The sequence below is a fragment of the Helicobacter pylori SA221C genome (genome assembly GCF_000476855.1).
Lineage (GTDB): Bacteria > Campylobacterota > Campylobacteria > Campylobacterales > Helicobacteraceae > Helicobacter > Helicobacter pylori_DK.
The window spans coordinates 1-57,671 of record NZ_CBPT010000010.1; the positions used below are offsets into that span (position 1 = coordinate 1).

The following is a 57,671-nucleotide window of genomic DNA, read 5'->3' on the forward strand; positions in this document are numbered from 1 at the left end:
CTTTAGAGATAATGACTTTAAATACCAATACCAAACCGCACCTGAATTGTTGGATATGTTTGAATGAGAAAGTTACTTATAACGCTAATGTTATTTTATTGAATACCGACAATTAAAGCCTTAATGTTTTAAAAAGTAGTGTTTTAGTTGCTTCATTTTTAATAAAACTCATTAAGGGGATAAGGGTGTTTTTACAGCAATCCCCTCTAACCCTCTAATAACGCTTTTTAAAGAATTATCTCTTGACTAAAACTAAGCGTTCTTAATGTAATACATGGCGATTTTGAGCGCGTTGGTGGCTGCCCCCACTCTTAATTGATCCGCCACGCAAAAGCCATGCAAAGTTTTCTTATCAAACAAATCCTTCCTCAAGCGCCCTATAAAGGTGGTATCCGTGTGGCTCGCTTTTAAGGGCGTGGGGTAGAGATTATGGCTAGGATCATCGCAAACAACCACGCTAGGGGCGTTTTTTAAAACTTCATAGACTTCTTTGAGATCGAATTCTTTTTCAAAAGCGATACTCAAACTCTCGCTATGGCTCCTCAATACCGGCACACGCACGCAAGTCGCGCTGATAGGGAAATCCACGCCCATGATCTTATGGGTTTCATGCACCATTTTTAGCTCTTCTTTCGTGTAGCCATTCTCCTTAAAAACATCAATATGAGCGATCGCATTGAAAGCGATCGGATAAGCGAAAGCCCCAGCTCGCAAAACCTGGTTTAGATCGGTATTAGGGTCTTTTTCCAAACATTCTAAAGCGGTTTTTAGCTCATTTTTTAAACTTTCTATGCCCTTATTCCCTGCCCCACTCACGGCTTGATAGGTGCTAACAATCACGCTTTTTATCTTAAAATGAAGGTGTAGGGGGTTTAAGATTTGCGTCATTTGAATGGTAGAGCAATTAGGGTTAGCGATGATATTCAAGGGAGCGTTAAAAATTTCTTTAGCGTTGATTTCAGGCACGACTAAAGGCACATCTTTATGCAATCTAAAAAAGCTCGTGTTATCAATCACTAAGGCCGTTTTTGCAGCGCTTGTGGCAAATTCTTCGCTCACGCTCCCCCCAGCGCTAAAAAAGGCGATGTCTATTTTTTCTCTTTCAAAAACTTCATGCGTGGTTTCTAAAATTTCATAGTCTTTATTGAAAGCTTTGATCTTTTTACCAGCGCTCCTAGCGCTAGCGAGCGGGACAAATTTTTTAATCGGGAAAAAAGAATTTTCTAAACCTTTAATCAGCTCTTGGCCTACTGCCCCACTAGCCCCAACAATAGCGACATTATAAGTCTTCATCGTTTTCTCCAATGATTTCAAGGGCTTTTAAAAAACTCAAGCAATTCAACTGCATGCCTGAATGCATGTTTTTCAAGCTTAAGGTTTCGCTTTTAAATTCTTCTTCGCCAATAATAACCACAAACTCATGCCCCTTATGGTTGGCATAAGAAAAGGGTTTTTTGATTTTTTGAGCCTCTGGATAGACTTCGCTAAAAATACCGCTTTGCCTTAAAGACTCCGCTAAGCGGTTTGCATAAGAAAAATACTCTTCATGCATGCAAGCGATTAAGACTTTAGCTTGAGTAGAGCGTTCGTCTAATAATTGCATTTCACTCAAAGCCACAATCAATCGATCAATCCCAATAGAAGCCCCCACCCCTTGCAAATTTTCTTTAGAAAAATTTTTAGTCAAATGATCGTAACGGCCCCCTGAACACACGCTCCCTAAAGACTTCATTTCATTAAGCGTGGTTTCATACACAATCCCCGTATAATACCCTAACCCCCTAGCGATAGAAAAATCAATTTTATACAGGTTTTGAGAAATTTGCAAATCCCCCAGCAGCTGGTATAGCCTTTCTAAATCCTGTATGCCCTTTTTTAGATTCTCATTATAGTCTTTCAAATAAGCAATTTTTTCAAAAAATTCCGCATGGCTTAAATCGTTTTGTTTGATTTGAATCATTTCTAAAAGCTCTTTAATGGTGTTTGAATTCAAATCGCACTCTTTTTTTAATTCTTCTTCAACCCCATTTAGGCCAATCTTTTCCAATTTATCCACAATGCGCAACGCTTCATTCACTTGAGAGATCCCAAAATATTCGCATATCCCATTCAAAATTTTTCTGTGGTTGATAGAGATGCAAAAATCTTCTAAATCCAAGGCTTTTAAAGAAGCGATAATCACTTGAATGATCTCAGCATCGCACACCAAGCTCTCGCTCCCTATAAAATCAAAATCGCATTGCGTAAATTCCCTATAACGCCCTTTTTGCGCCCTTTCACCCCTAAAGACATTGCCTATAGCGTAGCGTTTAAAGGGCATGCCTAATATTTGGTGGTGCAAAGAAACAAAACGGGCTAATGGCACGGTCAAATCAAACCTTAAAGCCACATCCCTATCCCCATGGTCTTTAAAACGATAAATTTCTTTTTGAATATCACTGCTCGCATCAGGTAGTAGCGCTTCAGCGTATTCCAAATGAGGGGTTTCAATCGGCACAAAACCAAAACTTTGAAACACGACTGAAACTTTCGCAAGCAACTGGGCTTTTTGTATCGCATCTTTAGGCAAGCGGTCTTTAAACCCGCTCAACACTTTAGGGGTAATCATTCCATTTCCTTGTATTTGTATGCTAAAATTTTAGCTTAAAATCTTTAAAAAAGGGCTATTGATGAGCGTAAATGCGCCCAAACGCATGCGTATTTTATTGCGTTTGCCTAATTGGTTAGGCGATGGGGTGATGGCAAGCTCGCTTTTTTACACCCTTAAACACCACTACCCTAACGCGCATTTTATCTTGGTGGGCCCACAAATCACTTGCGAACTTTTCAAAAAAGATGAAAAAATAGAAGCCGTTTTTATAGACGACACCAAAAAATCCTTTTTCAGGCTGCTAGCCACTCACAAACTCGCTCAAAAAATAGGGCGTTGCGATATAGCGATCGCCTTAAACAACCATTTTTATTCCGCTTTTTTGCTCTATGCGACAAAAACGCCCGTTCGCATCGGTTTTGCTCAATTTTTTCGTTCTTTGTTTCTCAGTCATGCGATCGCTCCTGCCCCTAAAGAGTATCACCAAGTGGAAAAGTATTGCTTTTTGTTTTCGCAATTTTTAAAAAAAGAATTGGATAAAAAAAGCGTTTTACCCTTAAAACTGGCCTTTAACCTCCCCACTCACACCCCAAACACCCCTAAAAAAATCGGCTTTAACCCTAGTGCAAGCTATGGGAGCGCTAAAAGATGGCCAGCTTCTTATTACGCTGAAGTTTCTGCTGTTTTGTTAGAAGAAGGGCATGAAATTTATTTTTTTGGGGCTAAAGAAGACGCTATCGTTTCTGAAGAAATTTTAAAACTCATCAAAGGCTCATTAAAAAACCCCTTATTATCCCGTAACGCTTACAATCTGTGCGGGAAAACAAGCATTGAAGAATTAATAGAGCGCATCGCTGTTTTAGATTTATTCATCACTAACGATAGCGGCCCTATGCATGTGGCTGCTAGTGCACAAACCCCCTTAATCGCTCTTTTTGGCCCCACTGATGAAAAAGAGACTCGCCCCTATAAAGCTCAAAAAGCGATCATATTAAACCACCATTTAAGCTGTGCGCCTTGCAAGAAACGAGTTTGCCCTTTAAAGAATGAAAAAAACCACTTGTGCATGCGATCTATCACGCCCCTTGAAGTCCTAGAAGCCGCTCGCACTCTTTTAGAAGAGCCTTAAACGCCCTTCATGGGCTTTTTTTAAAAACGCAACCATATTGATAAAACTCTGTGTATACAAAAGATTTAAACTTTATTTTTAAAGGCGTGAGAAGAGCGATAAATCCCATCAAAGGTTTTAAAAATGGTAGGAAATTATAGGATAATATCCAAAAAAGCGTTTTTAAAAACGCTTTTTTGAGTCAAAGCCATTAGGCCACTGAGTTTTAGGTTTTTTAGCGTCTTTTTTATCTTTGTGAGCCACTAATTGAGAGCTTAACTCAGGTTTTTTAGCGTCTTTTTTATCTTTGTGAGCCACTAATTGAGAGCTTAACTCAGGTTTTTTAGCGTCTTTTTTATCTTTGTGAGCGTATGCAGAACTCACTGCCAAAACTGATAACAAAACACCTGTCAAGATTTGCTTTTTCATACGAAAACTCCTTGTGATGATCTTAAAAGCGAGAGAATTATATTTCTCAAAAGTAAACAAATAGAAACCAATCAAATTTTTGATTGGTTTGGTGGTTTTGCTACCTTAAAAAAACTACAATACAAAAAACTTGATAAATTATACTTTGGTTCTAGAAAGTTTGACAAAAATTAAGATTGCGGTTATATTAAAAAAACAATATGAAATCAAGGAGTTTGTATGCAATGGCGTCATTTAGGCCCTTTAAAAGTGGGCACGTTAGCTCTAGGGTGCATGGGCATGACTTATGGGTATGGGGAAGTCCATGATAAAAAGCAGATGGTTAAACTTATCCATAAGGCTTTGGAATTGGGTATTAACTTTTTTGACACTGCAGAGGCTTATGGGGAAGATAATGAAAAGCTTTTAGGCGAAGCGATCAAGCCTTTTAAAGACAAGGTTGTGGTAGCGAGCAAGTTTGGGATTTACTACGCAGATCCTAATGACAAATACGCAACCATGTTTTTAGACTCCAGTCCTAACCGCATTAAGAGCGCCATTGAAGGGAGTTTGAAACGCTTAAAAGTAGAATGCATTGATTTATACTACCAACACCGCATGGATACTAACACGCCCATAGAAGAAGTGGCAGAAGTTATGCAAGCTCTTATTAAAGAAGGAAAAATTAAAGCTTGGGGGATGAGTGAGGCAGGGTTATCTAGCATCCAAAAAGCCCATCAAATTTGCCCTTTAAGCGCGTTGCAGAGCGAATATTCCTTGTGGTGGCACGAACCTGAAAAAGAGATTTTAGGTTTTTTAGAAAAAGAAAAAATTGGCTTTGTCGCTTTTTCGCCTTTGGGTAAGGGGTTTTTAGGTGCGAAACTTGAAAAAAATGTCACCTTCGCTAGTGAGGATTTTAGAAGCGTTTCTCCTAGGTTTAATCAAGAAAATCTAGCCAAAAATTATGTCTTGGTGGAATTAATCCAAGATCATGCACACGCTAAAGGCGTTACACCAGCTCAACTGGCTCTCTCATGGATTTTGCACACGCAAAAAATCATTGTCCCTCTCTTTGGCACCACCAAAGAATCCAGGCTCATAGAAAATATAGGGGCTTTGCAGGTTTCTTGGAGTCAAAAAGAATTGGAGATTTTCCAAAAAGAATTGACTGCAATCAAAATAGAAGGGGCCCGCTACCCTGAAAGAATCAATGAAATGGTGAATCAATAAAAGTATTGGGTCTTTATAATTGCATTGGCTCTTTTAAAAGAGGTCAGTGTGTTTTTATCCCCCTAACAAACTTTTTAAGGCGTTTTAACAAGGCTTTGTTTTAATAAAAAATTGATTATAAAAATTTGAAAAATACCAAAAAGCGTTTTTTAAGATTGAATACAAAAGAGCTTGTTATTAGTCAAGCGGAATTCCCTATAATGCGATCTTGTGGGTGTTAAGAGAAAAAGTTATTTCAAAATGCCCACTATCCCCTTGAGAAAATAAGTCTTAAATAAAGAAAATGAACTTTACCATAAAACAAAGCAACCAAAACCCCATTTTTAAAAAATTAAAAAGTTTTAATTACTCCTATTTGACAAGAATAGAGTCAAAAAATAATTTTATAGCAAACTAAAAAAGGTCATTAAAAGAGATTAAAAAGGGATAAAAACCCTCAAAAAGTCTTTTTAATCCAAAAGAGAAAAAGTTTAAATAGTGCCTACAACACCCTCTCACAAGAGAGCGTTATAATCAAATCAGCCCTTACGCTTTTCTACAATTTCCTTAGCGATATTGCTAGGCACTTCGCCATAATGATCAAACTCCATGGAGTAAGTCCCACGCCCTTGAGTGGCTGATCGTAAATCCGTAGAATAACCAAACATTTCCACCAACGGCACAAAAGCATTCACGATTTTCAAGCCTAATCTATCGTCCATAGAATTGATTTGCCCTCTTCTTCTATTCAAATCGCCAATCACATCGCCCATGTATTCTTCAGGGACTTCCACTTCCACTTTCATCATAGGCTCTAGTAAAACCGGGTTAGCCGCGCGACTCGCTTCTTTAAACGCCATAGAGCCAGCGATTTTAAACGCCATTTCTGAAGAATCCACATCATGGTAGCTCCCATCATAAAGGGTAACTTTAAAATCCACCACCGGATAGCCTGCCAAAACGCCATTTTGCATCGCTTCTTGGATACCCTTATCCACCGCAGGGATATATTCTTTAGGGATCACGCCCCCAGAAATTTCATTCACAAATTCATACCCACTGCCAGGCTCTTTAGGCTCAAGCTTGATAAACACATGCCCGTATTGCCCACGACCACCGCTTTGCTTAGCGTATTTATGCTCTTTACTCACGCTTGAGCGGATAGTCTCTCTAAAGGCGACTTGCGGCTGACCGATTTCAGCTTCCACCTTAAATTCTCTCTTCAATCTATCCACGATGATTTCTAGGTGCAATTCGCCCATGCCACCGATAAGGGTTTGCCCGGTTTCTTCTTGAGTCATCACCCTAAAGCTTGGATCTTCTTCAGCGAGCTTGCCTAACGCCACGCCCATTTTTTCTTGGTCTGCTTTCGTTTTAGGCTCTACAGCGATGTGAATGACCGGCTCAGGAAATTCCATTCTCTCTAAAACCACCGCATTTTTTTCATCGCAAAGCGTATCCCCAGTCAGCGTGTCTTTTAAGCCCACAAACGCACAAATCTCACCCGCATAAACTTCTTTAATGTCTTCCCTCTTATTGGAGTGCATTTTAAGGAGTCTTCCCACGCGTTCTTTTTTGTCTTTGGTGGAGTTATACACATAGCTACCGGACTCTAGCTTGCCGCGATACACGCGCACAAAAGTGAGTTGGCCCACAAAAGGATCCGTCATGATTTTAAACGCCAAACCGGCAAACTCGCCATCATCGCTAGATTTCACAAAAACTTCTTCTTCGGTTTTTGGATCAATCCCCTTAATATCCACAACCTCTGTGGGTGCTGGCAAGTAATCAATGACCGCATCCAACAAAGTCTGCACGCCTTTATTTTTAAAAGAAGAACCACAAAGCATGGGGACAAGGCTCATGTTCAAACAACCTATTTTAATGCCTTTTTTGATTTCTTCAACACTCAATTCTTCACCGCCTAAATACTTTTCCATTAAGGCTTCATCTTGCTCAGCTACGGCTTCTACAAGCTTTTCTCGGTATTGTTTAGCCTTTTCTAACAAATCGCTAGGGATTTCTTCCACATCGTATTTGGCTCCCATGGTTTCATTATTCCAAACGATCGCTTTCATTTGGACTAAATCAATCACGCCAATGAAAGTGTCTTCAGCCCCAATAGGGATATTAATAGGCACAGGATTGGCTTTCAAGCGAAGCTTAATCTGGTTTTCCACATTATAGAAATTCGCCCCAATCCTATCCATTTTATTGACAAAAACAATCCTAGGCACGCCGTATTTATTCGCTTGACGCCACACGGTCTCGCTTTGAGGCTGCACGCCCCCAACCGAGCAAAACACCGAAACCGCACCATCTAGCACGCGCATGGATCGTTCCACTTCAATAGTGAAATCCACATGCCCTGGGGTGTCAATCAAATTGATTTGGTGATCCTTCCAAAAACAAGTCGTTGCCGCAGAAGTGATAGTGATCCCTCTTTCTTTTTCTTGCTCCATCCAATCCATTGTTGCCGCGCCGTCATGCACTTCGCCAATCTTATGGCTCACGCCTGTATAGAATAAAATCCTTTCGGAAGTGGTGGTTTTCCCAGCATCAATGTGAGCGGCGATACCGATATTCCTGATCCTATTTAATGGGGTTTTTCTAGCCATTCTAACTCCAATTACCAGCGGTAGTGTGCGAACGCTTTATTCGCTTCTGCCATTTTATGCACATCTTCTTTTTTCTTAAAAGCCGCACCCTTATCGCTAGCCGCATCCATAAGTTCGTTAGCCAATCTATCCACCATCATTCTTTCATTGCGTTTTCTGGTCGCTTCTAAAATCCAACGAATAGATAGCGACTGCTGGCGGCTCGCTCTCACTTCTACCGGCACTTGGTAGGTAGCCCCACCCACTCTTCTGCTGCGCACTTCCACTAAAGGACGCACTCTTTCTAGGGCTTTTTCAAACACTTCAATCCCTTTTTCACCGCTTTTTTCTTCAATCTTATTAAAAGCTTTGTAGATGATTTTTTCCGCCACGCTTTTCTTGCCATCGAACATCATCTTGTTGATAAACTTCGTTACCACTTTGTTCCCATAAACAGGATCGCCCAAAACCTCCCTAACGGGTGCTTTTCTTCTTCTCATGCTTTTGTTTTCCTCTTATTTTTTCTTGTTGTCTGTTGCTTTCTTGTCGGTTGCTTTAGCTTTTTTAGTCCCGTATTTAGAGCGTGAAACCGTTCTTTTATTGACCCCTGCAGTGTCTAAAGCGCCACGAACAATGTGGTATTTCACACCGGGTAAATCCTTAACCCTACCCCCACGCACTAACACAATGGAGTGTTCTTGCAAGTTATGCCCTTCACCAGGGATGTAACTGATCACTTCAAATTTACTAGTCAAACGGACCTTAGCGACCTTTCTTAAAGCCGAGTTAGGCTTTTTAGGGGTAGTCGTATAAACCCTAGTACAAACCCCTCTTCTTTGAGGGCATTCCACTAATGCAGGTGATTTCGTTTTTTTAACCACCTTTTTCCTTTCTTTTCTAATCAACTGATTGATAGTAGGCACTATTTTTCCTTATTCTAAAAATTTAAAACTAAAAGTTCCCCCATTTTACCCTAATTTTTCTTTTAAAAATCTTAACCGATTTTTATATCAAAATTTAGGGCCATCTTCAAGCGCTCTCAGCACGATTTTTTTATTCTTATACATGCCCGTTCCCACAGGGATCATCCTCCCCAACACCACATTTTCTTTCAAGTCTTCTAAAAAGTCTTTTTTCATAGCGATACTGGCTTCCGTTAAAACTTTAGTCGTTTCTTGGAAAGAGGCCGCTGAAATGATGCTATCGCTCCCAATAGCCGCTCTAGTGATCCCTAAAAGCACCGGTTCAGCAATCGCTGGCTCGCCTTTTAAAGCGATCACACGAGCGTTTTCTTCTTTGAAGAGTTTTTTACTGACTAAATCCCCTTCAATAAACTTGCTATCCCCGCTGTCTAAAATACGCACTTGCCTTAACATTTGAGAGACAATGATTTCAATGTGCTTGTCGGCAATGCTCACCCCCTGCCTGCGATACACTTGCTGGACTTCGCTCACAATGTATTTATAAAGCTCTTTTTCGCCACTAATCCTTAAAATATCATGGCTTGAGATTACTCCATCTGTCATCGCCTCTCCTGCATGCACAAATTCATCAGCATGCACTAAAATTTGCTTGCCTTTATCCACAAAATAATCCATAGAACGGCCATCTTTAGAAGTTACGATGATGTGTTCTTTATTGCGAATAGGTTTGCCAAAACTCACAATCCCATCCACTTCAGAAAGGATCGCCACATCTTTAGGCTTGGGTTTTCTCGCTTCAAACAATTCCGAAACCCTTGGGAGACCCCCGGTAATGTCTCTGGATTTAACGGTCGCTTTAGGGATCTTGGCTAACACTTCAGCCTGCTCCACGCTAGAGCCATCGCTAACAGCGATAGAAGTTTTTGGCTCTAGGAAATAACGCACCACTTCGCCATTAACCCCCTCTAAAAACAAGCTTGGTTTGTATCCGCTTGGAATGTAATCATTCACCACTAAGCTTGTGATACCCGTATTTTCGTCTTCTTTTTCAGCGACCGTAACCCCTGCGATAATATCCATAAAACTCACCCTGCCTTTAAAGTCCGCAATGATAGGGGTGTTGTAAGGATCCCATGTGGCAATCGTTTTGAAAGTGTTAGTCGTGGGTTTAGAGATCACGCTATTAGCACCCACTTCACTATCATCATCAATCAAAATCTCAGAACCCCTAGCAATATAATGGCGAGCGGCTTCCCTACCATTATCGTCAGCTATCACCGCAAACAAGCCTTTTTCGCTCACAATATCGCCCTTTTTGATCCCATGGGTGCGCTCTAAATGATTGGCCTCTAAAACATAGTATTTGATTGCGCCTTTTTCTTTGGCATACACATCTTGCGCGATAGGGTCATTATCCTTGACTAGCAATTCGCTCGCATAAGGGATGCGATTAGGCACATTCCAGCCCTCTTGGATAATATCAGCGATACTTCCTCCCTTATGCACTTTATGCCCGCTAGCATAAGGCAAATACACTTTCCCCTCAATCTTACCGCCAACGCCGGCTAATTCGCTCGGCTTGACAATATCGCTTCTTCTTAAAACGAATTTAGCTTCTTGATCGCCATTTTTCACGCTCACAACGACTTCTTCATAGACCGTTTCAATGCGTAATTCCCCATCAAAAGGCGCTTTAATCTTAGGCTCTACCACTAAAATAGAAGCGTTACGGCGGTTAGCGATAATGTTTTTACCCTCTTTATTCGTGTAAGTCCTAAGGTTGTAAAAACGCACAAAACCTTCTTTGCTCGCCACGATTTCATGCTCATCCTGGCTCCTGCTCGCTGTCCCGCCCACATGGAAAGTCCTCAAAGTGAGCTGCGTTCCAGGCTCCCCGATAGATTGCGCGGCTACCACGCCCACCGCTTCACCCGGATAGCTCATCTTGCCTTCGCCCAAATTCAAGCCATAACATTTCGCGCACACGCCCTTTGGCACTTTACAAGTTACTGGGGTGCGGATCGTAATGGATTTAATCCCGGCTTCAACCACCTTTTTAGTGCCCTCTTCATCAATCAAAGTGTCCGCATAAAGCAAGATTTCATTCGTAATGGGATCGATCACATCTTCTAATAAAACGCGCCCAAAAATACGCTCTTCTAAAGGTTCAATCAATTCACTCCCCACCGCAATATCCGTGATTTCAATCCCTTCATGCGTGCCGCAATCATCAGACACCACCTTGACATTTTGCGAAACATCAATGAGCTTTCTTGTCAAATACCCCGCATTGGCGGTTTTTAGCGCTGTATCTGCTAAGCCCTTTCTAGCACCATGCGTGGAGTTAAAGTATTCTAAGACATTCAACCCCTCTTTAAAGTTAGAAATAATGGGCGTTTCAATGATACTGCCATCCGGCTTTGTCATAAGGCCCCTCATCGCTGAAAGCTGACGGATTTGCGCCGCGCTCCCCCTTGCACCGCTATCAGCCATCATATAAATAGAGTTAAAGCCCTCTTTATCTTTTGCGATAGCAGTCATCATTTCTTTACTCATTCTGTCATTGACTTCAGTCCAAGTGTCAATGATTTTATTGTAACGCTCTTGGTCAGTGAGCAACCCTTGATCGTATTGTTGCTGGATTTTTTTAACCTCTACTTTGGCTTTTTCCATCATTTTTTGCTTGTCTTTTGGCGTGATAATATCTTCCATAGAGATAGAAATACCAGCCTTAGTCGCATACCTAAAGCCAAGCATTTTCAAATGATCCAAAAAGGTTGCAGTAATACCGATACCACCGACTTTATGCACATAATCCACAAGCACGCCAATATCTTTTTTCTTCATGGGTCTGTTCCACAAATCCGTAGGGATAAAATCAGGCAAAATAGACTTAATGATCATGCGCCCCGCGCTCGTAGCGATAATATTCCCTTGATCTAAAACCCTAATCTTTGCGTGGATATCTAATTCTTTCGTGTCAATAGCGGTGATGATTTCATTCACGCTAGAAAAAAGCTTATGTTCGCCCTTGACCCCGCTCTTTTCTAAAGAAAGATAATAAAGCCCTAAAACCATATCCTGGCTAGGAATGGCTACGGCTTTACCGCTAGCGGGTAAAAGGATATTCATAGAGCTTAACATGAGCACCTTGCATTCAGCGATCGCTTCCTGGCTTAAAGGCACATGCACCGCCATTTGATCCCCGTCAAAATCGGCGTTGAACGCTGAACACACTAACGGATGCAATTGGATCGCTTTACCATCAATCAGCTTTGGATGGAACGCTTGAATGGATTGCTTGTGCAAGGTAGGAGCGCGGTTGAGTAGCACCGGATACCCCTCTGTGATTTCTTGCAAGCACTCCCACACTTCATTGCTTTTTTGCTCAATCATGCGTTTAGCTTGTTTGAGCGTGGTGGCATAACCTCTCTCTTCAAGCTTGGATAACAAATGCGGTTTGAAGAGTTCTAACGCCATGTTTTTAGGCAATCCGCACTCGTCCATTTTAAGATTAGGCCCAACCACAATCACGCTTCTGCCTGAAAAATCCACGCGCTTACCTAAAAGGTTTTGCCTGAAACGCCCTTGCTTGCCTTTAATGATTTCACTGAGCGATTTTAAAGGGCGTTTGTTAGCCCCTTTAACCGCATTGGTGCTGCGGCCGTTATCAAAAAGCACATCCACGGCTTCTTGCAACATCCTTTTTTCGTTGCGCACAATGATTTCTGGCGCTCCAAGCTCCATTAGGCGTTTCAAACGTTGGTTACGATTGATGACACGACGATACAATTCATTCACATCGCTGACCGCAAATTTCCCGCCATCTAGCGCGACTAAAGGCCTTAAATCCGGTGGCAATACCGGTAAAACCGTGAGCATCATCCACTCAGGCCTGTTACCAGAATTTAAAAAGCTTTCTACCACTTTCAAACGCTTAATGAGTTTTTTCTTTTTCGCATCGGAATTGGTGTCTTTCACTTCTTCTTTCAAACTCTGCAATAAGGTGATCAAATCAATTTCTTCTAACAAATCCTTGATCGCTTCGCCGCCCATTTGCGCTACAAATCCCCTGTCTTCGTATCTTCGTGAGATATTTTGATACTGCTCTTCATTCAAAATATCGTATTTCATCACAAGCTTAGTGCCTTCATTGTCATAAGCGGCTTCGCCTGGATCTTTAACGATATAAGCTTCATAATACAACACGCGCTCCAAGTCTTTCATCTTAACGCCCAAAAGCGTGCCGATACGGCTAGGCAAGGAATTAACATACCAGATATGCGCTACAGGAGTGGCCAATTCAATATGCCCCATTCTAAAACGCCTGACTTTGGAATGCGTGATCGCCACGCCGCATTTTTCGCATGTGCCAATGTCTTTGAAGCGAGGCTTTTTGTATTTACCGCACAAGCATTCATAATCTTTAGTGGGGCCAAAGATTTTCATGCAAAACAAGCCGTCTCGTTCAGGTTTTAGGGTGCGATAATTGATCGTTTCTGGCTTTTTAACTTCCCCATAACTCCAAGAATGGATTTTTTCAGGGCTGGCTAGAGTGAGCTGGAAAGAGCTAAAATCTTTAGGTCTGTCATCTTCTTTAATGACAATGGGTTTAGGCGCTCCGTCTTCATCCACATCGTCCCCAAAAATATTGATATCCAAAGCGAGCGATTGCAATTCTTTAGTCAAGACATAGAAAGTCTCAGGGATTTCACTCTCGCCAACTTGCTCACCTTTAGCGATAGCCCTATAAGCGTTCTCTCTGCCTCTAATATCATCGGATTTAATGGTGAGCATTTCTTTGAGAGTGTGCGCTGCACCATAAGCTTCTAACGCCCACACTTCCATTTCCCCAAACCTTTGACCCCCAAAGAGCGCTTTACCCCCAACAGGCTGGTGCGTTACTAAGCTATAAGGGCCTGTGCTTCTGGCATGGACTTTTTCATCCACTAAGTGGTGGAGTTTGATCATATACATGTAGCCCACATTCACGCGTTCCCTCATCTTCTCGCCTGTGCGCCCGTCATACAGATCCATTTTGCCATCCATAGCGATCTTGGCTAATTCAAACAGCTTGTAAAATTTTTCTTGCGAGATGCCTTCAAACACAGGGATAGCCATCTTAACGCCCTTGCTCCAATCTTTTGCGTATTCCAAAAGCTCTTCATCAGAGCAATTCTCAAGAACATGGATTGTCAAGGGGTCTTTTTCATTAATGGCGTTAGCGATTTCTAGCATTTTAGCGCGCAATTCTTTGGCAAAATCTCTGGTTTTATCCTCTAGCATGCTAGCGATTTGTTTCCCAAACTCTTTCCCCACTAAGCCTAAATGCATTTCTAAAATCTGCCCGATGTTCATGCGGCTTGGCACGCCTAAAGGGTTTAAGACAATATCTACAGGCTCGCCATCAGCGGTATAAGGCATATCCGCAACCGGCACGATATTAGACACAATCCCTTTATTCCCATGCCTTCCTGCCATTTTATCGCCCACTTTAAGCTTCCGTTTTGTAGCGATATAGAGCTTGACTTTTTTGATCACGCCATTAGGCAAAATATCATCTTTTTCTAAAATAGAAAGCTTTTCTTCATGCTCTTCACCCAAAACTTTCTTTTGCTCTAAGAAATTATTTTTAGTGATTTCATAGTGGTTTTGCACTTCTTTAGAATACTTTTTGACTAAACTAGCCAAAGTGAAGCGGTTGATGGAAGCGATTTCTTCTTTAGGGATTTGATCGCCTTCTTTATAATCCTTGCCGTTATGGCTGAAAGGCTCTTCTAAAATCGCTTGAGAAAGGAGCGAACTAACGCGCAACAATTCTTCTCTATTGAGCATGGTCAAGCGATCAAAATGCTCCATATCAAGCTTGGCTTTTTCTTCTTCATACGCGCTCAAAACCCGCGCATCCTTCTCATAGCCTTTTTTAGTGAAGACTTTCACGTCAATCACCGTGCCTTCCAAACTAGGGGGGCAATACAAACTCTTATTGACCACATGCCCGGCTTTATCCCCAAAAATAGCCCTTAAAAGCCGCTCTTCAGGCGTGCTTTTAATCTCGCCTTTAGGAGAAGTCTTGCCCACTAAAATCATGCCAGCGCTCACATAAGTGCCCACTTTAACGATCCCGCTTTCATCAAGATGAGCGAGCGCTTCTTCTTTCACATCAGGAATATCAGCGGTAAATTCTTCCACGCCATGCTTAAGCTCCCTAGCGTCCACTTCTTTTTCATAAATGTGGGTGGAAGTGAAAATATCATCTTTAGTGATGCGCTCACTCACCACGATCGCATCTTCAAAGTTATAGCCATTCCAAGGCATGAACGCCACGCGCACATTTTTCCCTAACGCTAACTCGCCTCTGTCCATGCTAGGGCCATCAGCGATGATTTGCCCAGCTTCCACTTTATCGCCCACCTTAACGATAGGGACTTGATTGAAACTGGTGTTTTGGTTGGTGCGTAAGTTTTTTTGCAAAGAATACGCATCAATATAGGCCTCTTCTTTGCTTTCGCCTAAAATGTAAATGTTTTTAGAATCAATTTTTTCTACAACGCCTGCGCGATTAGCCTTGATCGCTCCCCAAGAATCCCTAGCGATAATTTTTTCAATCCCTGTGCCTACAATGGGGGCATCGCTTCTTAACAAAGGCACGGCTTGGCGCTGCATGTTAGTCCCCATTAAAGCGCGGTTGGCGTCATCATGCTCTAAGAAAGGAATGAGCGATGCGGCGACCCCTACTAGCATGCTAGAGCTTAAATCCATTAAGGTTACTTTACTCTTTTCGTTTAAAACGATCTCGCCTTCCACGCGTGTTTCAATCAAATCGCCCAAAATATTACCCTCTTCATCAATGGGGGTGCTTGCGGGAGCGATGATGTGGCTGTCTTCTTGAATAGCGGTCAAATAAATCGTCTCACCCACTACCTTGCCATCCACAACCTTTTTATAAGGGGCTTCAATAAAGCCTAAATCATTCACCCTCGTGAAAGTGGAAAGGGTGTTGATCAAACCGATATTTTGACCTTCTGGGGTCTCAATGGGACAAATTCGGCCATAATGCGTGGGGTGCACATCCCTGGCTTCAAACCCTACCCTGTCTTTCACCAATCCCCCTTCACCGAGCGCTGAAAGGCGTCGTTTGTGCGTAACCTCACTCAAAGGGTTCGTTTGATCCATAAATTGCGAGAGCTGACCGCCCATGAAAAATTCCATGATGGTGCTGGTGATCATTTTAGAATTGACCAAGTCATGGGGCATAAGCGAATCAAAAGCCCCGCTCATGGTAGTGAGCTTGTCTTTAATGGTCTTTTGCATTTTCACTAAGCCTGAATGCAATTCATTGGCTAGTAATTCCCCTACCGCCCTAATCCTACGATTTCCCAAATGGTCTCTGTCATCAATCTTGCCTTGATTGTTTTTGATTTTCATGAGGTATTTAACGGTGGTGATAATATCTTCATGCGTTAAAGTCGTGATGTAATCAGGCACATGCAAGCCTAACTTGTGATTCATTTTCATGCGCCCCACCATGGTCAAATCATAGCGTTCTGGATCAAAGAAAAGTTTTTTGACAAATTGCTTAGCCACTTCAGTCGTAACAGGATCGCCTGGTTTCATAACCTTATGGATACGAATCGCCGCTAGAGCGTTTTCATCATCAATTTTTTCGGTTTGCTTGAGCAATTTCAAAGACTCATAATCAGCCAAAAAAGAATGGATAATGGAAGCGTCATGCCCTAAAGCTAGATCGTTGATGATCACAAATTCTTGCACGCCTAAATCGTGGATTTTTTCTAATTTGTTTTTATCTAGCTGAGTGAGCATGTCCAATAAGACTTCTTTCCCCACCATAACAGGCTCAGCTAAATGACGATTGAGTAAAATATCCATAGGGTATTCCACCCATTCTAAATGGTTTTCTTTAAGCTCTTTAATCTTTCTTGAAGTGAGCTTTTTTCCTGCTAAAAGAATGATCTTGCCTTGAGGATCTTTCAAGTCAAATTCCATTCTTTGATTGGCGTCTAATGAGACAAACGGGATCAAATATTTATCGTTTTCATAACGCACTTTAACAAGCGGGTAGAACATTTTAATGATGTCTTGTTTTTGATAATCCATCGCCCTGAATAAAATAGTAACAGGCACTTTACGGCGTTTATTGATACGAGCGTATAAAACATCTTTAGAATCGTATTCAAAATACAGCCACGAACCCCTATCAGGGATGATTTGCCCTGTGTAAATGAGCTTGTTTAAAGAAGTGCTGGACTCTTCTTCTTTGAAAATCACACCGGGGCTTCTGTGGAGTTGATTGACCACCACGCGCTCCACCCCATTGATAATGAATGAAGTGCGTTCTGTCATCAAAGGGATCTCACGAATGAAAATGCTTTGTTCTTTAATGTCCTTGATGCCGTTCTTTTCGCCACTCTTGGTGTCTTTTTCCCACAAGATCAAGTGCACTTTAATTTTGAGGGGGATAGAGTAGGTAATGCCCCTCTCCATCGCTTCTCTAACGGTGTATTTAGACTTGCCAAATTCGCAACCCGCGTATTCTAAAGTGATGCGGTTATGTTCATCTTGGATAGGGAAAATGGATTTAAAAACCTTTTCAATCCCGCTCTCTTTGCCATCTTTGGAATACAAGAAAGAATCATAGCTGTCTCGTTGTAATAATAATAAATTAGGAACTTCTAAATCTGTCGGGGTTTTTGTAAAATCAGCTCTCAAGCGGTTTTTTAGGGGAATTTTTTTTGACATATTTCAAGCCTTTGATCAAAAATTTTGAGTTATTTAATGCATTAATTCAAGTAAGCATTGCAAAAGGATCTTTAAACTTTAGAACCATCCATGATAAAAATACCAAACCCACCTGCAATACTAACCACTTTAGGCCACACGCTCACAAACAAAATCATGGAGCAAAATCATCTGCCACGCTAGAGCAGAGAAAGGTGCAAAGGCCTTTCTGTTTTTAAGTCTTACTTGACTTCAACCTTAGCGCCTACTTCTTCAAGTTTCTTCTTGATGGTTTCAGCTTCTTCTTTATTCACGCCCTCTTTAAGCACATGAGGGGTTTTTTCGGTAGCGTCTTTAGCTTCTTTCAGGCCAAGTCCAGTGATTTCACGAACCACTTTAATCACCTTAATTTTTTCAGCACCGCTATCGGCCAAAATCACATTAAATTCGGTTTTTTCTTCACTCTCAGCCGCTGCACCGCCAGCTACAGCCGCACCCGCTACGACCGTTGGAGTCGCGCTCACGCCAAATTTTTCCTCAAACATTTTAACCAATTCAGCAAGCTCTAAAACGCTCAATGAACCAATATACTCTAACACTTCTTCTTTTGAAATTGCCATAATCCAATCCTTCAAATTTTTTTAAATTAAAGCCATCACAGGCTCTTAGTTTTCTTCTTTCGCTTTACGCAAATTGTCTAAACCCGTAACAAAATAACGCGCCGGAGCCGTCCAAACAGAAAGCAACATTCCCATAAGCTCTTCTTTGCTTGGGAGTTTTGAAACCGCTTCCACATGAGCTACGCTAACGCTTTCTTTATCAAACAAGCCCGCTTTCAACACAAAGTGATCTTTATGCTCTTTTTGGAAATCAAACACGAGCTTAGAGAGAGCGATTTGATCACCGCCCCACAAAAACACATTGGTTTCTTTCAAATCCAAATCAGAATAGCCGGCCTCTTTCATGGCAATATGAGCGAGAGTGTTCTTAATCACTTGCACTTTAATGCCTTGATTGCGAGCCTTATTCCTTAAAGCTTCCAACTTTTTCACGCTAAGACCCTTATAATCGCAAATTAAAAGGGCTTTGGCATCTACAAATTGCGATTTTAAGTTAGCGACTAGCTCTACTTTATGCTGCCTTTGATGTTGTTTTTGCATCTTTTCCTCCTTTCTAGACTAGACCTCTGCAAGATTATCTTTTTAAAAAAGAATTTTTAAGCTTTTTAGCTCTTGCGATCTTCAGCCTAAGATTAAAAACTCCTAACGCTATTTAATATCCATCAATTCCTGTGCGTCCAAACTCACTGAAGGCGACATGGTAAGCGAAAGAGCGGCGTTTCTAATATACTTGCCTTTTGCGCTACTGGGTTTTAGGCGGTTGATCGTTTTAACCAACTCAAGCATGTTTTCTTTGATTTTTTCCTCAGGAAAACTCGCCTTACCAATAGGGGCATGAACATTGCCCTTTTTATCCACCCTGAAATTCACTTGACCGCTTTTAGCGTTACTAACCGCTTTAGCAATATCCATCGTAACGGTCCCGGTTTTAGGGTTTGGCATCAAACCTTTAGGGCCTAAAATCCTACCCACTTTACCGACAACCGCCATCATATCAGGCGTTGCGATCACCATGTCAAAATCAATACGACCATTTTTGATTTCTTCAGCCAAATCGTCTCCGCCAACGACATCAGCCCCAGCGTTTTTGGCTTCATCTTGCTTAATATCTTTTGCAAAAACGGCCACTCTTACTTTTTTCCCTGTTCCATGAGGAAGCACCACCGCACCGCGCACCATTTGATCCGCATGCCTTGGATCAACCCCTAGCCTTAACGCTACTTCCACGGTTTCATCAAATTTGGCTGAAGCGAGGGATTTAACCACCTCTACGCCTTGCTCTACGCCATACGCTTTATCGTTTTGAATTTTAGAAAAAAGTTTTTCCAATCTTTTAAATACTTTTTTTGCCACGATTCTAATCCTTAAAAATTTCTTTCAATTCCAACAAAACCCAATCAATCCACAACTTCTACGCCCATGCTCCTAGCACTACCCATAACGATTTTTTTGGCCGCTTCCATGGTGCTTGTGTTTAAATCTTCCATTTTCAATTGCGCAATCTCTTCCACTTGCTTGTGGGTGAGCTTTGCGATCTTATTTTTGAGTGGGTTGTCAGAACCTTTTTCAACCCCAGAAGCTTTTTTGATCAAATCGGTTACCGGAGGCTTTTTAGTGATAAAGGTAAAACTCTTATCTTGATAAACCGTGATAATGACCGGGATATTAAAACTCCCCATGTCTTTAGTTCTCTCATTAAAAGCCTTACAAAATTCCATGATATTAACCCCTCTTTGACCCAACGCTGGCCCTACGGGAGGTGAAGGGTTTGCCTTACCGGCAGGGATTTGAAGTTTGATTTCTCCGACTACTTTTTTAGCCATGTTTTCTCCTTAAAGTTATATAATTTTTTCCACTTGCGAATGCAAAATCTCTATTGGAGTGTTCCTACCAAAAATAGAAACATTGAGCTTGAGCTTGCGGTGTTCCACATCATACTCTTCCACCGTAGCGGTAAAGTTCGCAAAAGGACCTTCCACCACGCGCACCACTTCGCCTTGCTCAAAAAAGATTTTTGGCTTGGGGGCTGCTCGGTTATTCATTTTTTCTAAAATATGCCCAATATCCGCTTCACTCAATGGGGTTGGCTTTTTATTTTCTCCAATAAAACGGCTCACTCTTGGCAAAGATTGTATCTTATGCCACAAAACCGTATCCAAATCCACCTTAATAAAAACATACCCAGGATAAAGGCTTCGTTCCGTTACTTTCGTCTTGCTTTTTTTAGAAACCTCTATAATATCTTCAGTAGGCACAATGATCTCTTGTATCCTATCTCTTATATTATGATCGTTCGCTAGATTCTCAATCGCTTTCTTAACGGACTGCTCGCTCCCTGAATAAGTTTGTATAGCATACCAATCCATCATTATTCTCCTTATTTAAAGCCACCAACCTATAGAACACTAGAGATAAAAGCCCCCAGAGAAAAATCCAACAAAGCTAAAAACAACGTGATAGCACTCACCACCACCAAAACAGAAACAAGCGCGTTGCGTATCTGCTCCTTAATAGGAAATATCACTTTAGAAAGCTCTTCTCTAGCTAATTTATATTGCATGAGCCATTTATCCATAGTTTCTTTTCGCCCTCACCTAAACTTAATACATTTATACATTAAAAGAATTTTCAATTTTATCCAAAATAGCTTAAACTAAAATTAAAAAATTCAAAAACAATCCAATTGAAACAAAAATTTGATAGAATAAATTAGTAGATGGCAGGCCAGGAGGGACTCGAACCCCCAACAACCGGTTTTGGAGACCGACGCTCTACCATTGGAGCTACTGACCTAACCTCCCCTCCTTTTAAATCACAACACAAAAGAAAGAACTAGCTCTTCAATTTGATTTCTTTATGAAGAGTGTGTTTGTTTTCCCTTGGGCAGAACTTCTTAAGCTCCAGTTTTTCAGTGTTAGTTTTAGCGTTCTTGGTTGTGCTGTAATTGATGTCTTCACAATCAGAACACTTCAACCCTATTTTAACTTTCATAATGACCCTTTATGGTAACTCTTTTTGCTAATATTATTCAATAATATTGCTCACAACACCAGCACCAACGGTCCTACCGCCTTCACGAATCGCAAATTTAGTTCCTAACTCTAACGCAACAGGGCTAATCAACTCTACAGTGATTTTAACATTATCGCCAGGCATAACCATTTCTACGCCTTCAGGAAGGGTGATAGAGCCAGTCACATCAGTCGTGCGCACATAGAATTGCGGGCGGTAATTGGTGAAGAATGGAGTGTGTCTCCCGCCTTCTTCTTTAGAAAGGACATAAATTTCTCCCTCAAATTTCTTGTGCGGAGTGATAGAACCTGGTTTGCATAGAACCATACCGCGTTCTACTTCTTCTTTTTTAGTTCCTCTTAAAAGCACGCCCACATTATCGCCGGCTTCACCTTTTTCCAACTCTTTCCTAAACATTTCTACACCGGTTACAGTCGTTTTTTGTGTAGCTCTGATACCAACGATTTCCACTTCATCGCCTACTTTCACCACACCTCTTTCAATCCTACCTGTAACCACAGTTCCTCTACCCGCAATAGAGAACACATCTTCAACCGGCATCAAGAAAGTTTTCTCAGTGTCTCTTTCTGGAGTAGGGATATAGGCATCCACTTCAGCCATGAGCTTAAGCACTTTTTCACCCCATTCACCCACATTACCAGCCTTTGCTTCTTCTAAAGCTCTTAAAGCTGAACCCGCTATGATAGGAGTGTCATCGCCAGGGAATTCATACGCGCTCAACAATTCGCGCACTTCCATTTCCACAAGTTCCAACAATTCTTGGTCATCTACCATGTCTTGTTTGTTTAAGAAAACAACGATGTGAGGCACGCCTACTTGACGAGACAACAAGATATGCTCCCTGGTTTGAGGCATAGGACCATCAGCTGCAGAAACAACCAAAATCGCTCCGTCCATTTGTGCCGCACCGGTGATCATGTTTTTTACATAGTCAGCGTGTCCTGGGCAATCCACATGCGCATAGTGTCTGTTTTCAGTCTCATATTCAATGTGAGAAGTAGCGATAGTGATCCCTCTTTCTTTTTCTTCAGGGGCGTTATCAATATTATCATAGTCTTTCATTTCTGCAAGACCTTTCAAAGAAAGCACCGCTGAAATCGCTGCACTCAAAGTCGTTTTACCATGGTCTACATGCCCAATGGTTCCAATATTAACATGCGGCTTAGTTCTGTTAAACTTTTCTTTTGCCATTTGTATTTCTCCTTAATTTTTTGAAATGGATTTTAGAATTATACTAAACAAAATCCTAAGTATTCCTAAATGCTACCACAAAATTTAAGACATTTTTGTCTTATCGCCATTCAAGAGATTATAAACTGGAGCCTATAAGCGGAATTGAACCGCCGACCTCTTCCTTACCAAGGAAGTGCTCTGCCTCTGAGCTATATAGGCGTCTCAAAAACTAAAATGTTATCCTAAAAATGGAGCGGGAAACGGGACTCGAACCCGCGACCCTCAGCTTGGAAGGCTGATGCTCTAGCCAACTGAGCTATTCCCGCATCTATAAAACAAAATGGTGGTGAGACGTGGATTCGAACCACGGAAGACATAGTCAGCAGATTTACAGTCTGCCCTCGTTGGCCACTTGAGTATCTCACCAAAAACTTTGCACAATAACATTTCAACTGGAGCTGGCTAAGGGACTTGAACCCCCGACCTGCTGCTTACAAGGCAGCTGCTCTACCAACTGAGCTAAGCCAGCAACTAAAATAATCAAAGACTTGGGATTATAGCAGTTTTATACTTGACTTGTCAAGAAATGATGACAGAAAGCTAAATTATTCGTATGCACAGAGCATGGTTAAAATTTAGCTATAATCTAGCTCAATTTGGCTTAATACAGCTCAAGCTTATTACATATAAAAGAATTTATGGACACTTAAATTATGGCGAAAAAAAAACATAAAATTTCTACTTTAAAATACTTTTTGCGTTCTTTAAAGCAAATCTACATGCTCATCACTTTCAAGGAAAAAATGGTTTTTTTCCTGCTTGTGCTGATGGCTGTTTTTTCTTCTTTTGTGGAAGTGATGTCTCTAACTCTCTTAATGCCTTTTATCACTCTCGCTTCCGATCCTAGTAGGGCTTTAGACGATAAAGACTGGAAAATGGTCTATGATTTTTTCCATTTTTCATCTCCCGTTCGCCTTATGTATTTCTTTAGTTTTTGCTTGGTGGGGATTTATTTGTTCAGGATGTTTTATGGGGTGTCCTTCGCTTATTTGAAAGGGCGTTTTTCCAATAAAAAAGCCTATCAAATCAAGCAACAACTTTTTTTACAGCACATTAAAAGCAACTACCTCTCCCACCTTAACCACAACTTGGATTCTTTAAGAGACATTATCAATAATAAAGCGGATGGCATGTTTATGAGCTTTAACGCTTTTTTGAATCTACTCACCGAATTAACCGTGATCGTTTTTTTCTATTCCACGCTATTAATCACTAACTGGAAGTTAACGCTTGTATTCACTCTAATCATCTCTATACAAATTTTTATCATCACTAAAAAAATCACCATTCTTATTCAAAAAAAGGGCGAGATAGCGGCAAAATCTAGGGCGCAAACGCTTAAAGTTTTTTCCAAATTTTTCAGCAATTTCAAAATCACTAAACTCAAAGACAACCACGAAGAAGCCCACAAGCTTTTTGGAGAAAATAGCCGTAAAGCCCATGACACTGAGATCATTTACGCCACTTTACAAGTGGTCCCCAGGTATTCATTAGAAACGGTGGGTTTTAGTTTGTTGATTTTAGCGGTCGCTTACATTTTATTCAAATACGGCGAAGCTAAAATGGTGCTTCCTACCATTTCTATGTATGCTTTAGCGCTTTATCGCACGCTCCCTTCTGTTACTGGCGTTTTGAATCAATACAATGAAATCGCTTACAACCAGCTTGCGACTAACATTGTTTTTAAAAGCCTTACTAAAACCATCGTTGAAGAGGATTTAGTCCCTTTAGACTTTAATAAAAAAATCACTCTTCAAAACATCTCATTCGCTTATAAGTCAAAACACCCGGTTTTAAAAAATTTCAACCTCACCATTCAAAAAGGTCAAAAAGTCGCTCTCATAGGCCATAGCGGGTGCGGAAAATCCACGCTGGCGGATATTATTATGGGGCTTACCTACCCTAAAAGTGGGGAAATTTTTATTGATAACACCCTTTTAACCAACGAAAACAGGCGCTCATGGCGTAAAAAAATAGGCTATATCCCCCAAAATATTTACCTTTTTGATGGCACTGTGGGGGATAATATCGCTTTTGGGAGCGCTATAGATGAAAAACGCTTGATTAAGGTGTGCAAAATGGCTCATATTTATGATTTTTTATGCGAGCATGAGGGCCTTAAAACCCAAGTGGGCGAAGGGGGCGCTAAGCTTAGCGGCGGTCAAAAACAGCGCATAGGCATTGCAAGAGCCTTATACGATAACCCTGAAATTTTGGTTTTAGATGAAGCCACTTCAGCCCTAGACAATGAAACCGAGAGTAAAATCATGGATGAAATCTATCAAATCGCCAAAGATAAAACCCTAATCGTTATCGCCCACCGCTTAAGCACGATTGAACGCTGTGAAGTCATCATTGACATGAGCCAGCACAAAGACAAGCTTGGCTAATCAAGCAGCTTCACTCTTTCATGAAATTTTGCAAATCAAACCCTTTAAAGCTCTCTAAATACTTCCCTTGATAGCCATCTTGCCCCACTAAATTTTTCAAAACCTTGCTGTTGTAACCCAAAAACGCCACTTCATTAGCTTTAGCGCTTTCATAGTCATTGACGCTATCGCCTATCATTAGCATGCGGCTTGGGTTGTAGGCGTATTTTTGAATGATATTAGCGATGATTTTAGGTTTATTAGGCGGACTCCCTTCAACGCTCTTAAAATACTTAACGATCCCTAAAAACTCGCACAACACTTGCAATTCGCTATGCAAGGCCGCTGAAGCGATATGGAAAATATAATTTTTATAATGCTTATCAATAAACGCCATCACTTCGCTATTCAAATGCCCCCTATCAAAAAGCTTTTGTTCTATAATAACGCCAAACTCTAGGGCTAACGCATCCACTTCTTCTTGAGCGATAGGGGTTTTTAAAATCTCGTTATAAAAATATTGGATTTTTTCATTCCTTGAAATCCCCCCACTTTGATAATGATAAACTTCAAATTGCTTCAAACTCTCTTGATTCTTGTTGCCATGCTTTTGAAACAACGCCTTAAACCCTTCACTTTTTAAATGCATGCTGTCAAAAATCACGCCATCAAAATCCCATAAAACCACTTCAAGCGCCATGATTTCCCCTTTTTTATAGGCTTATTTTGGATTCATTTTACCTTATTCAAGCGGTATTTAAGCGATTATTTTTGCCCTTTAAAGGTTGGGCTATCTTGACTCTTATTTGATAAGAATATGCAAACACTCTTTGGTGTGCACGGCTTTATGGGCGTGTTTGTTATCCGCTTTAAAACGCATGTAGGTTTTGGTCATTAAGGAGTAAGTGCCGTATTTTTTTAAAATATTTTTAATCTCTGTCTCACTCATAAGCCCTTCATTGTTATAGCTTAAAAAGATGTATTTGAATCGCGCTGTTTTGATTAAATTTTCAAAAGCGTTTAAGATTTGAGAACGAGAGCAAAAAGAGGATTTCTGATAACTGGGCAATCCGGTTTTGCCTTTTGGAGTAAAGGGCGTATAAGCAGCTATCGTGTTTAATAAATGGTAATTCGCCCCGTATTGCCTCGCATTGTAAGGGGGATCTAAATACAAAATATCCCCTGAAATCTTTCCGATCAACTCGCTAGCGTCTTGCTGATACACTTCGTTAGCGTTTAAACTCAAATCAAAATGAGCGCCTTTTAAGATGAGTTCTTTTTGAGCGCTTTTTTTAAGGCGTTTTAAAAAAGCCCCATAAACTGAAGCGGTGTTAGCCACCTTGTCCGCACTTTCTAATAACGATGCGAGCAAAAAATAATACGCGCAATTATCAATGTTTTGAGAAAGCTTAAGCTCTTCAATTTTTAAACGCATCGCATCAATTTTTTGAGCGTTTGTTTCGCTAAAATACTGCCTTGAACCCCCCCCTAAAGAATAATGCGAATAAATAAAGCCTTTTTTTAAAGCAACGCTATTAATTTCATCAATAAGCTCTTCTTTATTAGGGATTTCTTGAATGTTGCCGATATAATTTTGATTCAAAACAAAGCTATAATATTCCAAATCATTAGCGATGATTTTATGGACAGCCTTTTTAAACGCGCGCCCCACAATGCCCGTCCCAGCGAATAGATCACAAAAAATCGCACCAGAAAGGTTGTCCCCTACAACCGCATGGATATTTTCTTTAATAAAGGGAATGAGCTTGTATTTAGAGCCGATGTAGTTCATTGATCTGTGTTTGTATGCTTCTTTAAAATAAGTATGGCTATTATTAAAATTAAATTTTATGTATTGTAACATAACTTGATTATGAATAAGTCCTAACCCCCACGATTAAAATAATCTTAAAACCAACTAATCAATCCTATGTGAAACAATGATCGTTTTTTTAATACCGCACGCTCTACCAATCGCTTCATTAAAACAACGAGACAACCCCCTATTATAAACAAAGACTTTTTCTATCGCAACTGCTCATTAAAACACCGCTAGAAAAACAGCGACACCCCCACTAGCTGAATGCATCAAAGCTTTTGCCGCTATTACCCTATTTTCTAGTAGGTTCTTTTATAACTACCATTCTTATATTCTTCCACTTTACCCTTTGATGTGGTTACAGCCACTACACCACCTGAAACTTGCACATTAATAGCGTTACTACCATAAGTTCCCTTATGGATACCATTCTCAAATTCTTCTACCTTACCCTTTGCAGTAACAGCAGCAACAATATGCCCATCAGTATCTGCAGCTACAATATTACTACCATAAGTTCTCTTATGGATACCATTCTCAAATTCCTGTATTTTGCCATTAACGACTTTAACTACAATCGCCATTATAAACCTCCTAAAATATAAATTGTGATATACCCAACATCAAACTACCAGTCTAGTCTATAGCCTAACTAACAGATAAACCTTATTTGAGTATTTGAGTATTTGAGTATTTGAGTATTTGAGTATTTGAGTATTTTATCACAAAATCCCTAAAAAATAGCTTAATAACAAACCCGCTTAACTCTCATAAAATCAGTCTCATTGATCAATTTACCTCAAAATAACCCACATCGCGCAAATTAGCTCAACCGCTTATCTAAAATCAACAATCCTTTGTGATGGTTTTAGCTTTAGCACCCACAGCCGTAGAACCTGTGGGTAAATCTGAAAGCACTACCGCATTAGCCCCAATCTTCACATCATCGCCCACGCAAATCGCGCCCAAGACCTTAGCCCCTGCCCCCACTACCACTCGGTTGCCTAAAGTAGGGTGGCGCTTGCCCTTGAACTTGCCCGTTCCCCCTAGAGTTACGCCATGATAAATGGTAACATCATCTCCAATCTCTGTGGTCTCACCAATCACCACACCCATGCCATGATCAATAAAAAGCCCTCTCCCAATCTTAGCGCCCGGGTGGATTTCTATCCCAGTGATAAAACGCGCTAACTGAGAAAGCGCGCGCGCAATGAAGTAAAACCTCCGCTTGTGCAACGCATGCGCTAGGCGGTAACAAAGCAGTGCATGAATGCCCGGATAAAGCAAGAGCACCTCCCACTTATTCCTAGCTGCCGGGTCTTCTTGCAAGACACGCTCCAGGCTATAAGACAGATCTAGCATGACAGAGTCTCCGGTTGGAATATATTTGAATCAACATGACTTAAGCAGATTTTTCTCATCCATTCCAATAAAACTTGATAAATTTTTCTTGCCATTATACACAAACTCACACTCCTTTTAATGGAGTAAAATTAATAGAGTAAAACGCTCTCTTTTTTAATTTTTTCAAATTCTCTTAACAACCCTTTAAAAAAGGCTTAAAAAACCCACTAATCCATCATTCATTTGGCATTTATTTGGGATAAAACTATTTTAAACGAAAAAAATAAAAAGCAGATTGAAAAAAATTACTAGTAGTGGTGCCGAAGGTCGGACTCGAACCGACACGGGATTGCTCCCACCAGATTTTGAGTCTAGCGTGTCTACCAATTCCACCACTTCGGCGTATATAGAGCAAAGTGTGAGATTATACCCACTTATTCCTTAAAGAAACTTAATGGTGCACTGGGCGAGAATCGAACTCGCACGAGATTGCTCCCACCACCCCCTCAAGATGGCGTGTCTACCAATTCCACCACCAGTGCTAAAAATTTAAAACAGATATTATAGCTAAATCATGCTTTTTAAGCAATAATTTAGCCCAACAAAAAACCCTTAACTTAAGAATGGGTTACTATAAATAGCGATAATAGCAAACACTAGAGTATAAATCACTTGCGCTTCAATCATCGCCATGGCCACGAACATGGTTGTGAGCAATTTACCGCCCACTCCTGGGTTTCTCGCTGTGCCTGTAATGGTCGCTGCGGCCGCATTCCCCATGCCGATCGCCCCACCAAAAGCGGCAATCCCTAAACCGATCATTGCCCCTAAGATAGAATAAGATTTAATCATATCCATCCCACCCATTCCACCATCATGAGCGAAAGCAACGCCCGCTAAAGCCAGAAAAAATAACGCTAAAAATTTCATTTTCGCACTCCGTTTCAAAAATTAGGCTTGATTTTCATTTCGAATCGTTCCTCTACTTTCAAAAATACAAGCAAGAATTTATTTTACTACAAACTAGCTTAAAAACGCTTTTAAAAAACGCTTTTTAAAATTTTAAGCCAAATCTAAAGCGATTTTACCCTTATTGAAACTAATCACCCTACATTTGATACTATCGCCTTCTTTTAAAACCACTTGACACCTGTCCATGTTTTGCTTTCTTAACAAGCCTTCACCCCCCTTAGGCAAGCTTAAAAACGCCCCAAAATCCACGATTCTCTTCACTTGAGCTTCTAACACCTCATCAATAGCGTATTGCTCTAATTCTTGATCTAAAGAATGCAAATAATTTAAAATAAATTCTTTAGTTTTTAAAACACGCTCTTTATTCCCCATGATTTTCACTTCACCACTCGGTTTATTCAAATCAATTTTAACTTCAAACTTTTCTACTATTTCTTTAATCACACGCCCCCCTTGACCGATAATTTCTATAATTTTATCCGGCGCGACATTAAAAATTTCAGTCATGGGCAAATGCGAAAAATTGATCACAATCTTTTCTTTCGCTTCATGCATGATTTTTAAAATATGTTCTCGCGCCCTTTTGGCTTGGAGTAAGGCCTGGTATAAGATTTCCAATTGGATACCGCTCATTTTGGTATCCATTTGCATGGCCGTAATGCCTTCTAAATTCCCGGCAATCTTAAAGTCCATATCGCCTTCTGCATCTTCTAAGCCGCTAATATCGCTTAAAATGGCGTGATCTTGCCCTTCACTCACCATGCCCATAGCCACCCCAGCGACTAAATCATAGATCTCCACACCGCTTGCATAAAGGGCTAAAGAACCTGCGCACACGCTCGCCATTGAGCTTGAACCATTGCTTTCTAAAATCTCAGAAACCAATCGTATCACCTGCTCTTTATTTTTAATGCTCGTTTCTAAGGCTCTTTTGGCTAAATTCCCATGCCCTAATTCGCGCCTTGAAGTCGCGCCAATAGAGCTCGCTTCGCCCACGCAAAAAGGAGGGAAATTGTAATGGAACATGAATCGTTCTTTTATAGGGGTTTTATGCTCCAAACTCTCATGGGTTTGAGCGTCATTATCCGTGCCTAAAACCCCCACGACCAGGCTTTGAGTCTGCCCCCTAGTGAATAAAATAGAGCTATGCGCCATAGGGAGCAAACCGCTCTCTATAGAAATGGGCCGCACTTCTTCTAACGCGCGCTTGTCCGGGCGGATTTTATCCTTAATGATCATGCGCCTGATCTCGGTTTTTTTCACTTTTTCTAAAGACCATTCAATTTCTTCTAAACCAAATTCTGAGTGGGCTTCACTGATTTTTCTGGCAATTTCATTGAAAACATTTTCTCGCTCGCTCAAAGCAGAGCTTTCAATGCCTTTGATGATTTCATTAAAATACTGATTTTTTAATAAATCTAACAGCCTTTCATTAAAAATTATTCCTTGGCTTTCTTTAAAAAGCAGCTCGTTTTGGTGAGGCGTGAAAACCTCTTCATAAAGCGTGCAAGTTTCTTTTAAACTTTTTTGAGCCAATTCTAAAGCTTTTAGCATTAAAGGCTCTTCTAAAGCGTTTAATTTTTGCCCCAAAGAGCGCATTTCTATCATGTTCAAACTCTCTTTTGTGCCGGACACGAACAAATCCAAACTGGATTGATTCAAAAGGCTTGTGTTAGGGTTAATGATAAATTCGTTATCCACCCTAGCAATCCTGCAAGCACTCACGCTTTTAATAGGAGCGATATGGGCTAAAAAGAGAGCGGCTGAAGCGGCGTTTAAAGCAGAGACTTGCAAGTCATTTTCAATATCATGGCTTAAAACCATTAAAGTGATTTGGGTAGGGTAGCGGTAATCTTTAGGGAATAAAGGGCGTAAAGTCCTATCTATGAGCCTAGAGGTTAAGATTTCAAAATCTTGTGCCCTACCTTCTCTTTTAACAAAACCGCCCGGGATTTTACCGGCTGCATAAGATTTTTCTAAAAACTGCACCACTAAAGGCAGAAAATCTTCACTCACAGGCTCTCTTTCTGTGCACACGCTCGCTAAAATGATGGTTTTTCCTAAGCGATATAAAAGAGAGCTGGTGGCTTGTTTGGCCACTTGTTTGAGAGCGAATTCTTCGGTTTTGTTGCTAGAATTGATGGTGATAAAATCCATATTTAATGTTCCTTTTTTAAATTAGGCGCGTTGTTAGCGCCCAAGTATTTTTCAATTTCTTCATTGCTTAATCGCTTGAGTTCTTTATAATGATGCTCCACAGAGACAAAACATTCAGGGCGGTACACGCTAATCACCCCATCGCACAAACTTTCTAAGCCTTGAGCGACATTTTGCGCGAGAATGGGGGTTAAAATATAAATGTCTTGGCATTCTTTTTTCAAGCAAGTTTGCACGCCTAACCCTGCTCTAAACCCGGTTTCAATCCCCCTATCTACGATAAAAATATTTTTATCTTTCAAGCTTTTGATCGCATTGCCTTTGCGATACTGATAGATGTGAGACAAAATGTCTTCTTCATAAGCCCGCTTGGCTTCCCCATAAACATAATCTAAAGTGATGTCAAAAGAATTGATCAAACTTTCATTCATCACTATATCCATGCTCTCACTCACTAAAGCGATCTCGCATTTTGAGTTTAAAGGGGCTAGGATAGGTTCTAAAAAAAGTATATCATAAGTCGCTCCAAATTTTTGCGCTAAAGCGTGAGCTAAATACAGAGCGTTAAAACTCAAAGCGAGCATGATGGAATCTTTTAAATCAATGTGGCGCGTGTGGATTTCATTAATCAATTTGTTTAAAGCGTCTTCTTCATTAATAAAACGCATGCTCTCTATATCGGTGATATGGCTAAAGTCCGTATTCAAATCTATTCCTTTTTTACTTACGCTGTAAAGAGCGGTAAGTTACATTGGTTTTAGTGATCGGTGAAAAGTCTAATTCTAACTTAACATAGTTATTTTCAAACACTCTTATAGGTTGGTTGGGATCGCCGGTGAGAATAGGGCGTCGTTGGTTGACGAATTGAAAGCCAATCCCAAAACAACGGATTTTTTTATAAATCCCCACATTCCAACTTAGAACCACATTGTTTCTAATGTCATAACCCACATCCGCGCTCATGGAAAAATAGCCAAAGTCGTTGCTAAAACCCGCCTTTAAATAATCCGCAGGATTTTCTACAATGCTATTAATCCCACTGCTAAAATTGTTTCTTAAAAAATAAGAGAGGTTAAAGCTTAAAAACTTGCGTTGGTAATTGGCGTTCACAGAAATTTCTTCTAAGCGGTTTTGATAAAACGAATAAAAGACATTCCCAAAGATATTCAATCCCGTTAAGGGCGAAAACCCGATCTTGCTCTCTAATGGCATTCTAAAGGGCGAAACTTTATCGTCAAGATTGATGAGTTGCGATATTTTAAAATACAATAACTCTTGCCCCCCTAAGCCATAAAGGTATTGCGTTAGGGTTAAATCCACCGTCTTATTGCTCGCATTGATAGGTAAAATACTGCTAGGATTCCACACCGAGTCATACAAACGCCCTTGATAATCATAATCTCTCAATAAAGGCGAAGTGTAGCTGTTTAAAGCTTGCGCGCTTAAAGCATACATGTTTTGAGAAAATAAGCCGTTTTTAAAGGTGTAATAAGGGATGTTGAAAATCGCTTCCAATTGGATCGTGTGGAAAAGTTTGTTGTATTCTCTGGCTAAATCCGTATTGACATACATGGAAAAATTTGAAGACACAAAGTTCCCAAATTCCCTTGATTCATTAGGGATCGTAGGCACGAAGGAATTTTTAGATTGCATTAAAGCCACATTAGATAGTTGGAGATCGTTCCAAAGCCCTAAAGATAAATACTTTTTAAACAAAGAAAATTGCAAGCCCACCGGCACATTCAAAGCGTTTTGCACATAGCCATAGCCGATCTCTCTTGCGGTGTTTCTAAACTGATAATCCACCGAATACAATAAATTCCTAAAATACAAAGAATTTAAATATTTATGGTATTGCAAATTAGGGACAGATTGGAAAGTGCGGTTATTGTTGATTTTATTCAGGTTTAAAAAATACTTGATATTCAAGCCGTAATAATTGTTTTCTGTTTGCAAATAATAATTCGCCCTAGACATGTGCGTGGCGTCTGTGATACGCTTATTAACCTTTTCAAAACGCACATAGTCCAAATCATTCATGTATAAAAAGTCAATGTAATGCCCGTTGTCAATATTAGACTTAAGATGAAAGTATTTTTGTAAAGTGTCCCTGCTGGAGCTTAAAAATTCAAAACCATAGATATTTTGATTCCTCAAATCATAGCGTTTGACGTATTGGGTGTAATTCCTAAAATAGCGCGCGTTGAATAAAAACCTGTCGTCTTTAGAGTTAATGTAGCGCGCTTCAAAGTTCAAGCCAAAACCCCTTTTATAGCGGATTTGTGGGGTAAAGGTCATATCCCATGAGTTTTTGGGGGCTAAATAAAAGGGTTGCAAATAAATAAAGCCGTCTAAGTTGGAAGTGCCAAACTCAGGGTATAAAAACCCAGTAGTTCTTTTATTGCTCGTGGACATGAAAATATAGGGCAAATACAATACAGGAATATCACCGACATAGATCTTAGGATTCCACATAGACAAATGCGATTTTTGCATGTTGAATGAGCCTGAAGTCGCATTGACATGCCAAATGGGGTTATCAATGCTGCACCCTGAAGCGCTCATGTTTTTAACCTTATATTTTTGATCCTTCCCGCTAGCAATATCCGCACTCACCCAAATTCCGCTCACGCTGTCTTGGACATAAAAGGGGAAAATGATTTCATATTTTTCATTCAAACTCAATTTCACATAATCGGTTTTAACGAGCAAACCCTCGCCCCTATAAACCTTGATATTCCCCTCTAATAACGCTTCTTTGGTTTTAGTGTCATAACGCACCTTGTCCGCTAGAATATACACATCATAATTCAATAAGATCGCATTCCCTGATGCGGTTATCACATTGTCTTTAGCGCTCACTTTATCCGCAAGGATTTCAAAAATCTTATGGTTTTGTTTGTCAAATCGTTGCATAGCGATTTCTTTAGCCTCTAATGCGCTCAACAAAAAAAAGACCGCCAAATACAACCAATAAATCATGATTAAAACAACACCAAAAGACTTTTGCTTTTTTCTTCATGCCATGCCCTATGATAGGGATTTTTAAACACCCCAAACCATAAAAAGGGGCATAGAAAAACCACGATCTTTAACCCTAAACGCTTCAATAAAATAGCCCTACTGGGGCAATCTGCCAAATAAATATCAATAATCTTAATCCTAAAAACCAATTTAGCCAAACTCATCTTGCACAAACACACAAAAAAGATTTCATAAACGCCATACAAGATGATAAAACTCACTATGACAAACGCGCTGTGATAAATGGGGTTAGTCAGCCAGTATAAAGAATGCAAAAAATCGCACGCCCCTAAAAGATCGCTCAATAAAAACACCACTAACAAACCATCGGTTAAAAACGCTAAGATGCGCCAATACAAGGGGCATAAACGCATTTTTTCACGCATAAGGAGTGTTTCTATGATTTCAGTTTCTTCTTTTTCTAAATTTGGAGAGCGCATTTAAAAACAAACAAGACAAACTCTTTGGTTTGTCTTAAACTTCAAGAATATTCTTTCAAATCTAACACCTTAAAACCAATATCCTTGCGATAAAACATGCCTTCAAAATGCACCTTTTGAGCGATTTCATAAGCATGGTTTCTGGCTTCTAATAAGGATTTTCCCCTACCAATGGCAAAGATCACCCTCCCCCCACTGCTTTCAAACACGCCATTATCCTGCTCCACCTCCCCTAAAATCAAATGACCCTTTTTTTCATCAACCGGATCAATATAAAGGGTTTGCTTGGGCGAAGAGCTAGTGGGGTAATTCCTAGAAACAAGCGCCACACTCATCACAAATTCTTTAGAAAACACCAATTCAAGAGAATGTAATTCCCCTTTGGCTGTAGCCAAACACAAATCTAAAAGCGAGCTTTCTAAAAGGGGTAAAATCGTCTGGCATTCAATGTCTTTAAAACGCACGCTAAAATCCAATAAATACGGCTCTAAAATACCCTTTTCTTCTATGATTACAATTTCAGCGAGTAAAACCCCTTTAAAAGGCGTGTTGTCAGCCTGAAGTTTCTCTAAAGTGGGTTTAAAAATATGATTTTTTATTTTCTCTTCTAATTCATTAGAGAAAAAGTTTGCAGGAGCGATGGCCCCCATACCTCCTGTATTGACCCCGTTATCCCCCTCTAATAAGCGTTTGTAGTTTTGGCAAAAGGGCAACAAGATAAAATCATCATTGGCTATGAGTGCTGTAACTGAAAGCTCAAACCCCTCTAAAAAAGGCTCTATGATCACAGGCTCATTGCTTTGTTTGAAAGCGTCTTCAAGGATTTTTATCGCTTCTTCTTCTTGATGGACAATGCTTGTGTTTTTATTCAACGCTTTAATCACTAAGGGGAAAGAAGCGTTTTGAATGTAACTCAAAGCTTCTTTTAAGTCGTTTGTTTCAAAATAAGACGCACTTTTGATACCGCATTCTTTAACAAAAGCTTTCATATAGCTTTTAGAAGCTTCTAACTTAGCCGCTTCTTTAGAAGCCCCAAACACTAAAATACCCGCTTTTTCTAGCATCTCTGTAAGCCCTAAAACCAAAAGCTCTTCTTCTGAAATGATGGCTAAATGGATCTGTTTTTTCAGGGCTAATTCCACGATATGCTCGTAATGTTCGCATTCCAGATTTTCGCCTAAATCTTGAGTGCCACCATTACCCAAACAAAAATACAAAGCATTCACTCGCTCATCTTGCTGAAGCCTTTGAGCCAAAGCATACTCTCGCCCCTTATTCCCCACAATTAAAACATTATAGTTATTGTTATCTTTCATGTCTTTCCTGCAATGTGGTTGTTTTTAAGCCCAGATGACCGCTACTTTTACATGCGCATAAGTTCAACAAACCTACACTAATAAGGCTAGGAGGATTTTCTTAGGGGCAGATTTAAAAAATGCCATCACACAAAAACCACTACCTTAGCCTAACTTATTTTTTCAACGAACTTGCCATCAATAAGAAACACGAATCATCTAGGCGATGCTTACAATTATACTTAAATTTTAAAGAAATTCCATGTAAAACTATACAGCATAGAAAACACAATCAAGAGATAGACGACGAAAGGAGTTATAGTCGTGGGTATGGGCATTAAGGTTTCAATTGCGTTCAAACTTCTAATTTTTTGCTCTTAATCTTTTAGAAAAAATTCAAATTCTAAGGATCTATCTTTTCGTTAGGATTATTGGAGCGATTGGTTTTATCGCATTTAAATGAAAAATTTTTGCCGTCAAACGCTCTAAGGACAAGACCTGATTGTTTGCACAATTCCAATGCTTTATTAAGCTTTTGATTTCTTATCTCTTCCGATTGTTTAATATTCGTATCAAGATAGGCTTCATAGGTTTCTTCTGTCATTATAATTACTCCAAATGTTAAAATACTATAGCCTTTATTTTGATAATAGGTTTTAAGTGCAACAAAGATCACTAAAGCATAAACACCTAAAAGCACCAATAACCAAAGAGTTATTTTGCTTGTTATGTATAATGCTTTTTTCACTTCAATACCTAAACATAGGATTATCAAAATAATCAAACATTTTAGTATTGTTTTGTGGCTGTGTATTTTGATGATTGGAGTTAAGAATGTTGTTTGTAGGGTTTTCTAAGGGCTTTTTTGTAGCCGGCTCATCGCATTCAAACGAAAAATTGGTGTTATCAAATTTTTTAAGAACACGATTTTGTTGTTTGCAAAATTCTAAAAACTTTTGAAAATTCTCTTGAGATTTTTTTTCTTGCTCTTCTTTTTGCCTACGCTCTTCTTTAAGATTTTTTTCTCTTAAAATTTCAGTATCTCTTTTAACTTCTGCTTCCTTTAATCCAATATTGCTAAGTTTTTTAAACTTAATACAATTTTCAAGAGATTTGAATAAAGAAAGACATAAAGAATCTTCAATTTCTAATTCATCTAGTTGCTTGCCAATTTTATACTGAAACCAAATATTATTCATGCGTAATTCCTTGTAAAAAGTTATATTCTACCAAAATAGAATAAGACAAAAATTCTAACCATCTCTAATTTTAATACCCCATTAAACTTAATGAAACCTAAACTCAACGAAACCTAAACTCAACATAAGTATTACTAAAAAGATTTTTTCTAAAGATCTCACCACCAACAAAGCGATAACTCGCAATTCAATCTTAGGCTTCATCTGCAACAATACAATCTTTAGCAATCAAGCCATCTGTTATGATTAGACATGACTTTAGATTTTATTTTTAATAGTAAAACTCATTCCACCTACAACCCCAAACTAAACCCCCCTAACCCTAAAGAGCGCTTTTTTAAGAAGTTATCATTTAACTAGCGTCAAAATCTTTTATATTATTATAAAAAACGCTTTTAGTATTTCTTAAAATATTATCACTCAATAGGAAATCCTTTACTGATTTATTTCAACCTTTCTTTATACGCCGCTTCCAAACTGCTATACCCTTTTTTCAATTCTCCCACACCCCCAAAAGCCACCACTTTGGCTTCTTTTAAAAAAATCGCGCTGTCTAAATACTTTTCCACATCCACCACCAAATGCGTAGAGACTAACAAGCTTGCGTTTTGGCTAAATTCCTTAGCGATGAGTTCAAAAATCTCTTCTCTAGCGATAGGATCAATCCCAGCCACCGGCTCATCAAAAAGATACAAAGAAGCGTTTCTCGATAGAGTTAAAATCAGCTGCAATTTTTCCCTCATGCCTTTTGAAAGGGCTTTGAACTCTCTTTTTAAAGGCACGCTGAAGCGTTTTAGTAAATTTAGGGCTTTTGATTCATCAAAATCGCTAAAAAAATCCCTGTAAAAAGCGATCGCTTTTAAAGGCGTTAATTTAGGATCTAAAAAATCGCCATCGCTCAAAAATGCCACACTTTTTTTAGTCTCTATGCCGATCTTTTGATCTAAAATTTTCACTTCCCCTTGATAGTTCAAATTCAATCCGGCTAAAATTTTTAACAGAGTGGTTTTACCCGCCCCATTAGGGCCTAAAAGCCCTATAAATTGCTGTTTGGGTAGTTTTAAATTGATATTGTCTAACGCTTTTAAACTCCCATAAGTTTTAGTCAAATTCTCTATTTCTACTAGCATTTTAATTCCCCGAATTTGCGCACTCTTTTGTAAAAATCGCTAATGATGTTTTCTAAATCTTTAGGGGTGAAATCAGGCCATAAAATCGGCGTGAAAAACAATTCCGCATAGCTGGACTGCCACAATAAAAAATTAGACAAGCGCATTTCCCCCCCTGTTCGTAACAATAAATCCACTTCCGGCAAATCGCGCGTGTCTAAACGATTAGAAATTTCATTTTCTAAGCTTTCTAAAAGGCTTATATGGCTAGGCGGGTTTTCTAGCAAGCTTTTAAACGCCCTTGAAAGCTCGTTTTTAGATCCGTAATTAAGGGCTAAAACTTGCGTAAAATCCTTAAAATGCCTGGTATCGTTTTCAAGCTGCAAGATCGTGTCTCTCAATTCTTTAGAAAAGCCCTCTAAATCCCCTATCGCTCTGAAGCGTATGTTGTTATCCAAGTAAGTGGATCGCTCATCTTTAAGGTATTTTTTAAGCATTTTCATCAAAAAATCCACTTCACTTTTAGGGCGTTTCCAATTTTCTGTAGAAAAAGCGTATAAAGTCAAGCATTCTAGCTTATGGTTAGCGCACCAGATCGTGATGTCTTTAAGGGTTTTTACGCCTTTTTTATGCCCATAAGCCCTAGCTTTATTCTTTAATTTAGCCCACCTGCCATTACCATCCATAATAATGGCAAGGTGTTTGAGAGTGTTATCCAATGCCTTTACCCTTTAAAGAAATTCTTTAATTATACACCATTTAAAGCGTGCAAGCATCCACTAAATAAGCGATATGCTGCCAAGCAAATTGGGTTTTTTCACTCAAACCAATTTCGCAAGTGCTAGAAGTGGAAAAGCCCCTTTTAAGATCATAGGATTGATAAAATTCTTGAAAGCCGTTTAAAGCACTCTCGTTGAGTTCAGGGGTGAAAAAGCCCTTATTCCCCGCAAAGCCGCAACAACCCGTCTCTTTATGGATAACAATCTCGCCCAAAGTGCATTTTTTAGCCAAATTGAATAACAACTCTTCTTTATTTTCTAATTTTAAAGCGCACATCGTGTATAGCCCTATGTCTTCGTTAATGGGGTTGAATTTTAATTTAGGGCTTAGAACTTCTTCAATATAGACGCTCAAATCATAGACTTTCAAATCCTTATAAGCTTTCATTTGCTTGAAAAAATGCGTCGAACATGCACTATGGTCTAAAACAATGGGGATTTTTCCCTCATCGCTTAATTGTAAAAAAATCGCATGGTTTTTTTCATTGTTTTGCTTGGTTAAGTCGGTGTAATTGATAAAGGCTTTCCCACAACAAAGTGCATCCAATCCATTAGGATACACCACAGAAACTTTGGCTTTTTGGCATAAAGATTCAAACACTTCTTGAATGCATCTTTGATCCGCCATTTTGTTTGATGGAGCGAACGAGCGGTTGATGCAAGTGCTGAAATAAATGACTTTTTCTTCGCTCTTAAGCGTTTTATTTTCTAAAGGATAGGCGTTGTTTTTGGGCATGTAATGAAAGGCTTTAGGGAAGGGCTTGATGAACTTTTTAATCCCTTTAGTCAGGCTCACTAAGTTGTGAGGGCCTATGAGATTTTGAACTAAGCGAGCGCTTTTTAAAGAAAAACGAGCCATGCTTGTGGTTGTTTGCATGTGATTAAGGATCTTTGAAGCGATCTTCTCGCCTTTAGGGTTTTTTTGATAATAATTTAAAGCGATCTTTCCGGTATCAATTTCTAAAGGGCATAGCATAGAGCACATATGGCACACCGCGCAAGTGGCATGCGCTAAATATTCAGACTCTTTTAAAAGCTCATCTAATAAAACTTGATCTTCATTATGACCATGACTTACCCTTTCTTTTAAGCGCTCTACCTCTCTATGGATAACGATTCGTTGTCGTGGCGTCAAAGATAAATCTTTGCTGGGGCAAATCCTTTCACAAAACCCGCATTCCATGCACATGTCCAAATGCTCTTCAATAGGGTAAATGCTCTTTAAATTTTTAGTGTGGATTTCTTTATCGTTTGTGATGATCACATCAGGGTTTAAAAGGCCATTAGGATCAAACAATTCTTTGATTTGTTTGTGGATCTTATAGGCTTTTTCTCCCCACTCCATTTCCACAAAAGGGGCTACCATTCTGCCTGTGCCATGCTCGGCTTTAATAGAGCCAGAGCTTTTGCTCACCATTAAAAACATCTCAGAAACTAAATTTTCAAACGCTTTTCTTTCAGCTTCATTTTCTAAAATCGGCGTAACGACAAAATGCAAATTCCCGCTTAACGCATGCCCAAAAATAATGCCATTATCCTTAAAGCCATGTTTTTTTAAAAGCCCTTCAATCGCTTTTGCCCCCTCTACAAAATCCTCTTGACTGAAGCACACGTCTTCAATGATCACAGAGCTTTGGCTTTTTCTTTTTGACGCTGCGATAGGGAAAATGCCTTTTCTGATCTTCCACCACGATTGATAAATGTTAGGATCACTGCTGATTTGAGAATCTAAAACGACTGGTATCGCGCTCAAGGCGTTTAAAATCGCTTGCATGTTGTTTTCTAAAATTAAAGGATCATCGCTTTCGCTTTGAATGAGTAAGCATGCGTTAGGCTCTTTGATTTCTAAAATCACGCTAGGCATGCCCTCCAAACCTTTCACGCTTTTTAAGCACGCATAATCCATAAGCTCTGCTGAAGAAATCATTTCAGGTTGTTTGGCTTTTAAAGCGGCTAAAATTTGAGCGGCTTTGGCGCATTGCTCTAAATTTTCATAAAACAATAACGCGCAAGTTTTATAAGCGCAGTCTTTCACGCATTCTAATCCCACGCTTGAAATAAAGCCTAAAGTCCCCTCGGAGCCTATGAACAAGTGGCTGATGATTTCAATCGGATCTTCAAAATCAATGAGAGCGTTTAAGCTGTAGCCGGTGGTGTTTTTGATCTCGTATTTTTTCTTGATTAGAGCATGCAATTCTTTATCTTCTAATATTTCTTTTCTTAAGTTTAAAACCCCTTCAATCAAATCTTTGCACGCGTTTTTGAAATTCTCAACGCTCTCTTGATTGGCCGTGTCTAAAAGAGTGCCATCAGCTAAAATCACTCTTAAGGATTTTAGGGTTTTGTAGCTGTTTTGCTCCACCCCGCAACACATCCCGCTAGCGTTATTAGCGACAATCCCCCCTATCATAGCGGTGTTTATCGTAGCAGGATCCGGGCCTATTTTTTTATGGTAAGGTTTTAATAGAGCGTTCGCATGGCTTCCTATGACTCCGCATGAGAGCTGAATGCTTTGAGCGTTATTTAAAATTTGAGCGTCTTTGAAAAAATGCGCCACCACCACTAGCACCCCATCACAGCTCGCTTGCCCTGATAAAGAACTCCCAGCCGCTCTAAAAGTCAATGTAACGCCATGCTTTTTGGCTAAAACACAAAGCTTTTGGACTTCTTCTTCATTCTTCACCCAAGCGACTATTTTAGGGATATAACGATAACATGACGCGTCAATGCCATAAGCCAAACGGCGTAAATAATCCTTAAAGATCCGCTCGTTTAAAAACCCGCTCGCTTCGGTAAAAAAAGCATGATAATTTTCTTCCACACGCACTCCTTAAACATTCCTATTTATCAAATCATTGTAACATAACCTTACTTTAAAAATTAAGGATAAACATGCTTGAAGATTATGCGATCAGTTTAGAAGAAGTCAATTTCAATGATTTTATTGTCGTGGATGTACGCGAGTTGGACGAATATGAAGAATTGCATTTGCCTAACGCTACGCTCATCAGCGTCAATGACCAAGAAAAGCTCGCTGATTTTTTATCTCAGCACAAAGATCAAAAAGTGTTGCTCCATTGCAGGGCTGGTCGCAGGGCTTTAGATGCGGCTAAAAGCATGCACGAACTAGGCTATACGCCCTATTATTTAGAGGGCAATGTCTATGATTTTGAAAAATACGGCTTTAGAATGGTCTATGATGATACCTCTTTGAGCGATAAAAAAAACTAGGCATGAGGGAGATTGTATGGGTGCATTCTCAAAGAATCGCCCCCTATAAAACTCTCATTTTAAATGAATTGCGCTACTATCCTTTAGAATTGGATTTAACCCCTTTTAACGCCTTGATTTTCACTTCTAAAAATGCGGTGTTTTCCTTGCTAGAAACCCTAAACAACAGCCCCAAACTCAAAATTTTACAAAACATTCCTGCTTACGCTTTGAGCGAACCCACCGCAAAAACTCTACAAGATCACCATTTTAAAATTGCCTTTATAGGGGAAAAAGCCCATGGCAAAGAGTTCGCCAAAGAAATCCTTCCTTTATTGGAAAAAAAAAGCGTTTTGTATCTCAGGGCAAAAGAGATTGCCTCTCCTTTAGACACTATTCTTTTAGAGCATGGCATTAATCTTCAACAAGCCGTTGTTTATGAAAACAAGCTCAAACATTTGACTTTAAGCGAACAAAACGCCCTGAAACCCCAAGAAAAGAGCGTTCTTATTTTCACCGCCATAAGCCATGTAAAAGCCTTTTTACACTATTTTGAATTTTTAAAAAGTTACACCGCCATAAGCATTGGCAACACGACCGCTCATTATTTACAAGAACAAGGCATTCAAAGCTATATAGCTCAAAAGCCCTCCTTAGAAGCGTGTTTAGAACTGGCTTTAAATTTGAAAAGTTAAGGAATGTTAAAAATATCTTAATTATAATGCTCTCAATGGTTTTTCTAAAGGATGATGCATGAATCTTGTCTTTTTATGGGCCGCTTTAGGGGGGGCTATAGGGAGTTCGTTGAGGTATTTTGTGGGCAAAATAATGCCCAGTAAATTTTTAACGTTTGAAAGTTTCCCTTTAGGGACTTTTAGCGTGAATCTCATAGGGTGTTTTGTCATCGGCTTTATGGGGCATTTGGCTGCCAAAAAAGTTTTTGGCGATGATTTTGGGATTTTCTTTGTTACCGGGGTTTTAGGGGGTTTTACGACCTTTTCTTCTTATGGGCTAGACACTTTAAAACTCTTGCAAAAATCCCAATACCTTGAAGCCATTTCTTATGTCTTAGGCACTAACATTTTAGGGCTTATTGGGGTAGCTATCGGTTGGTTTTTAGCTAAAAATTTTATAGGCATTCATTAAAAAACGCTTTTTAGCGTTTTCATTAACGCTTGATTAAAGCAAAGCCCACAATCATAACAGCCACAAAGCCATTTCATCGGCCATGAAAAAATCGCTCGCTACCAATCGGTTATTTTTAATGAAAGCCTTATTTTCTTCAATCAAAAACTTTACTTTATTTTCGTCTAAGAAACTAAGCTCAACCCCTAGCACGCACCTCAAGCCTAAAAACAGCTTTTCTAAGCGCTTGTCTTGTTTATTAAGCGTCTCAACTTGGCGTTTTAGGGGGTCTTTAATGTAGTTTTCTATGAGTTTTTTCGCATAAAAGCGCTCATTCGCCACGCAGCCTACAGCCCCAGCCCCACACCCTAAATAATCTTTAGCCCCCCAGTAAGCTAAATTATGCTTGACTTGATAATTTCTAGCGTAATTAGACACTTCGTATTGCTTGAAAGAAAAGCCCTCTAAAGCCTCTTTTACCACATTGTCAAAATCCACGCTTGAGGGTTTTTTGGCGTTTTTTTCTAAATTCGTGTTTTTTTCAACGCTCAAAGCGTAAGCGCTCAAGTGGTTGATAGGGAGTTCTTTAGCGAGTTTTAGTTCTTCTTTTAAAGAGTTTTCATTATCTAATGGGGTGTTATAAATCAAATCAATGCTGACATTTTCAATCCCGCTTTTTAAAATAGTTTCTATCACGGGGGCGATATTTTTAGAATGTTGGCGCTCTAAAAACAACAATTTATCCTCCCTAAAACTTTGCACCCCTAAACTCAAGCGGTTGATCCCTAAATCTTTTAAGCCTTGACACCAAGCTTTAGTAATCAATTCGGGGTTAGCTTCAGTGGTGATCTCACAATCCAAGCTCAAGCGCGCATTGCGGTAAATGCTTTCAAAAATCCTTTCAAAAGACTCCACGCTTAAAGTGTTAGGCGTGCCGCCGCCAATAAAAATACTTTCAATTGGTTCATCAGTTTGACTTAAGGCATGCTTTAAATCCAGGCACAACGCTTGAGTGTATTCTTCTTTTAGCCCATGCTTATTTTCATAGGAATTGAAAGCGCAATAACCGCATTTATTTTCACAAAAGGGGATATGAATGTATAAAATCATATTTATTTCTCTCATTTTCACTTCATCTTTAAGCAAAACTTAAACTTGTAATTGTATCATTTTAAGATCATTTTGATAAGTAGAGGAGACAAACGATGAAAAAGGTTATTATGGCTTTAGGCGTTTTGGCGTTCGCAAACGCTTTAATGGCAACCGATGTTAAAGCCCTTGCAAAAAGTTGTGCCGCTTGCCATGGGGTTAAGTTTGAAAAGAAAGCTTTAGGCAAAAGCAAAATCGTCAACATGATGACTGAAGCGGAAATTGAAAAAGATCTTATGGATTTTAAAAGCGGTGTCAACAAGAATCCTGTCATGACCGCACAAGCTAAAAAATTAAGCGATGAAGACATCAAAGCTTTAGCCAAATACATCCCCACTCTCAAATAAACTCTCTCAGTTTTAATAGCGTTATTTGGGCGCTATTAAAATGAGTTTCAAGCCCTTTTTTCTTAATTTTGATTTTAATGGCATTCTTAACCCTACTTAAAGCCAGCATACACTATAATACCATCTTAATCAAACAAGAAAGAGCTAAAATAAAGACCTATGCTACATAAAAAATATCGTCCTAACGTTGCGGCCATTATCATGTCGCCAGACTACCCTAATACATGCGAAATTTTTATCGCTGAGCGCATAGATATTGAAGGGGCGTGGCAATTCCCCCAAGGGGGCATTGATGAGGGCGAAACCCCTTTAGAAGCGCTTTATAGAGAATTGTTAGAAGAAATTGGCACGAATGAAATAGAGATTTTGGCGCAATACCCCAGATGGATCGCCTATGATTTCCCAAGCAATATGGAGCATAAATTCTATGCGTTTGACGGGCAAAAACAACGCTATTTTTTAGTGCGCCTAAAGCATGCTAACAACATTGATTTGAACAATCACACGCCAGAATTTAGGGCTTATCAATTCATCCATCTTAAGGATTTGCTTAAAAAAATCGTTCCTTTCAAACGCCAAGTGTACCGCCAAGTCATCGCTTATTTCAAAAGAGAGGGGTATTTATAGGGTGTTAATCGTTCAAAAATACGGCGGCACGAGCATGGGCAGCATAGAAAGGATCCACAATGTCGCTCAAAGGGTTTTAGAAAGCGTTAAATTAGGGCATCAGGTGGTGGTGGTGGTTTCAGCGATGAGTGGCGAAACCGATAGGCTTTTAGAGTTTGGCAAGAATTTTAGCCACAACCCTAACAAGCGAGAAATGGATAGGATTGTCAGCACGGGGGAATGGATTTCAAGCGCGGCTTTGAGCATGGCGTTAGAGAGGTATGGGCATAGAGCCATTTCCTTGAGCGGGAAAGAAGCGGGCATTTTAACCAGTTCGCATTTTCAAAACGCTGTGATCCAATCCATTGACACCAAACGCATCACAGAGCTTTTAGAAAAAAACTACATTGTGGTGATCGCTGGGTTTCAAGGCGCTGATATTCAAGGCGAAACAACGACTTTAGGGCGTGGGGGGAGCGATTTGAGCGCGGTCGCTTTGGCCGGGGCTTTAAAAGCGCATTTGTGCGAAATCTATACGGATGTGGATGGCGTTTATACCACTGATCCACGCATTGAAGAAAAGGCTCAAAAAATCGCGCAAATCAGCTATGATGAAATGCTTGAACTGGCTTCTATGGGGGCTAAAGTTTTATTGAACCGCTCGGTAGAATTAGCCAAAAAACTCAGCGTGAAATTAGTGACTCGCAATTCGTTTAACCATAGCGAAGGCACGCTCATTGTCGCTGAAAAAGACTTTAAAGGAGAACGCATGGAAACCCCTATAGTGAGTGGGATCGCATTGGATAAGAATCAGGCTCGTGTGAGCATGGAGGGCGTGGAAGATCGGCCTGGCATTGCCGCTGAAATCTTTGGTGCTTTAGCGGAATATCGCATTAATGTGGATATGATAGTCCAAACGATCGGCAGAGACGGCAAAACCGATTTGGATTTTACGATCGTTAAAACCCAAATAGAAGAAACCAAGCAAGCCTTAAAGCCCTTTTTAGCGCAAATGGATTCCATTGATTATGATGAAAATATCGCTAAAGTTTCCATAGTGGGCGTGGGCATGAAGTCGCATTCTGGGGTGGCGAGCGTCGCTTTTAAAGCCCTAGCCAAAGACAATATCAATATCATGATGATTTCCACAAGCGAGATTAAAATTTCGGTTTTGATTGATATTAAATACGCTGAATTAGCGGTTAGAACCTTGCATGCGGTGTATCAATTAGATCAATGAAAAATTTCTACGACTGGATCAAGGAATTTGCGCGCGATCAAGGGGAGTTTATCGCCCAACAAAGCGGATGGTTGGAATTAGAGCGATCAAGCTACGCCAAACTCATCGCGCAAACCATCTCGCATGTGCTTAATGGCGGATCGCTGTTGGTGAGCGCGGATTCTTCTAGGCATTGGTTTTTAAACTACATTCTTTCTAATCTCAACCCCAAAGACTTAAAAGAGCGCCCCTTATTGTCCGTCATTGATTTTAACGCTTCTTCTTTCTACCCCAAAAACGATGCGAATCTCTCTCTGGCCACCATAGAGATGACTTATCAAAACCCCATGTTTTGGCATGTTGGGAAAATTGAAAATGAAGGCTTGAAAACCTTACTACTGAGTAAAATCCCTAGTTTTTTATGGCTTTTTGAAGAGCTTAAAGAAGATTGCTTGCTTTTAAAAGAGCATGATAGCTTGCTAGATTATAAATTATTGCAACTCTTCAAACTCTTTGAAAACGCGCTTTTTAGCGCGCTATACAATAAGGTTACTCTGTGAAAAACTCCAACCGCCTTATTTATACGGACAATCTTGAAGAGAGCCTAGAAGAGGCCGCAAGCCTTTTTAAAAATCATATTAAATTCTACACGGAGATTATTGAAAAAGACAAAAAGGTGATCAAAACTTTTAACAAGGATTTTAAAATAGAGCATGCCAAAGAAGTGATTTCAAAGGCTCACCTAAAACACAGCGAACTGAACGCTTTTTTAATCGCCGCTCCTAGTTATGGCGTAGAAGCCCAAAACGCGCTTTTAAAAATCTTAGAAGAACCCCCGAATAACGTTTGTTTTATCATGTTCGCTAAAAGCCCAAACCATGTGTTAGCCACCATTAAATCCCGCCTAATCAAAGAAGACAAGCGCCAAAAAATCCCCCTAAAACCTTTAGATTTGGATTTATCCAAGCTAGATCTGAAAGACATTTATGCGTTTTTAAAAAATTTAGACAAAGAAAATTTTGATTCCAGAGAAAATCAGAGAGAAAGGATTGAAAGCTTGTTAGAGAGCGTTAACAGGCATAAGATCCCCTTAAACGAGCAAGAATTGCAAGCCTTTGATTTGGCGATCAAGGCTAACAGCTCTTATTACAAGCTCAGCTACAATCTTTTACCCCTGCTTTTAAGCCTTTTATCTAAAAAGAAAACGCCATGATTGTAAAACGCCTTAACCCTGATGCGCTCAAAAACGCTCTGCAAAAAATAGGACCAGAAAAGATCGCGCAAGATCGCATGCACCAAAAAGGCGTTAGCTTTGTTTTTGAAATCCAACGCCTGCCCTTAAGCGCTACATTGATTTTAAAGCAAGAGGCCATAAGCGTTGGGGGCGATTTTGCCACGCCAAGAGATTGCATTTTAGCTAAAGAGCCTTTTTATGATGGGGTTCTGATTGTGAGCGCTAAGCAATTAGAACGCCTTATTGTTAAGTGCCATTCCCAACCCTTTGGGCTTAAACATTTAGCGCAAGAATTAAAAAGCCACCTCAAAGCCTCTAAGCCTAACGCCCCACAGATCATGGCAATCTTGAATCTCACGCCGGATAGTTTCTATGAAAAGAGCCGTTTTAGTAGCAAAAAAGCGCTTGAAGAAATCTATCAATGGCTAGAAAAGGGTATCACGCTCATTGATATAGGCGCGGCCAGTTCAAGGCCAGAGAGTGAAATCATTGATCCAAGAATAGAGCAAGATCGCTTAAAAGAAATTTTATTAGAAATCAAATCCCAAAAACTCTACCAATGCGCTCAATTCAGCATAGACACCTACCATGCCACAACTGCGCAAATGGCTTTAGAGCATTATTTTTCCATCCTTAATGATGTGAGCGGTTTTAATAGCGCTGAAATGCTAGAAGTCGCCAAAGATTACAAGCCCACTTGCGTTTTAATGCATACTCAAAAAACCCCCAAAGACATGCAAGAAAATGTTTTTTACCACAATTTATTTGATGAAATGGATCGTTTTTTTAAAGAAAAACTAGAGGTTTTAGAAAAATACGCGCTTCAAGATATTATTTTAGATATTGGGTTTGGATTCGCTAAATTAAAAGAGCATAATTTGGCCTTAATCAAGCATTTAAGCCACTTTCTCAAATTCAAAAAACCCTTATTGGTGGGAGCGAGTCGTAAAAACACGATCGGTCTTATCACCGGGCGTGAAGTTCAAAACCGGCTCGCTGGCACTTTGAGTTTGCATTTAATGGCGCTGCAAAATGGAGCGAGCATTTTAAGAGTGCATGACATTGATGAACATATAGATTTAATCAAAGTGTTTAAGAGTTTGGAAGAAACGGATTAAACCGAAATTTTTAGCTTTGATCCCATTGGGCGTTGGTTATCATCAAAACGCTAAAAAGCGTTTTTGATGATCAATCCTTGATTAACCCTAATCTTTAAAGGATCACATCCATGGTTGAAGGGTTGTTGTAAGCGTTTTGATAGCGTTGCAAAAAATCGTTGTGGTTGGTGGCGTTAAAGGTTTGAAAGGCTTTTTTGTGTAAGCCATTCACCGGTTGTTTGGGGGCGTTTTCCACTTCTTTAGAGAATTTCCCGTTATAAAAATCCGTCAAACTATAGAGCGACTGAGCGGCCAAGCGTTTCTGGCTCTCATCCATTCCGGCCGTGGCCCTTAAAAAAGCCTCATACTCTCTATCGCTCATCAATTCTAAAACCAAAAAGCCGTAAGTCTCTCGCTTGTCAGGGTCAAAGGGGAGGTTTTCTGTTGGAGCGTCCTTTTTTTCTCGCTCTACTTTTTCTACGCTTTCAATAGGAGCTAGGTCTTCTTTAGGAGCGCTTTTAGCGTTTAAAAGCCCATAGAGGTTAGAATCAAACTGATTGATAGAAGAAACAGCCATGCGAATTTCCTGAAATTGAATTTTACGCTAATATTAAGCAAAATCCATTCCCTAATAAGATTGAACCTCATAGCATGGGTTTTTAACAAAACAAGAGACTTGAAAAGCTTAAAAGAGTTTTCTTAGTGGCGTTCAAACCCTTTAAAAGGGTCTAGGAGTTTATTTTCAAAAAGGATTCGTGTTTTTATGTTTTCATATTTCTATAAGGAGTTTGAAATGCTGAAGCTTCTAGAATGATTCTAGACAAAACAAAAGGTAAAACTCCTAGAACATTGTTATAACATGATTTTACCAATCAATGCAACTTTTATGCTTTTAGAGCTTAAAAACTTTAAGTCTTAATTAGAGATTTTAGGTTAAACTACCCTAAAAATCTTTATGGGTAAAAGGCATGCGTAATACCATTTTGTTTGGCGTTTCAATGATACTCTTGGCGAATTTATGCTTTGGGATCATGAGCGCGTTTGTTAAAATCACAGCGGATTATTTTTCCCCTATGGAAAACGTGTTTTACCGCTCCATTACCATGACGCTCTTACTCTTATTTATTTATCCTTTCAAACCCTACCGCTTAAAAAGCTACAAACAAGGCGGTTTTAGAAAGCTCGCTTTTAGGGTCGTTGTGGGGGGTTTAGCCATGCTAGCGTTTTTTTATAATATTGAAAAAATTTCGCTCGCTACAGCGACGGCTTTCTCGCAATGCGCGCCTATTTATACGGTGCTTCTTTCCCCTTTGCTTTTGAAAGAAAAGCTCAAAAGAAGTGCGTTAATTTCTGCATGCATCGGGCTAGTGGGGGTGGTGCTGATCTCCGATCCTAGCGTGGAAAATGTGGGGCCGGTTGAAATTCTTATGGGAATATTGAGCGGGATCTTTGTGTCTTTGGCGTATATCACTTTAAGGGATTTGAGGGAATATTATGACAAGCAAGCCGTGATTTTAGCGTTCGCCTTTGGCATGAGCCTTCTTGGATTAATAGGCATGTTCATTGATATTCCTTTTTTATCCACAGGCATTCATATTCCTAGAAAAGAAGACATTTTATGGATTTCTTTAATAGGGATTAGCGGGACTTTAGGGCAGTATTTCTTAACTTATGCTTACATGAACGCGCCCGCTGGGATCATTGCCCCCATTGAATACACCCGCATTGTTTGGGGGCTGTTGTTTGGGCTGTATTTGGGCGATAAATTTTTGGATCTTAAAAGCTCTTTAGGGGTGGTTTTGATTTTATGTTCAGGTTTACTCATTGCTTTACCCGCTCTTTTAAAAGAATTAAAAAAAATTTAAGTCATGCAACTAAGCCCCTTACAAAGCGCTCTGTTATATTTCCGCTATTTTATTTATCCAGAGAAAAAAACAAGAAGCTTTGATTTAAGCGATTTAGTCTTTATTATCATGGTTTTTTTAGTCCTGGCTTTGGGGCTGTTGATGAGTGGAGAAATTTCTATCAGCTACAATGAAGCGAAGGATTTTTTTTATAGCAATGCATGGTTTGTTCAAATCGCTCAAAAAAGCGCCGCCATTTTAGGCCAAAACGATTTGGCTTTAAGATTGCCTTTTTTGATCGCTCATCTCATTAACATGTTTTTATTTTATTTGATAGGGCGAAAGATCTTAAAAAAGCCTAAAGACGCCCTTTATGTGGTATTGACTTACGCTTTGTTGCCTGGAGTGAATCTCTTTGCGATTTTACTGGCTAAAAGCGTGCTGGTGTTAAGCCTTGGGCTTTTGGTTAGCTATTTGTATATCAAAACCCAAAAAATCCCTTATTTAACCCTCAGCGCTTGCGCGTTTTTAGACGGCGCGTTTATCCCGCTTTTACTAGGGGTTTTTACCTACGCTTTGAGAAGACGCTATTTTAAGAGCACGATTTTTGCTTTGGTGGGTTTAGGCGTGAATACCGCTCTTTTTAGCGGGAGTTTCAATAAGGGCTTGCCTAGCGGGTATTTTATAGACACATGCTTAGAACTCATGCTTTTATATTCGCCCTTATTGTTCCTCTACTACCCTTATACGCTCTATAAAGCCCTTTTGGATAAAAAGCCATCGTTACTAGCCTTTATAAGCGCGAGCGGTTGGCTTTTCCCGTTGCTTTTGAGCATGCGTCAAGAGATAGATTTAAGAACTTTCGCCCCCTTAGCGTTAATCGGTTTGCCCCTATTCATTAAAAGCGTTTTAAATAGCCTTAGGGTGCGTTTGAAGGAATTTAGGGGGCAATATTATTTGCGCGTTTTTAGTTTGTATCTTTTAATGCTCACTGAAACGCTTTTTTTATGGGGGAGTAAAATTTCTGGCGCTAATGAAAAATTATTAAACCGGCATTTCTTAGCCAAAGAAGTCGCTATAGCCTTGCAATTAAGGGGCATCCATCAAATCCGCACTAACGATAAGCAACTCGCTTTAAGGCTCCAATTCTATGGCATTAAAGAAGGGGGGAGGTTAAGGCTCATTAACACTAAGATTTCTAAAAAACGCCCTGATATTACAATCATCTACGCTGATAAAATTCTACAATCCTATAGTTTGGTGCGCCATTAAATTAATTCTTTAAAAAGCGTTTTATCTAAAAAACGATAAAATACACTCTAAAAATAAATAAAATACGCGAGAAAAATCATGAGACTCAAACTAACCCATATAAACCATATAAGCCATAAGATTGCCAACGACTTTATCCATTCAAAATTATTAGAATTAAAAGCCCCTAGAGAATTATTGTGTGAATTGATAGAAGGGATTTTGGAAAAAAGCGTTAAAAAAGAAAACGCCATAGATGAGCAAGCCAGAGAGCTTTTAGAAGAAAACACCGATGAGATAGAATTCATGCGGATGGATGAAAGGCAGCTTTTTTGGATGATTAAAAGACAGATCGCTCAAAAAGAGGGCTTCCATTTGTTTTGGGAAGAAAGGTGCAACGATTTGTCGCACCAGATTTTGAATAAAATCTTAGATGAAGATTTGATCATGTTTAGCGTGTCAGAAAATTTGATAAGGAATTTGATTTACAAATCCATTGACACCTATTCTAAAGCGTATGAAAGCATTGAAAATGAAGTGCATGAAAAAATCAAGCATTACAAACGCAAACTGCCCGTAGGGAGCGATGAATACGAGTTGGTGTTTGAAAGGCTCTATGAAGAAGAATTAAGGCGCAAGGGCTTTTTATAATGGTCTCTCTCTATTTAGAAAACGGGCTTTTTTTGCAAGCGCAAAGTTTTGGGGCTAGCGGCACGCAAGCGGGCGAGCTTGTTTTTAACACTTCTATGAGCGGCTATCAAGAAGTCATTAGCGACCCTAGCTATAAGGGGCAATTCGTGGTTTTTAGCATGCCTGAAATTGGGGTTGTGGGCGCTAATTCTAAAGATGATGAATCCTTTTTTTCATGCGCAGGGGTTTTAGCGCGCCATTACAACGAATTTTTTTCTAATTCAAGGGCGGATTTTAGCTTGAGCGCTTATTTGAAAGAGCGTGGCGTTTTAGGGATTTGTGGCGTTGATACCAGGAGCTTGATTAAAACCTTACGCCATCATGGGTGCTTGATGATGGTCGCTTCCACGATAGAGCATGACAAAAACAAGCTTGAAGAAATTTTAAAAAACGCCCCTAAAATTTCTCACTCCCCCTTAGTGTCTAGCGTTTCCACGCCAAAAATCATCACACACCAGCGCACTACTTTTGATTTCAAAACCCTAGATTACAAGCCTTTTGATGAAAAAACCTCTCATAAAATTATCGCGGTGTTGGACTTTGGGGCTAAGGGCAATATCTTAAACGAGCTTCAAAATGTGGGGTTAAAAGCCCTTATTTACCCGCACCACACTAAAGCTAACGAGCTGATTAAGGCCTATGAAAAAAAAGAAATTAGCGGGATTTTCCTCTCTAACGGGCCGGGCGATCCTTTGAGTTTGCAGCAAGAAATTGGAGAAATCAAACAACTCATTGACGCTAAAATCCCCATGTTTGGCATTTGCTTAGGGCATCAATTGCTCTCTATCGCGCAAGGCTACCCTACTTACAAGCTCAAATTTGGCCATCATGGGAGCAACCACCCCGTTAAAAACCTAGAAACAAACGCCGTGGAAATCACCGCGCAAAACCACAACTATTGCGTCCCTGAAGACATTGAAGAAATCGCTGTTATCACGCACCGCAATCTTTTTGACAACACCATTGAGGGCGTGCGTTATAAAAACGCTCCCATTATCTCTGTCCAGCACCACCCAGAAAGCAGCCCCGGCCCCAAAGAGAGCCACTATATTTTTAAGGAATTTGTGGAATTGTTAAAGGGCTTTTAGGGGTTTTTAAAACAACACCCATAAAGGTTGAAAAGCGCTTTAAAAATAGATTTAAATCTTTTTATCAAAAAATCTCGCATTTACTCTAAATTAGTTCTCTTGCAATAGCATTCTCTCGCAATAATTGTTATTGTTATTGCGACAAAACTTTTAGAAGGAGTTATTATGGGAAGTATCGGTAGTATGGGCAAACCTATTGAAGGGTTTTTAGTGGCAGCCATTCAGTTTCCTGTGCCAATTGTCAATAGCCGTAAGGATATTGATCACAATATTGAAAGCATTATTAGAACCTTGCATGCGACTAAAGCGGGGTATCCGGGAGTGGAGCTTATCATTTTCCCTGAGTATAGCACGCAAGGTTTGAATACCGCTAAGTGGCTCAGTGAAGAGTTTTTGTTAGATGTCCCGGGTAAAGAGACAGAGCTATACGCTCAAGCGTGTAAAGAGGCGAAGGTTTATGGTGTTTTTTCAATCATGGAACGCAATCCTGATTCTAACAAAAACCCCTACAACACCGCCATCATCATTGATCCGCAAGGTGAAATCATTTTAAAATACCGCAAGCTATTCCCATGGAATCCTATTGAGCCATGGTATCCTGGGGATTTAGGAATGCCTGTGTGCGAGGGTCCGGGCGGATCAAAATTAGCCGTGTGCATTTGCCATGACGGCATGATTCCAGAGCTCGCTAGAGAAGCGGCCTATAAAGGGTGCAATGTGTATATCCGCATTTCAGGCTATAGCACTCAAGTCAATGATCAGTGGATTTTGACCAACCGCTCCAACGCATGGCACAATTTGATGTATACCGTGAGCGTGAATTTAGCCGGCTATGATAATGTCTTTTACTACTTTGGCGAGGGGCAAATCTGTAACTTTGATGGCACGACTCTTGTTCAAGGGCACCGCAACCCTTGGGAGATTGTAACCGGTGAAATCTATCCTAAAATGGCAGACAACGCCCGCTTAAGCTGGGGCTTAGAAAACAACATTTACAACCTAGGCCATAGAGGGTATGTGGCTAAACCGGGCGGAGAACATGACGCAGGCTTAACCTACATCAAAGACTTAGCCTCTGGTAAATACAAATTGCCTTGGGAAGATCACATGAAAATCAAAGATGGCTCTATTTATGGCTACCCTACCACCGGTGGGCGTTTTGGGAAATAATCCCTAACCTTGTATTTTTGCTAGAACCTGTTTTTAAAGGTTCTAGCGTCCCCCCTATTTTAATTTTTTCAATCAATTTTTACGAATAATCTTCTATTGTAGAGCATGTAAAAAACCCATAATAAGCGTAAGCCCCCATAAAGCGATATAGCCCACACAAAACCATGTTATTTTTGATAAAGACCACCACCACATTGTAGATGATAAAGCGCTAAAATCCATAATAATGCCATAGCCACAACAGATCATTCCCACTAAACATGCCAATTTATGAGCATGGTAGTAAGCACTAATCCCAAAACCACCACCAAGATTGATAAAAGAATACGAGACCAAGACCCCATGACAACTCCTTAAACATCAAATGCTAGAGTATATCGTTTTTTTTGTTTGTCAAGGGGGTTTATCAGTCAGTGGATAGTGTTTTTAATGTTTATCTTTTAGGGATAAGCCTTAAAACATTGCTTTTTATCATGAGCCAATTATCGGTCATCCAATATACCTTTAATAGGTATACTTGGAAATGTTGAAGCGGAGCAAACAATCACATAAATAAGAAAATAACCCGTTACTTTCCAAAAAGACCACCCATTGAAACTCCAAATGAGACACACGCCTATCATGGCTGCAACAACGATGCAAAATAACGACAAGAATCTTAAGCTAGAGATTAAAATTTTTTGCCTCTCTGTGAGCTTGTCTTTTCTAAATGCCTCTTGCAAACCTTTCTCAGCCAACGGCTTGACGCCATCAACGATTGGTTTGGTATCTGGGAAAAAAATACTGATAGCCGCTCCTCCAATACCCATAGCAGCAGTAATGAAAGGATTGTTTTGATTGGGATCAGAATTTTCTATCTCTTCCATCTCTCTTTTTAAGTCCTTCCCAAACACGAGATATATGCCCCACGCAACCAACCATAAAAGCACCACAACAACAGAAAAAATAAAATGCGCCATGCGAGAAACCCTTTAAACATCAAATGCTAGAGTGTATCGTTTTTTTTGTTTGTCAAGGGGGGTTGGCTAGAAAATAGTATTGTTGAGTGTTTTAAAATAAAATAACAGCGTTTATAACGATGCAATTTTAGCCACCAATTTTAGCGCCCCTAACAAGCCTTCCACATTCAGCCCCAACCCCACGCTTAAATTCTCGCTTGAGTTTTTAATATAGGGCTTATGAAAGTCTTCTAACCGCACGCAGCCCGCGCTTTCTTGCCACAATCCGCTCTCTAAATATTTTTCTATCTCACTAGGATCAAACGCCTTTAAACGCGCTCTAAAAACCGATAAATCCAGCCATTCTAGTTCGGGAGAAATCAATGCAGAGCAGGTTAAAACCTCTATTTCATTGCCATTTTGGCGTTTTAAAAATTCAAGGGCTTCTTGCTTGTTTTTAGCTTTTCGTTGCATGCGATTACCCACGCTCACCACGCTATCAGCCACCACAATAACGCAATTATTCGCAAGTAATTCTTTAGCTTTTTCTAATTTCCCCTTGCACGCCAAATAAACAAACTCCCTAGGGTCTGTGGTTTTTAGGTTTTCTTCATCAAAATAGAGCGCTTTTTGTTCAAACTCAATCCCATGCTCTTTTAAAAGATTCGCTCTAGCGCTGGATTGAGAGCCTAAAATAAGCTCCATGCTATCCCTCTAAAGCTTTAAGAGCGGTATTTTTCGCTAAATTGAGCGCGGCTTGCAAATTTTCAATATCCTTACCCCCAGCGCTCGCAAAATCACCTCTACCGCCCCCTTTGCCTCCTAAAATTTGCGCCACTTCATTAGCCCATGCGTTCGCTTTTATGGGCGCGTTTTTCACCCCACATGCGAGAGTTATGCGCTCATTTTCTTTTTTAAACACCATAGCGAGCAATCTTTCATGCTTACTTTTCAATCGGTCAATCATTTCTTTAATGTCGCCTTGTTCCACGACGCCCACCACCAAACTCACGCCATGGATTTTTTCAATCGGTAAATCCATAGAAACGGGGGCTTTTTGGCTGTTTTTCACGCTCTCTTTAAGCTTGTTGATGCCGGCGATCACATCGTTATTCTTTAATGCAATCTTAGCGTTTTTAAGCTCTTTATTCTCTTCTTTAGCCAGTTGGTAAAAGGCTTTCCCGCACACCGCTTCAATGCGTCTGACCCCACTACTCACCCCGCTTTCTTTTACAATCCTAAACCCCCCAATAAGCCCGGTATTTTCCACATGAATGCCCCCACACAATTCAATGGACGCTTCTTTAAAGCTCACCACCCGCACATTTTCAGCGTATTTTTCACTAAATAACGCTAACGCTCCCTTATCTTTAGCTTGGTTTAAAGGCATATGCTCCACCTGGCTATTTAGGTGCTTGAAAATTTGAGCATTAACCAAATCTTCTACTTTTTCTAACTCTTCATCATTGAGCGCTTTAGGGTGCGAGAAATCAAAGCGCAATCGTTTGGATTCCACTAAACTCCCCGCTTGACTCACATGCGAGCCTAAAACTTCTCTTAAAGCGCTCTGCAATAAATGCGTCGCACTATGGTGTTTGGCGATTTCTAAGCGCTCATCGCTCACTTGCGCGATCACTTGATCGCCTTTTTTTAGCGCTTTTTTGATTTCAAGAAGCGAAAAATTAAGCCCAAAAAAGTTTTTTGTATCTAACACGATAGCCGCTTCTTCATTATCT

Annotated in this window: 52 protein-coding genes, 7 tRNA genes and 2 pseudogenes (1 of these 61 running past the window's edge); 18 read left to right on the forward strand and 43 right to left on the reverse strand. The window is 39.9% G+C overall.

Annotation, left to right across the window (positions count from 1 at the left end; translation table 11 throughout):
- Positions 1–252 precede the first annotated feature (252 nt).
- Together asd and hisS are read right to left on the reverse strand one after the other, a co-directional pair.
- Positions 253–1,293: an aspartate-semialdehyde dehydrogenase gene (gene asd / locus QU01_RS05460; RefSeq protein ID WP_033762753.1), complete on the reverse strand. Its 1,041-nt coding sequence runs from the start codon at positions 1,291–1,293 to the stop codon at positions 253–255.
- Positions 1,280–2,608, reverse strand: a complete 1,329-nt coding sequence (hisS, locus tag QU01_RS05465; RefSeq protein WP_033762751.1) for a histidine--tRNA ligase — start codon at positions 2,606–2,608, stop codon at positions 1,280–1,282. The genes asd and hisS overlap by 14 nt, the downstream gene beginning before the upstream one ends.
- A 61-nt stretch (positions 2,609–2,669) precedes the next feature.
- On the opposite strand from hisS, the gene waaF reads away from it, so the two are divergent.
- Entirely contained in the window at positions 2,670–3,719 is a 1,050-nt protein-coding gene (waaF, locus tag QU01_RS05470) for a lipopolysaccharide heptosyltransferase II (protein WP_033762750.1), read from the forward strand.
- A gap of 162 nt (positions 3,720–3,881) precedes the next feature.
- Here waaF and QU01_RS05475 read toward each other — a convergent pair whose 3' ends face one another.
- Complete coding sequence (locus tag QU01_RS05475) at positions 3,882–4,127, reverse strand: hypothetical protein (RefSeq protein ID WP_033763545.1); 246 nt, start codon at positions 4,125–4,127, stop codon at positions 3,882–3,884.
- A 219-nt stretch (positions 4,128–4,346) separates the two neighbouring features.
- On the opposite strand from QU01_RS05475, the gene QU01_RS05485 reads away from it, so the two are divergent.
- Positions 4,347–5,336 (forward strand): aldo/keto reductase, encoded by a 990-nt coding sequence (locus QU01_RS05485; protein WP_033762749.1) that lies wholly within the window; start codon positions 4,347–4,349, stop codon positions 5,334–5,336.
- Between the two features lie 518 nt (positions 5,337–5,854).
- Here QU01_RS05485 and fusA read toward each other — a convergent pair.
- The 17 genes from fusA to QU01_RS05575 all read right to left on the reverse strand — a co-directional run bounded on the left by fusA (position 5,855) and on the right by QU01_RS05575 (position 22,929).
- Positions 5,855–7,933, reverse strand: coding sequence for an elongation factor G (gene fusA, locus QU01_RS05490; RefSeq protein ID WP_000101834.1), 2,079 nt, complete (start codon positions 7,931–7,933; stop codon positions 5,855–5,857).
- Between the two features lie 11 nt (positions 7,934–7,944).
- The gene (gene rpsG / locus QU01_RS05495; protein ID WP_001254357.1) at positions 7,945–8,412 is read right to left on the reverse strand and encodes a 30S ribosomal protein S7; all 468 of its coding nucleotides are present in this window, start codon (positions 8,410–8,412) and stop codon (positions 7,945–7,947) included.
- Between the two features lie 15 nt (positions 8,413–8,427).
- Entirely contained in the window at positions 8,428–8,835 is a 408-nt protein-coding gene (gene rpsL, locus QU01_RS05500) for a 30S ribosomal protein S12 (RefSeq protein WP_001142321.1), read from the reverse strand.
- A gap of 87 nt (positions 8,836–8,922) precedes the next feature.
- Complete coding sequence (locus QU01_RS05505; protein WP_033762748.1) at positions 8,923–17,595, reverse strand: DNA-directed RNA polymerase subunit beta/beta'; 8,673 nt, start codon at positions 17,593–17,595, stop codon at positions 8,923–8,925.
- Between the two features lie 221 nt (positions 17,596–17,816).
- Positions 17,817–18,194 (reverse strand): 50S ribosomal protein L7/L12, encoded by a 378-nt coding sequence (gene rplL, locus QU01_RS05515; RefSeq protein ID WP_001018219.1) that lies wholly within the window; start codon positions 18,192–18,194, stop codon positions 17,817–17,819.
- A gap of 45 nt (positions 18,195–18,239) precedes the next feature.
- Positions 18,240–18,734 carry a 50S ribosomal protein L10 gene (gene rplJ, locus QU01_RS05520; RefSeq protein ID WP_001171774.1) on the reverse strand — a complete coding sequence of 165 codons (495 nt, stop codon included), beginning with the start codon at positions 18,732–18,734 and terminating at the stop codon, positions 18,240–18,242.
- 108 nt (positions 18,735–18,842) lie between these two features.
- On the reverse strand, positions 18,843–19,547 hold the full coding sequence (gene rplA / locus QU01_RS05525; RefSeq protein ID WP_001085839.1) for a 50S ribosomal protein L1: 705 nt from the start codon (positions 19,545–19,547) through the stop codon (positions 18,843–18,845).
- Between the two features lie 44 nt (positions 19,548–19,591).
- Complete coding sequence (rplK, locus tag QU01_RS05530; RefSeq protein WP_001085997.1) at positions 19,592–20,017, reverse strand: 50S ribosomal protein L11; 426 nt, start codon at positions 20,015–20,017, stop codon at positions 19,592–19,594.
- A gap of 15 nt (positions 20,018–20,032) precedes the next feature.
- A complete protein-coding gene (gene nusG, locus QU01_RS05535; RefSeq protein ID WP_001846772.1) occupies positions 20,033–20,560 on the reverse strand; it encodes a transcription termination/antitermination protein NusG in 528 nt (175 codons plus the stop codon).
- A gap of 29 nt (positions 20,561–20,589) precedes the next feature.
- Positions 20,590–20,769 (reverse strand): preprotein translocase subunit SecE, encoded by a 180-nt coding sequence (gene secE / locus QU01_RS05540; protein ID WP_000362123.1) that lies wholly within the window; start codon positions 20,767–20,769, stop codon positions 20,590–20,592.
- A gap of 142 nt (positions 20,770–20,911) precedes the next feature.
- Positions 20,912–20,987, reverse strand: a tRNA-Trp gene (locus tag QU01_RS05545).
- Positions 20,988–21,026: 39 nt separating this feature from the next.
- A complete protein-coding gene (gene rpmG, locus QU01_RS05550; RefSeq protein WP_000865159.1) occupies positions 21,027–21,185 on the reverse strand; it encodes a 50S ribosomal protein L33 in 159 nt (52 codons plus the stop codon).
- Between the two features lie 33 nt (positions 21,186–21,218).
- Complete coding sequence (tuf, locus tag QU01_RS05555; RefSeq protein WP_001040572.1) at positions 21,219–22,418, reverse strand: elongation factor Tu; 1,200 nt, start codon at positions 22,416–22,418, stop codon at positions 21,219–21,221.
- 126 nt (positions 22,419–22,544) lie between these two features.
- Positions 22,545–22,619, reverse strand: a tRNA-Thr gene (locus QU01_RS05560).
- A gap of 30 nt (positions 22,620–22,649) precedes the next feature.
- Positions 22,650–22,726 (reverse strand) — tRNA-Gly (locus QU01_RS05565).
- A gap of 15 nt (positions 22,727–22,741) precedes the next feature.
- Positions 22,742–22,826: transfer RNA gene (locus tag QU01_RS05570), tRNA-Tyr, on the reverse strand.
- 27 nt (positions 22,827–22,853) lie between these two features.
- Positions 22,854–22,929 (reverse strand) — tRNA-Thr (locus QU01_RS05575).
- A gap of 184 nt (positions 22,930–23,113) precedes the next feature.
- Between QU01_RS05575 and QU01_RS05580 the strand changes: the two genes are divergently transcribed.
- A complete protein-coding gene (locus QU01_RS05580) occupies positions 23,114–24,850 on the forward strand; it encodes an ABC transporter ATP-binding protein/permease (RefSeq protein ID WP_033762747.1) in 1,737 nt (578 codons plus the stop codon).
- A 10-nt stretch (positions 24,851–24,860) separates the two neighbouring features.
- Here QU01_RS05580 and QU01_RS05585 read toward each other — a convergent pair whose 3' ends face one another.
- From QU01_RS05585 to QU01_RS05675, 17 genes are all read right to left on the reverse strand, one after another.
- Positions 24,861–25,529 carry an HAD family hydrolase gene (locus QU01_RS05585; RefSeq protein WP_033762746.1) on the reverse strand — a complete coding sequence of 223 codons (669 nt, stop codon included), beginning with the start codon at positions 25,527–25,529 and terminating at the stop codon, positions 24,861–24,863.
- Between the two features lie 102 nt (positions 25,530–25,631).
- Positions 25,632–26,621 carry a DNA adenine methylase gene (locus tag QU01_RS05590; RefSeq protein WP_033762745.1) on the reverse strand — a complete coding sequence of 330 codons (990 nt, stop codon included), beginning with the start codon at positions 26,619–26,621 and terminating at the stop codon, positions 25,632–25,634.
- 326 nt (positions 26,622–26,947) lie between these two features.
- Positions 26,948–27,232: an IceA2 protein gene (locus QU01_RS05595; protein ID WP_033762744.1), complete on the reverse strand. Its 285-nt coding sequence runs from the start codon at positions 27,230–27,232 to the stop codon at positions 26,948–26,950.
- Positions 27,233–27,494: 262 nt separating this feature from the next.
- Positions 27,495–28,010: a serine O-acetyltransferase gene (gene cysE / locus QU01_RS05600; RefSeq protein WP_033762743.1), complete on the reverse strand. Its 516-nt coding sequence runs from the start codon at positions 28,008–28,010 to the stop codon at positions 27,495–27,497.
- Between the two features lie 297 nt (positions 28,011–28,307).
- A tRNA-Leu gene (locus QU01_RS05605) sits at positions 28,308–28,394 on the reverse strand.
- A 53-nt stretch (positions 28,395–28,447) separates the two neighbouring features.
- Positions 28,448–28,534 (reverse strand) — tRNA-Leu (locus QU01_RS05610).
- Positions 28,535–28,604: 70 nt separating this feature from the next.
- Complete coding sequence (locus tag QU01_RS05615) at positions 28,605–28,922, reverse strand: F0F1 ATP synthase subunit C (RefSeq protein ID WP_000669961.1); 318 nt, start codon at positions 28,920–28,922, stop codon at positions 28,605–28,607.
- A gap of 132 nt (positions 28,923–29,054) precedes the next feature.
- Positions 29,055–31,121 carry a polyribonucleotide nucleotidyltransferase gene (locus tag QU01_RS05620; RefSeq protein ID WP_033762742.1) on the reverse strand — a complete coding sequence of 689 codons (2,067 nt, stop codon included), beginning with the start codon at positions 31,119–31,121 and terminating at the stop codon, positions 29,055–29,057.
- Between the two features lie 2 nt (positions 31,122–31,123).
- On the reverse strand, positions 31,124–31,828 hold the full coding sequence (locus tag QU01_RS05625) for a phosphoribosyltransferase (protein WP_033762741.1): 705 nt from the start codon (positions 31,826–31,828) through the stop codon (positions 31,124–31,126).
- Positions 31,829–31,841: 13 nt separating this feature from the next.
- Positions 31,842–34,103: an LPS-assembly protein LptD gene (locus QU01_RS05630; RefSeq protein ID WP_033762740.1), complete on the reverse strand. Its 2,262-nt coding sequence runs from the start codon at positions 34,101–34,103 to the stop codon at positions 31,842–31,844.
- A 2-nt stretch (positions 34,104–34,105) separates the two neighbouring features.
- A complete protein-coding gene (locus QU01_RS05635) occupies positions 34,106–34,585 on the reverse strand; it encodes an RDD family protein (protein ID WP_033762738.1) in 480 nt (159 codons plus the stop codon).
- 41 nt (positions 34,586–34,626) lie between these two features.
- Complete coding sequence (purD, locus tag QU01_RS05640; protein ID WP_033762734.1) at positions 34,627–35,901, reverse strand: phosphoribosylamine--glycine ligase; 1,275 nt, start codon at positions 35,899–35,901, stop codon at positions 34,627–34,629.
- Positions 35,902–36,283: 382 nt separating this feature from the next.
- Positions 36,284–36,628, reverse strand: a complete 345-nt coding sequence (locus QU01_RS05650; RefSeq protein ID WP_033762733.1) for a hypothetical protein — start codon at positions 36,626–36,628, stop codon at positions 36,284–36,286.
- Position 36,629: 1 nt separating this feature from the next.
- Positions 36,630–37,079, reverse strand: a complete 450-nt coding sequence (locus tag QU01_RS05655) for a hypothetical protein (RefSeq protein WP_033762732.1) — start codon at positions 37,077–37,079, stop codon at positions 36,630–36,632.
- Between the two features lie 443 nt (positions 37,080–37,522).
- Positions 37,523–38,209 carry an ABC transporter ATP-binding protein gene (locus QU01_RS05665; RefSeq protein ID WP_033762731.1) on the reverse strand — a complete coding sequence of 229 codons (687 nt, stop codon included), beginning with the start codon at positions 38,207–38,209 and terminating at the stop codon, positions 37,523–37,525.
- The gene (locus QU01_RS05670; protein ID WP_080248378.1) at positions 38,203–38,907 is read right to left on the reverse strand and encodes a di-trans,poly-cis-decaprenylcistransferase; all 705 of its coding nucleotides are present in this window, start codon (positions 38,905–38,907) and stop codon (positions 38,203–38,205) included. Before QU01_RS05670 ends, QU01_RS05665 begins: the two co-directional genes overlap by 7 nt.
- Before the next feature lie 40 nt (positions 38,908–38,947).
- Positions 38,948–41,788, reverse strand: a complete 2,841-nt coding sequence (locus QU01_RS05675; protein WP_033762730.1) for an FAD-binding and (Fe-S)-binding domain-containing protein — start codon at positions 41,786–41,788, stop codon at positions 38,948–38,950.
- Between the two features lie 71 nt (positions 41,789–41,859).
- Between QU01_RS05675 and QU01_RS05680 the strand changes: the two genes are divergently transcribed.
- From QU01_RS05680 to crcB, 3 genes are read left to right on the forward strand one after another with little or no spacing between them, the layout of a single operon-like run.
- A complete protein-coding gene (locus QU01_RS05680) occupies positions 41,860–42,198 on the forward strand; it encodes a rhodanese-like domain-containing protein (RefSeq protein WP_000888847.1) in 339 nt (112 codons plus the stop codon).
- 2 nt (positions 42,199–42,200) lie between these two features.
- Positions 42,201–42,872, forward strand: coding sequence for a uroporphyrinogen-III synthase (locus QU01_RS05685; protein WP_033762729.1), 672 nt, complete (start codon positions 42,201–42,203; stop codon positions 42,870–42,872).
- A 58-nt stretch (positions 42,873–42,930) separates the two neighbouring features.
- The gene (crcB, locus tag QU01_RS05690; RefSeq protein ID WP_033762728.1) at positions 42,931–43,323 is read left to right on the forward strand and encodes a fluoride efflux transporter CrcB; all 393 of its coding nucleotides are present in this window, start codon (positions 42,931–42,933) and stop codon (positions 43,321–43,323) included.
- Between the two features lie 51 nt (positions 43,324–43,374).
- Here crcB and hemW read toward each other — a convergent pair whose 3' ends face one another.
- Entirely contained in the window at positions 43,375–44,412 is a 1,038-nt protein-coding gene (gene hemW / locus QU01_RS05695; protein ID WP_195742657.1) for a radical SAM family heme chaperone HemW, read from the reverse strand.
- Between the two features lie 95 nt (positions 44,413–44,507).
- Between hemW and QU01_RS05700 the strand changes: the two genes are divergently transcribed.
- The 6 genes from QU01_RS05700 to folP all read left to right on the forward strand — a co-directional run bounded on the left by QU01_RS05700 (position 44,508) and on the right by folP (position 48,975).
- Complete coding sequence (locus tag QU01_RS05700; RefSeq protein WP_033762726.1) at positions 44,508–44,798, forward strand: c-type cytochrome; 291 nt, start codon at positions 44,508–44,510, stop codon at positions 44,796–44,798.
- 159 nt (positions 44,799–44,957) lie between these two features.
- Positions 44,958–45,425, forward strand: coding sequence for an RNA pyrophosphohydrolase (locus tag QU01_RS05705; RefSeq protein WP_033762724.1), 468 nt, complete (start codon positions 44,958–44,960; stop codon positions 45,423–45,425).
- Between the two features lies 1 nt (position 45,426).
- On the forward strand, positions 45,427–46,644 hold the full coding sequence (locus QU01_RS05710; protein ID WP_033762722.1) for an aspartate kinase: 1,218 nt from the start codon (positions 45,427–45,429) through the stop codon (positions 46,642–46,644).
- Positions 46,641–47,183 carry a HobA family DNA replication regulator gene (locus tag QU01_RS05715; RefSeq protein ID WP_033746806.1) on the forward strand — a complete coding sequence of 181 codons (543 nt, stop codon included), beginning with the start codon at positions 46,641–46,643 and terminating at the stop codon, positions 47,181–47,183. The genes QU01_RS05710 and QU01_RS05715 overlap by 4 nt, the downstream gene beginning before the upstream one ends.
- Positions 47,180–47,836 (forward strand): DNA polymerase III subunit delta', encoded by a 657-nt coding sequence (locus QU01_RS05720; RefSeq protein ID WP_033762721.1) that lies wholly within the window; start codon positions 47,180–47,182, stop codon positions 47,834–47,836. Before QU01_RS05715 ends, QU01_RS05720 begins: the two co-directional genes overlap by 4 nt.
- Positions 47,833–48,975, forward strand: coding sequence for a dihydropteroate synthase (folP, locus tag QU01_RS05725; protein WP_033762719.1), 1,143 nt, complete (start codon positions 47,833–47,835; stop codon positions 48,973–48,975). Before QU01_RS05720 ends, folP begins: the two co-directional genes overlap by 4 nt.
- Before the next feature lie 94 nt (positions 48,976–49,069).
- Here folP and QU01_RS05730 read toward each other — a convergent pair whose 3' ends face one another.
- Positions 49,070–49,531, reverse strand: a complete 462-nt coding sequence (locus QU01_RS05730) for a hypothetical protein (protein ID WP_033762718.1) — start codon at positions 49,529–49,531, stop codon at positions 49,070–49,072.
- Positions 49,532–49,656: 125 nt separating this feature from the next.
- Here QU01_RS05730 and QU01_RS08395 point away from each other — a divergent pair.
- The 6 genes and pseudogenes from QU01_RS08395 to QU01_RS05755 all read left to right on the forward strand — a co-directional run bounded on the left by QU01_RS08395 (position 49,657) and on the right by QU01_RS05755 (position 54,997).
- Positions 49,657–49,873 (forward strand): annotated as a pseudogene (locus tag QU01_RS08395) (hypothetical protein).
- A gap of 49 nt (positions 49,874–49,922) precedes the next feature.
- A complete protein-coding gene (locus QU01_RS05735) occupies positions 49,923–50,819 on the forward strand; it encodes a DMT family transporter (protein WP_080248380.1) in 897 nt (298 codons plus the stop codon).
- A 3-nt stretch (positions 50,820–50,822) separates the two neighbouring features.
- Positions 50,823–52,070, forward strand: a complete 1,248-nt coding sequence (locus QU01_RS05740; RefSeq protein ID WP_033762716.1) for a glycosyltransferase family 39 protein — start codon at positions 50,823–50,825, stop codon at positions 52,068–52,070.
- 78 nt (positions 52,071–52,148) lie between these two features.
- Positions 52,149–52,700, forward strand: a complete 552-nt coding sequence (locus QU01_RS05745; protein WP_001237418.1) for a DUF507 family protein — start codon at positions 52,149–52,151, stop codon at positions 52,698–52,700.
- Complete coding sequence (gene carA, locus QU01_RS05750) at positions 52,700–53,827, forward strand: glutamine-hydrolyzing carbamoyl-phosphate synthase small subunit (protein WP_033762715.1); 1,128 nt, start codon at positions 52,700–52,702, stop codon at positions 53,825–53,827. The genes QU01_RS05745 and carA overlap by 1 nt, the downstream gene beginning before the upstream one ends.
- Positions 53,828–53,992: 165 nt before the next feature.
- Positions 53,993–54,997, forward strand: a complete 1,005-nt coding sequence (locus QU01_RS05755) for a formamidase (RefSeq protein WP_033762712.1) — start codon at positions 53,993–53,995, stop codon at positions 54,995–54,997.
- A gap of 79 nt (positions 54,998–55,076) precedes the next feature.
- Here QU01_RS05755 and QU01_RS08475 read toward each other — a convergent pair.
- The 4 genes and pseudogenes from QU01_RS08475 to alaS all read right to left on the reverse strand — a co-directional run.
- Positions 55,077–55,333: pseudogene (locus tag QU01_RS08475) on the reverse strand (hypothetical protein).
- Between the two features lie 146 nt (positions 55,334–55,479).
- Positions 55,480–55,956, reverse strand: a complete 477-nt coding sequence (locus tag QU01_RS05765) for a hypothetical protein (protein WP_033762709.1) — start codon at positions 55,954–55,956, stop codon at positions 55,480–55,482.
- 111 nt (positions 55,957–56,067) lie between these two features.
- Positions 56,068–56,640 (reverse strand): septum formation inhibitor Maf, encoded by a 573-nt coding sequence (gene maf / locus QU01_RS05770; protein ID WP_033762707.1) that lies wholly within the window; start codon positions 56,638–56,640, stop codon positions 56,068–56,070.
- Position 56,641: 1 nt separating this feature from the next.
- Positions 56,642–57,671, reverse strand: the final stretch of a protein-coding gene (gene alaS / locus QU01_RS05775) for an alanine--tRNA ligase (protein WP_033762706.1). 1,514 nt of this gene lie beyond the right edge of the window; the window shows 1,030 of its 2,544 coding nt (coding positions 1,515–2,544); the start codon falls outside the window, past its right edge; the stop codon is at positions 56,642–56,644.

What these genes read in the sequence shown, in the direction of transcription:
- hemW (WP_195742657.1), bottom strand. Translation starts at nt 44,412, where the DNA reads ATGATTTTATACATTCATATCCCCTTTTGTGAAAATAAATGCGGTTAT.
- QU01_RS05740 (WP_033762716.1), top strand. Translation starts at nt 50,823, where the DNA reads ATGCAACTAAGCCCCTTACAAAGCGCTCTGTTATATTTCCGCTATTTT.
- QU01_RS05755 (WP_033762712.1), top strand. Translation starts at nt 53,993, where the DNA reads ATGGGAAGTATCGGTAGTATGGGCAAACCTATTGAAGGGTTTTTAGTG.
- folP (WP_033762719.1), top strand. Translation starts at nt 47,833, where the DNA reads ATGATTGTAAAACGCCTTAACCCTGATGCGCTCAAAAACGCTCTGCAA.
- QU01_RS05715 (WP_033746806.1), top strand. Translation starts at nt 46,641, where the DNA reads ATGAAAAATTTCTACGACTGGATCAAGGAATTTGCGCGCGATCAAGGG.
- crcB (WP_033762728.1), top strand. Translation starts at nt 42,931, where the DNA reads ATGAATCTTGTCTTTTTATGGGCCGCTTTAGGGGGGGCTATAGGGAGT.
- QU01_RS05700 (WP_033762726.1), top strand. Translation starts at nt 44,508, where the DNA reads ATGAAAAAGGTTATTATGGCTTTAGGCGTTTTGGCGTTCGCAAACGCT.
- QU01_RS05665 (WP_033762731.1), bottom strand. Translation starts at nt 38,209, where the DNA reads ATGCTAGTAGAAATAGAGAATTTGACTAAAACTTATGGGAGTTTAAAA.
- asd (WP_033762753.1), bottom strand. Translation starts at nt 1,293, where the DNA reads ATGAAGACTTATAATGTCGCTATTGTTGGGGCTAGTGGGGCAGTAGGC.
- hisS (WP_033762751.1), bottom strand. Translation starts at nt 2,608, where the DNA reads ATGATTACCCCTAAAGTGTTGAGCGGGTTTAAAGACCGCTTGCCTAAA.
- QU01_RS05620 (WP_033762742.1), bottom strand. Translation starts at nt 31,121, where the DNA reads ATGGATTTTATCACCATCAATTCTAGCAACAAAACCGAAGAATTCGCT.
- QU01_RS05685 (WP_033762729.1), top strand. Translation starts at nt 42,201, where the DNA reads ATGAGGGAGATTGTATGGGTGCATTCTCAAAGAATCGCCCCCTATAAA.
- QU01_RS05595 (WP_033762744.1), bottom strand. Translation starts at nt 27,232, where the DNA reads ATGGCGATTGTAGTTAAAGTCGTTAATGGCAAAATACAGGAATTTGAG.
- rplJ (WP_001171774.1), bottom strand. Translation starts at nt 18,734, where the DNA reads ATGCAAAAACAACATCAAAGGCAGCATAAAGTAGAGCTAGTCGCTAAC.
- QU01_RS05580 (WP_033762747.1), top strand. Translation starts at nt 23,114, where the DNA reads ATGGCGAAAAAAAAACATAAAATTTCTACTTTAAAATACTTTTTGCGT.
- QU01_RS05735 (WP_080248380.1), top strand. Translation starts at nt 49,923, where the DNA reads ATGCGTAATACCATTTTGTTTGGCGTTTCAATGATACTCTTGGCGAAT.
- purD (WP_033762734.1), bottom strand. Translation starts at nt 35,901, where the DNA reads ATGAAAGATAACAATAACTATAATGTTTTAATTGTGGGGAATAAGGGG.
- cysE (WP_033762743.1), bottom strand. Translation starts at nt 28,010, where the DNA reads ATGCTAGATCTGTCTTATAGCCTGGAGCGTGTCTTGCAAGAAGACCCG.
- QU01_RS05765 (WP_033762709.1), bottom strand. Translation starts at nt 55,956, where the DNA reads ATGGCGCATTTTATTTTTTCTGTTGTTGTGGTGCTTTTATGGTTGGTT.
- nusG (WP_001846772.1), bottom strand. Translation starts at nt 20,560, where the DNA reads ATGGATTGGTATGCTATACAAACTTATTCAGGGAGCGAGCAGTCCGTT.
- maf (WP_033762707.1), bottom strand. Translation starts at nt 56,640, where the DNA reads ATGGAGCTTATTTTAGGCTCTCAATCCAGCGCTAGAGCGAATCTTTTA.
- QU01_RS05615 (WP_000669961.1), bottom strand. Translation starts at nt 28,922, where the DNA reads ATGAAATTTTTAGCGTTATTTTTTCTGGCTTTAGCGGGCGTTGCTTTC.
- rplK (WP_001085997.1), bottom strand. Translation starts at nt 20,017, where the DNA reads ATGGCTAAAAAAGTAGTCGGAGAAATCAAACTTCAAATCCCTGCCGGT.
- rpsG (WP_001254357.1), bottom strand. Translation starts at nt 8,412, where the DNA reads ATGAGAAGAAGAAAAGCACCCGTTAGGGAGGTTTTGGGCGATCCTGTT.
- secE (WP_000362123.1), bottom strand. Translation starts at nt 20,769, where the DNA reads ATGGATAAATGGCTCATGCAATATAAATTAGCTAGAGAAGAGCTTTCT.
- QU01_RS05635 (WP_033762738.1), bottom strand. Translation starts at nt 34,585, where the DNA reads ATGCGCTCTCCAAATTTAGAAAAAGAAGAAACTGAAATCATAGAAACA.
- QU01_RS05475 (WP_033763545.1), bottom strand. Translation starts at nt 4,127, where the DNA reads ATGAAAAAGCAAATCTTGACAGGTGTTTTGTTATCAGTTTTGGCAGTG.
- carA (WP_033762715.1), top strand. Translation starts at nt 52,700, where the DNA reads ATGGTCTCTCTCTATTTAGAAAACGGGCTTTTTTTGCAAGCGCAAAGT.
- QU01_RS05585 (WP_033762746.1), bottom strand. Translation starts at nt 25,529, where the DNA reads ATGGCGCTTGAAGTGGTTTTATGGGATTTTGATGGCGTGATTTTTGAC.
- fusA (WP_000101834.1), bottom strand. Translation starts at nt 7,933, where the DNA reads ATGGCTAGAAAAACCCCATTAAATAGGATCAGGAATATCGGTATCGCC.
- QU01_RS05590 (WP_033762745.1), bottom strand. Translation starts at nt 26,621, where the DNA reads ATGAACTACATCGGCTCTAAATACAAGCTCATTCCCTTTATTAAAGAA.
- QU01_RS05630 (WP_033762740.1), bottom strand. Translation starts at nt 34,103, where the DNA reads ATGATTTATTGGTTGTATTTGGCGGTCTTTTTTTTGTTGAGCGCATTA.
- QU01_RS05485 (WP_033762749.1), top strand. Translation starts at nt 4,347, where the DNA reads ATGCAATGGCGTCATTTAGGCCCTTTAAAAGTGGGCACGTTAGCTCTA.
- QU01_RS05745 (WP_001237418.1), top strand. Translation starts at nt 52,149, where the DNA reads ATGAGACTCAAACTAACCCATATAAACCATATAAGCCATAAGATTGCC.
- rpmG (WP_000865159.1), bottom strand. Translation starts at nt 21,185, where the DNA reads ATGAAAGTTAAAATAGGGTTGAAGTGTTCTGATTGTGAAGACATCAAT.
- QU01_RS05505 (WP_033762748.1), bottom strand. Translation starts at nt 17,595, where the DNA reads ATGTCAAAAAAAATTCCCCTAAAAAACCGCTTGAGAGCTGATTTTACA.
- QU01_RS05730 (WP_033762718.1), bottom strand. Translation starts at nt 49,531, where the DNA reads ATGGCTGTTTCTTCTATCAATCAGTTTGATTCTAACCTCTATGGGCTT.
- QU01_RS05680 (WP_000888847.1), top strand. Translation starts at nt 41,860, where the DNA reads ATGCTTGAAGATTATGCGATCAGTTTAGAAGAAGTCAATTTCAATGAT.
- QU01_RS05655 (WP_033762732.1), bottom strand. Translation starts at nt 37,079, where the DNA reads ATGAATAATATTTGGTTTCAGTATAAAATTGGCAAGCAACTAGATGAA.
- waaF (WP_033762750.1), top strand. Translation starts at nt 2,670, where the DNA reads ATGAGCGTAAATGCGCCCAAACGCATGCGTATTTTATTGCGTTTGCCT.
- QU01_RS05705 (WP_033762724.1), top strand. Translation starts at nt 44,958, where the DNA reads ATGCTACATAAAAAATATCGTCCTAACGTTGCGGCCATTATCATGTCG.
- rplL (WP_001018219.1), bottom strand. Translation starts at nt 18,194, where the DNA reads ATGGCAATTTCAAAAGAAGAAGTGTTAGAGTATATTGGTTCATTGAGC.
- tuf (WP_001040572.1), bottom strand. Translation starts at nt 22,418, where the DNA reads ATGGCAAAAGAAAAGTTTAACAGAACTAAGCCGCATGTTAATATTGGA.